The organism is Streptomyces sp. NPDC006365, assembly GCF_042870755.1.
GTDB lineage: Bacteria > Actinomycetota > Actinomycetes > Streptomycetales > Streptomycetaceae > Streptomyces > Streptomyces xiangluensis.
In genome coordinates this window covers 54,446-111,681 of sequence record NZ_JBIAHS010000025.1, presented here as the reverse complement: position 1 = coordinate 111,681, position 57,236 = coordinate 54,446, and the positions used below count along the sequence as shown (strand labels likewise).

Annotated in this window: 47 protein-coding genes and 1 pseudogene (2 of these 48 running past the window's edge); 25 read left to right on the top strand and 23 right to left on the bottom strand. The window is 69.7% G+C overall.

The genetic code is table 11. The features are described from left to right. The 5 genes from ACFYO0_RS41525 to wecB all read right to left on the bottom strand — a co-directional run. Window positions 1–205: the start of a glycosyltransferase family 2 protein gene (locus ACFYO0_RS41525; RefSeq protein WP_388686742.1), read on the bottom strand. The gene continues 1,148 nt to the left of window position 1, outside the view; 205 of the gene's 1,353 nt are visible here — the first part of the coding sequence; its start codon is at window positions 203–205; the stop codon falls past the left edge of the window. Then, window positions 202–591 carry a hypothetical protein gene (locus ACFYO0_RS41520; protein WP_388686740.1) on the bottom strand — a complete coding sequence of 130 codons (390 nt, stop codon included), beginning with the start codon at window positions 589–591 and terminating at the stop codon, window positions 202–204. Before ACFYO0_RS41520 ends, ACFYO0_RS41525 begins: the two co-directional genes overlap by 4 nt. A gap of 333 nt (window positions 592–924) precedes the next feature. Beyond that, entirely contained in the window at window positions 925–1,989 is a 1,065-nt protein-coding gene (gmd, locus tag ACFYO0_RS41515; RefSeq protein ID WP_388686738.1) for a GDP-mannose 4,6-dehydratase, read from the bottom strand. After that, window positions 1,986–2,828: a glycosyltransferase family 2 protein gene (locus tag ACFYO0_RS41510; protein WP_388686737.1), complete on the bottom strand. Its 843-nt coding sequence runs from the start codon at window positions 2,826–2,828 to the stop codon at window positions 1,986–1,988. The genes gmd and ACFYO0_RS41510 overlap by 4 nt, the downstream gene beginning before the upstream one ends. Window positions 2,829–3,259: 431 nt before the next feature. Beyond that, on the bottom strand, window positions 3,260–4,483 hold the full coding sequence (gene wecB / locus ACFYO0_RS41505) for a non-hydrolyzing UDP-N-acetylglucosamine 2-epimerase (RefSeq protein ID WP_388686736.1): 1,224 nt from the start codon (window positions 4,481–4,483) through the stop codon (window positions 3,260–3,262). Between the two features lie 669 nt (window positions 4,484–5,152). Here wecB and ACFYO0_RS41500 point away from each other — a divergent pair. After that, on the top strand, window positions 5,153–9,577 hold the full coding sequence (locus tag ACFYO0_RS41500) for an aminotransferase class I/II-fold pyridoxal phosphate-dependent enzyme (protein ID WP_388686735.1): 4,425 nt from the start codon (window positions 5,153–5,155) through the stop codon (window positions 9,575–9,577). Further along, on the top strand, window positions 9,574–10,353 hold the full coding sequence (locus tag ACFYO0_RS41495; RefSeq protein WP_388686734.1) for a class I SAM-dependent methyltransferase: 780 nt from the start codon (window positions 9,574–9,576) through the stop codon (window positions 10,351–10,353). The genes ACFYO0_RS41500 and ACFYO0_RS41495 overlap by 4 nt, the downstream gene beginning before the upstream one ends. Before the next feature lie 154 nt (window positions 10,354–10,507). Here the strand turns inward: ACFYO0_RS41495 and ACFYO0_RS41490 are convergent, their stop codons facing one another. Further along, window positions 10,508–11,602, bottom strand: a complete 1,095-nt coding sequence (locus tag ACFYO0_RS41490) for a glycosyltransferase (protein WP_388686732.1) — start codon at window positions 11,600–11,602, stop codon at window positions 10,508–10,510. Window positions 11,603–12,045: 443 nt separating this feature from the next. Here ACFYO0_RS41490 and ACFYO0_RS41485 point away from each other — a divergent pair, with 443 nt between their 5' ends. Continuing rightward, window positions 12,046–13,839 carry a glycoside hydrolase family 15 protein gene (locus ACFYO0_RS41485; protein WP_388686730.1) on the top strand — a complete coding sequence of 598 codons (1,794 nt, stop codon included), beginning with the start codon at window positions 12,046–12,048 and terminating at the stop codon, window positions 13,837–13,839. Window positions 13,840–13,853: 14 nt separating this feature from the next. On the opposite strand, the gene ACFYO0_RS41480 is transcribed toward ACFYO0_RS41485, so the two are convergent. Together ACFYO0_RS41480 and ACFYO0_RS41475 are read right to left on the bottom strand one after the other, a co-directional pair. Further along, window positions 13,854–15,377, bottom strand: coding sequence for a diguanylate cyclase domain-containing protein (locus tag ACFYO0_RS41480; protein ID WP_388686728.1), 1,524 nt, complete (start codon window positions 15,375–15,377; stop codon window positions 13,854–13,856). Window positions 15,378–15,424: 47 nt separating this feature from the next. Then, window positions 15,425–18,226 (bottom strand): response regulator, encoded by a 2,802-nt coding sequence (locus tag ACFYO0_RS41475; RefSeq protein ID WP_388686726.1) that lies wholly within the window; start codon window positions 18,224–18,226, stop codon window positions 15,425–15,427. A gap of 379 nt (window positions 18,227–18,605) precedes the next feature. Here ACFYO0_RS41475 and ACFYO0_RS41470 point away from each other — a divergent pair, with 379 nt between their 5' ends. From ACFYO0_RS41470 to ACFYO0_RS41460, 3 genes are read left to right on the top strand one after another with little or no spacing between them, the layout of a single operon-like run. Then, window positions 18,606–18,761 carry a hypothetical protein gene (locus tag ACFYO0_RS41470; RefSeq protein WP_388686725.1) on the top strand — a complete coding sequence of 52 codons (156 nt, stop codon included), beginning with the start codon at window positions 18,606–18,608 and terminating at the stop codon, window positions 18,759–18,761. A gap of 9 nt (window positions 18,762–18,770) precedes the next feature. Continuing rightward, window positions 18,771–19,199 (top strand): acyl-CoA dehydrogenase family protein, encoded by a 429-nt coding sequence (locus tag ACFYO0_RS41465; RefSeq protein WP_388686724.1) that lies wholly within the window; start codon window positions 18,771–18,773, stop codon window positions 19,197–19,199. 59 nt (window positions 19,200–19,258) lie between these two features. Continuing rightward, on the top strand, window positions 19,259–19,717 hold the full coding sequence (locus ACFYO0_RS41460) for an RrF2 family transcriptional regulator (RefSeq protein WP_388686774.1): 459 nt from the start codon (window positions 19,259–19,261) through the stop codon (window positions 19,715–19,717). A 297-nt stretch (window positions 19,718–20,014) separates the two neighbouring features. Here the strand turns inward: ACFYO0_RS41460 and ACFYO0_RS41455 are convergent, their stop codons facing one another. Then, window positions 20,015–20,698 (bottom strand): DUF899 family protein, encoded by a 684-nt coding sequence (locus ACFYO0_RS41455; RefSeq protein ID WP_388686722.1) that lies wholly within the window; start codon window positions 20,696–20,698, stop codon window positions 20,015–20,017. Window positions 20,699–20,938: 240 nt separating this feature from the next. Here ACFYO0_RS41455 and ACFYO0_RS41450 point away from each other — a divergent pair, with 240 nt between their 5' ends. Then, window positions 20,939–21,553, top strand: coding sequence for a dihydrofolate reductase family protein (locus ACFYO0_RS41450; RefSeq protein ID WP_388686721.1), 615 nt, complete (start codon window positions 20,939–20,941; stop codon window positions 21,551–21,553). A 459-nt stretch (window positions 21,554–22,012) separates the two neighbouring features. Here the strand turns inward: ACFYO0_RS41450 and ACFYO0_RS41445 are convergent, their stop codons facing one another. From ACFYO0_RS41445 to ACFYO0_RS41420, 6 genes are all read right to left on the bottom strand, one after another. After that, window positions 22,013–23,974: a DUF2264 domain-containing protein gene (locus tag ACFYO0_RS41445; protein WP_388686719.1), complete on the bottom strand. Its 1,962-nt coding sequence runs from the start codon at window positions 23,972–23,974 to the stop codon at window positions 22,013–22,015. Between the two features lie 49 nt (window positions 23,975–24,023). Next, window positions 24,024–25,082, bottom strand: coding sequence for a hydroxyacid dehydrogenase (locus ACFYO0_RS41440; RefSeq protein WP_388686772.1), 1,059 nt, complete (start codon window positions 25,080–25,082; stop codon window positions 24,024–24,026). A gap of 5 nt (window positions 25,083–25,087) precedes the next feature. Further along, the gene (locus ACFYO0_RS41435; protein WP_388686717.1) at window positions 25,088–26,002 is read right to left on the bottom strand and encodes a carbohydrate ABC transporter permease; all 915 of its coding nucleotides are present in this window, start codon (window positions 26,000–26,002) and stop codon (window positions 25,088–25,090) included. Then, window positions 25,999–26,973 (bottom strand): carbohydrate ABC transporter permease, encoded by a 975-nt coding sequence (locus ACFYO0_RS41430; RefSeq protein WP_388686715.1) that lies wholly within the window; start codon window positions 26,971–26,973, stop codon window positions 25,999–26,001. Before ACFYO0_RS41430 ends, ACFYO0_RS41435 begins: the two co-directional genes overlap by 4 nt. Before the next feature lie 75 nt (window positions 26,974–27,048). Next, window positions 27,049–28,362, bottom strand: a complete 1,314-nt coding sequence (locus ACFYO0_RS41425) for an ABC transporter substrate-binding protein (protein WP_388686714.1) — start codon at window positions 28,360–28,362, stop codon at window positions 27,049–27,051. 137 nt (window positions 28,363–28,499) lie between these two features. Further along, entirely contained in the window at window positions 28,500–29,585 is a 1,086-nt protein-coding gene (locus tag ACFYO0_RS41420) for a LacI family DNA-binding transcriptional regulator (RefSeq protein WP_388686771.1), read from the bottom strand. Window positions 29,586–29,776: 191 nt separating this feature from the next. Between ACFYO0_RS41420 and ACFYO0_RS41415 the strand changes: the two genes are divergently transcribed. Beyond that, window positions 29,777–29,986 (top strand): alpha/beta fold hydrolase, encoded by a 210-nt coding sequence (locus tag ACFYO0_RS41415; RefSeq protein WP_388686713.1) that lies wholly within the window; start codon window positions 29,777–29,779, stop codon window positions 29,984–29,986. Between the two features lie 18 nt (window positions 29,987–30,004). Next, the gene (locus tag ACFYO0_RS41410; protein WP_388686712.1) at window positions 30,005–30,943 is read left to right on the top strand and encodes an alpha/beta fold hydrolase; all 939 of its coding nucleotides are present in this window, start codon (window positions 30,005–30,007) and stop codon (window positions 30,941–30,943) included. A gap of 142 nt (window positions 30,944–31,085) precedes the next feature. On the opposite strand, the gene ACFYO0_RS41405 is transcribed toward ACFYO0_RS41410, so the two are convergent. Continuing rightward, entirely contained in the window at window positions 31,086–31,388 is a 303-nt protein-coding gene (locus ACFYO0_RS41405; protein ID WP_388686711.1) for a hypothetical protein, read from the bottom strand. Window positions 31,389–31,409: 21 nt separating this feature from the next. Continuing rightward, on the bottom strand, window positions 31,410–31,883 hold the full coding sequence (locus ACFYO0_RS41400) for an RICIN domain-containing protein (RefSeq protein WP_388686709.1): 474 nt from the start codon (window positions 31,881–31,883) through the stop codon (window positions 31,410–31,412). Window positions 31,884–32,066: 183 nt separating this feature from the next. Here ACFYO0_RS41400 and ACFYO0_RS41395 point away from each other — a divergent pair, with 183 nt between their 5' ends. Further along, window positions 32,067–35,894, top strand: a complete 3,828-nt coding sequence (locus tag ACFYO0_RS41395; RefSeq protein ID WP_388686708.1) for an XRE family transcriptional regulator — start codon at window positions 32,067–32,069, stop codon at window positions 35,892–35,894. Between the two features lie 59 nt (window positions 35,895–35,953). On the opposite strand, the gene ACFYO0_RS41390 is transcribed toward ACFYO0_RS41395, so the two are convergent. Beyond that, window positions 35,954–36,520 carry an alcohol dehydrogenase catalytic domain-containing protein gene (locus tag ACFYO0_RS41390; protein WP_388686770.1) on the bottom strand — a complete coding sequence of 189 codons (567 nt, stop codon included), beginning with the start codon at window positions 36,518–36,520 and terminating at the stop codon, window positions 35,954–35,956. A 144-nt stretch (window positions 36,521–36,664) separates the two neighbouring features. Then, entirely contained in the window at window positions 36,665–36,952 is a 288-nt protein-coding gene (locus ACFYO0_RS41385) for a hypothetical protein (RefSeq protein WP_388686706.1), read from the bottom strand. Between the two features lie 345 nt (window positions 36,953–37,297). Here ACFYO0_RS41385 and ACFYO0_RS41380 point away from each other — a divergent pair, with 345 nt between their 5' ends. The 3 genes from ACFYO0_RS41380 (at window position 37,298) to ACFYO0_RS41370 (ending at window position 39,384) form a co-directional block, all read left to right on the top strand. Then, window positions 37,298–38,083: a DUF5995 family protein gene (locus tag ACFYO0_RS41380; protein ID WP_388686704.1), complete on the top strand. Its 786-nt coding sequence runs from the start codon at window positions 37,298–37,300 to the stop codon at window positions 38,081–38,083. A 508-nt stretch (window positions 38,084–38,591) separates the two neighbouring features. Continuing rightward, window positions 38,592–38,999: an NUDIX domain-containing protein gene (locus ACFYO0_RS41375; RefSeq protein WP_388686703.1), complete on the top strand. Its 408-nt coding sequence runs from the start codon at window positions 38,592–38,594 to the stop codon at window positions 38,997–38,999. 70 nt (window positions 39,000–39,069) lie between these two features. After that, a complete protein-coding gene (locus tag ACFYO0_RS41370; RefSeq protein WP_388686701.1) occupies window positions 39,070–39,384 on the top strand; it encodes a hypothetical protein in 315 nt (104 codons plus the stop codon). Window positions 39,385–39,393: 9 nt separating this feature from the next. Here the strand turns inward: ACFYO0_RS41370 and ACFYO0_RS41365 are convergent. Continuing rightward, window positions 39,394–39,852: pseudogene (locus ACFYO0_RS41365) on the bottom strand (amidohydrolase family protein); the annotation flags it as partial. A 274-nt stretch (window positions 39,853–40,126) separates the two neighbouring features. Here ACFYO0_RS41365 and ACFYO0_RS41360 point away from each other — a divergent pair. Beyond that, the gene (locus tag ACFYO0_RS41360; protein WP_388686699.1) at window positions 40,127–40,327 is read left to right on the top strand and encodes a hypothetical protein; all 201 of its coding nucleotides are present in this window, start codon (window positions 40,127–40,129) and stop codon (window positions 40,325–40,327) included. Window positions 40,328–40,442: 115 nt separating this feature from the next. On the opposite strand, the gene ACFYO0_RS41355 is transcribed toward ACFYO0_RS41360, so the two are convergent. Then, window positions 40,443–42,614 (bottom strand): hypothetical protein, encoded by a 2,172-nt coding sequence (locus tag ACFYO0_RS41355; protein ID WP_388686697.1) that lies wholly within the window; start codon window positions 42,612–42,614, stop codon window positions 40,443–40,445. A gap of 109 nt (window positions 42,615–42,723) precedes the next feature. Next, window positions 42,724–43,656: a LysR family transcriptional regulator gene (locus tag ACFYO0_RS41350; protein ID WP_388686696.1), complete on the bottom strand. Its 933-nt coding sequence runs from the start codon at window positions 43,654–43,656 to the stop codon at window positions 42,724–42,726. A 129-nt stretch (window positions 43,657–43,785) separates the two neighbouring features. Between ACFYO0_RS41350 and ACFYO0_RS41345 the strand changes: the two genes are divergently transcribed. After that, window positions 43,786–44,433 carry a dihydrofolate reductase family protein gene (locus tag ACFYO0_RS41345; protein ID WP_388686694.1) on the top strand — a complete coding sequence of 216 codons (648 nt, stop codon included), beginning with the start codon at window positions 43,786–43,788 and terminating at the stop codon, window positions 44,431–44,433. Window positions 44,434–44,514: 81 nt separating this feature from the next. Here ACFYO0_RS41345 and ACFYO0_RS41340 read toward each other — a convergent pair whose 3' ends face one another. Further along, the gene (locus tag ACFYO0_RS41340) at window positions 44,515–45,453 is read right to left on the bottom strand and encodes a helix-turn-helix domain-containing protein (protein WP_388686768.1); all 939 of its coding nucleotides are present in this window, start codon (window positions 45,451–45,453) and stop codon (window positions 44,515–44,517) included. A gap of 161 nt (window positions 45,454–45,614) precedes the next feature. On the opposite strand from ACFYO0_RS41340, the gene ACFYO0_RS41335 reads away from it, so the two are divergent. The 10 genes from ACFYO0_RS41335 to ACFYO0_RS41290 all read left to right on the top strand — a co-directional run. Next, window positions 45,615–47,135, top strand: coding sequence for a GMC family oxidoreductase (locus ACFYO0_RS41335; protein ID WP_388686693.1), 1,521 nt, complete (start codon window positions 45,615–45,617; stop codon window positions 47,133–47,135). A gap of 37 nt (window positions 47,136–47,172) precedes the next feature. Further along, window positions 47,173–48,636, top strand: coding sequence for a benzaldehyde dehydrogenase (locus ACFYO0_RS41330; protein WP_388686692.1), 1,464 nt, complete (start codon window positions 47,173–47,175; stop codon window positions 48,634–48,636). 241 nt (window positions 48,637–48,877) lie between these two features. After that, on the top strand, window positions 48,878–50,077 hold the full coding sequence (locus tag ACFYO0_RS41325; protein WP_388686690.1) for an ABC transporter substrate-binding protein: 1,200 nt from the start codon (window positions 48,878–48,880) through the stop codon (window positions 50,075–50,077). A gap of 11 nt (window positions 50,078–50,088) precedes the next feature. After that, window positions 50,089–50,961, top strand: coding sequence for a branched-chain amino acid ABC transporter permease (locus ACFYO0_RS41320; protein WP_388686688.1), 873 nt, complete (start codon window positions 50,089–50,091; stop codon window positions 50,959–50,961). Further along, window positions 50,958–52,040, top strand: a complete 1,083-nt coding sequence (locus ACFYO0_RS41315) for a branched-chain amino acid ABC transporter permease (RefSeq protein ID WP_388686686.1) — start codon at window positions 50,958–50,960, stop codon at window positions 52,038–52,040. Before ACFYO0_RS41320 ends, ACFYO0_RS41315 begins: the two co-directional genes overlap by 4 nt. Beyond that, window positions 52,037–52,831 (top strand): ABC transporter ATP-binding protein, encoded by a 795-nt coding sequence (locus tag ACFYO0_RS41310; RefSeq protein WP_388686685.1) that lies wholly within the window; start codon window positions 52,037–52,039, stop codon window positions 52,829–52,831. Before ACFYO0_RS41315 ends, ACFYO0_RS41310 begins: the two co-directional genes overlap by 4 nt. 47 nt (window positions 52,832–52,878) lie before the next feature. Next, a complete protein-coding gene (locus tag ACFYO0_RS41305; RefSeq protein ID WP_388686766.1) occupies window positions 52,879–53,592 on the top strand; it encodes an ABC transporter ATP-binding protein in 714 nt (237 codons plus the stop codon). A gap of 122 nt (window positions 53,593–53,714) precedes the next feature. Further along, complete coding sequence (boxC, locus tag ACFYO0_RS41300) at window positions 53,715–55,445, top strand: 2,3-epoxybenzoyl-CoA dihydrolase (protein ID WP_388686684.1); 1,731 nt, start codon at window positions 53,715–53,717, stop codon at window positions 55,443–55,445. Between the two features lie 4 nt (window positions 55,446–55,449). Next, on the top strand, window positions 55,450–56,871 hold the full coding sequence (gene boxB, locus ACFYO0_RS41295) for a benzoyl-CoA 2,3-epoxidase subunit BoxB (protein ID WP_388686682.1): 1,422 nt from the start codon (window positions 55,450–55,452) through the stop codon (window positions 56,869–56,871). 10 nt (window positions 56,872–56,881) lie between these two features. Beyond that, window positions 56,882–57,236 carry the 5' portion of a benzoate-CoA ligase family protein gene (locus tag ACFYO0_RS41290; RefSeq protein WP_388686680.1) on the top strand. The gene runs 1,244 nt beyond the window's last position, so the window shows 355 of its 1,599 coding nt (coding positions 1–355); its start codon is at window positions 56,882–56,884; its stop codon lies beyond the right edge, outside the window.

The following is a 57,236-nucleotide window of genomic DNA, read 5'->3' as shown; positions in this document are numbered from 1 at the left end:
CGGATGTCGCAACCATCCCCAGGGGGTGCCCACGCAGCCGCACCAAGGCCAGGACCGGTGCTACCGGCTGGATCAATCCGAGACCACCGGGCGGACGGAACTCGTACGGCCGCGCCAAATCGACGTCGACGACCCGGGCGGGGGTGTACGAGGCGTCGGCGTGCCCCGCGCGGGCACTGGTCACCGGCAGCCGGGCGCCACTCATACCAGGCTCCGTCCAGTGTGTGCAGCGGACCCCGCGCTCGGCCGCTCGGAGATGAGCGTCCGCAGGACCCGGTTGGCCTCGGATATGGCGAGCAGATTCGAACGACCGCTGCGGCCTGGCAGCTTGAGGCTGGGTACCTCGGCGACGCACAGACTGGAGCGGAGTACGTGCGCGCCCATCTCGCTCTCGACCTCGAATCTCAAGGAGCGCCGGATGGGCACGACGAGGCTCACGGTGGCGGCGGGCGGGGGGCGGTCCTCCTCCGAGCGCCGCAGGGGATGGGTGGGGCGGTCCGTGGACGTGCGGGCCGGATGGCCCGGAGGGCCGCCGCCCTCGGGCTGATGAGTGAGGACGGGGTGTTCGGTCTGGTGAGGAGCGTTGTTCATCGTGCAATGTCTCCGGGGATCGATTCGGCGGGTGTCCGGATGAGCTGTGAGTGGCCGGACTGTGCGCCGCTGATTGGGCCGAGGGGGCGGTTTTGCGAGGGGGATTTCGCCCGTCGACCGTGTGACACCTGCCAGGGCGCGGACTGCTCCCGCAAGACGTAGGAAAGGCTGCCGGGCCCAGGGTGCTGAATTCACGAGGGCAACAGCATCCGCTTCACTCAGCCGAGGGCATAGGTCGTGTCGTTCCGGACGCAGTGGGACATGATCTGGCTGGCCACCGTCGAAGGGCCCCTGAGCGGGTTGACGGATGTGCCACCGCTGCCTGGCCCGTGACTACGCGGCCCTCTGAGCCTGCTCCGGAGCCATGATCGGGTTGAGCTCGGCGTCGACCATGAGACGTGCGAGTTCGGGGGCGTGGGTGGTGGCTTGCCACCCGAAGGCGCGGCTGGCCTTGGAGGCGTCACCGATCAGATGGTCGACTTCAGAGGGGCGTACGTAGCGGTCGTCGAAGCGGACGTGTTCGCGCCAGTTGAGGCCGACGTGGGAGAAGCACTGTTCGGCGAAGTCGCGGACGCTATGGCTGATGCCGGTGGCGATGACGTAGTCGTCGGGTTCGTCTTGTTGGAGCATGAGCCACATGGCTTCGACGTACTCGGCGGCGAAGCCCCAGTCGCGCCGGGCGTCGAGGTTGCCGAGGTAGACGGAGTCCTGCAGGCCGGCTTTGATGCGTGCGGCGGCGGTGGCGATCTTGCGGGTAACGAAGTTGGGGCCGCGGCGTGGAGATTCGTGGTTGAAGAGGATGCCGTTGACGGCGTACATGCCGTAGGCCTCGCGGCAGTTGCGGGTTGCCCAATAGGCGTAGACCTTGGCGACCCCATAGGGAGAGCGGGGGTGGAAGGGAGTTTCTTCGTGCTGGGGTGGCGCTGAGGCGCCGAACATCTCCGAACTGGATGCCTGGTAGAAGCGGCAGGGCAGGCCGGTGTTGCGGATGGCTTCGAGAAGGCGGATGGTGCCTAGGCCTGTGGTGTTTCCGGTGAGCTCCGGCTCGTCGAAAGACACCTGAACATGGGATTGCGCGGCCAGATGGTAGACCTCGTCGGGCTCCACCCTCTCCAACAGGCTGGCCAGTCGGGTGCCGTCGGCGAGATCGCCGTAATGCAGGGACAACCGCGACTCGGAGGTTTGCAGATCCTGGTGAAGGTGGTCGATGCGCTGAGTGTTGATCATGGACGAGCGGCGAACGACGCCGTGGACCTGGTATCCCTTCGCAAGGAGAAGCTCCGCGAGATAGGAGCCGTCCTGGCCGGTGATGCCGGTGATGAGAGCCTTCTTGACTTGTGGGGGCACCGTGTCTGCTGCCGGACGACCATTGGTCGGCAGTCGCTGTGTGGTGTTCATTCCGAGTTCCTTCCGGGGTGTGTCGACTGCGCGCCCGGTCGCTCCGAGAAGAGGGTGTGCAGTACCCGGCTGCCGTCGGATATGGCGTGCAGGTTGGAGCTGCCGCTGCGGCGGGGGAGTTCGAGGCTGGGGACCTCGGTAATCCGCAGTCCGGCTTTCAGCGCGTGGGCGAGCATCTCGGTCTCCATCTCGAAGCCATCGGCCCGCGGGTCGAGCAGGTCCAGGAAGGAGCGTCGGAAAGCGAGGAATCCGTAGCACAGATCGGTCAGATTGGTGCCGTAGAGCTGGTTGAACGCTGCCAGCAGTACGCGGTTGCCCAGTTGCCTGAAGGGCGTGATGTCCAGGGAGCCGCCGCCCGCGATGAACCGCGAGCCCTTGACGAGGTCAAAGCCATTGTCAAGGAAGTGCACGTAGTGGGGGATCTCGCCGGGCGACATGCTTCCATCGGCGTCCATCATCACCACGTAGTCGCCGGTTGCTGCGCGGAATCCGGCGCGTTGGGCGTTGCCCTTGCCGGGCCCGCTCTGCTGGATGTTCCTGACCGTGGGCAGGCAGTGGGTCGCCATGGGGACGGTCGCGTCGCTTGAGTCGCCGTCGACCAGGATGACCTCGTCGACGCAGTCAGGGATCTGTTCGAGGACCCACGGGATGTTGCGTGCTTCGTTGCGGGCGGGCACGACGAGGCTCACGGTGGCGCGGGGCGGGGGGCGGTCCTCCGCCCGGCGCAGGGGGTGGGGGGAGGGGGCTGTGGACCGGCGAGCCGGGTGTCCCGCAGGGCCGCCGCCGTCGGGCTGATGGGCGAGGACGGGGTGATCGTTCAGCTGAGGGGCGTTGTTCATGGTGCCGGTGTCTCCAGGGATCGATTCGGTGGGTGTCCGGATGAGTTGTGAGTGGCCGGACAATGCGCCGCTGCCTGGGTCGAGGGGTCGGTTCTGCCAGAGGGCTTCGCCCGTCGACCGTGTGACATCTGCGGGGGCGCGGTCCACGACGTGGTGGAGCGCTCTCACATAGACGGCATATGTTTATAGCGTATACGTACATATTTGGGCATTTCGGGCATTGAGTCAAGTGCGGAGCGCGCGGCGGAACGCACCACGGTTCTCCGCCGCCTGTGACAGGCCCAGGACCGCCCCCGGTCATCTCCAGTACGGACGACTGCCGCAAGGTGCACGAGACGCTGCGGGGTCGGGGCTGTTGAGGAACCCGCCGAGTGCGAGTACGGCATCGATTGCGGCCTTCACGGCCCCTTCCTTCGGCAACAGCATCCGCTTCACCAAGCGGCCCACCGGGCAGCGCGGACGCTCACGGCCGCGACCTCCAGAGCAGAAGCCGGAGCCGGAGTCCTGCCGAAATCGCGGGCCAGTCGGTCGAGTATCCGGTCGGAGGCATGACCGTCCCCGAAGGGGCTCGGTGCGTCTGCCATGCGCCCGTAGAGCTCTGAATCGTTCAGCAGCGAGGTGACCGCCGTGTGCACCGAGCGGGGGTCGGTACCGACAAGCTGGGCGGCACCCGCCTGGACCACTTCGGGGTGTTCGGTCGTGTTCCGCAGCACCAGAATCGGCTTGTCGAGGCTGCGCGCCTCTGCCTGGACTTCGCCGGAGTCAGTGAGAACGAGTTCGCAGGCGGCCAGAGTGGAGTTGAAGTCGAAGTAGTCCAGCGGTTCGGTCAGGGTGATCCGCGGATGGCTTCCCAGAACGGGAAGGAGCGCGTCGCGGACGGTGGGGCTCTTGTGGACCGGTACCAGTACCTCGATGTCCCGGCGCTCCGCAAGACGCACCAGTGCCACAGCGATCGACCGCATCGTCGCCCTCTGGTTCTCCTGTCGGCGCAGGGTCACCAGCACCCCTCGCCGGTCGCTGCGGAAAGCCGATCGCCCTTCCCCTGTGTGGCGGGCCCACAAGAGATTGTCGATGACCGTGCTGCCGGTCACCGTGACCCGCGAGGCCGGAACAGACTCGGCGGTCAGTGCGGCGGCAGCACGTGGCGTGGGTGCGAAGTGCCACTCTGTCATCGGGGTGACCAGTCGCCGGTTCAGCTCCCCGGGGACGGGGGCTCCCAGGACGCCGCTGTGCAGTCCCGCTTCTACATGGGCCACCGGAATTTGTTCGTTGAAGGCCGCGAGGGTCGCGCACAGCGTGCTGCTCGTGTCGCCCTGCACCATGACGAGATCGGGTCGCTCTTCGCGGATCACCTCACCCAGTCCACTGGTCAGACGGGCGGTGAGCGCGGACGGTTGCTGGTGCTCCCGCATCACGGCAAGGTCATGGGTCACGGTGAGCCGGAGCCTGCGCAGCATTTGTTTGAGCATCGCCCGGTGTTGGCCGGTACTGATCAGGACGGGCGAGAACAGCGGCGAGTTCTCCATGGTCCTGAGGAGCGGTGCCATCCTGATGGCTTCGGGCCCGGTGTCGAGCACGACCGCCACGTGCAGCTCGTGGCCAGGCGAGCCGCCGGATTTTGCGGCCTTCGGATATGAGGAGCCTGTTGTCAGCATGTGATCACGACATTAGGGATATGTCGAACTGCGGTATGTCGAATAAGTGACGGGACTCAGCGGGTCATGCGGTGGTCTCGGCGTCGGCCGGGGTTTGGAGAGGAGCCGAGGCTGGGGCGAGCGGCTCCTGGGTTTTCTCCCAGGCGCTGCGGCGGAGTAGATGTCCCGGAACCTCCATCACAGTTGGAACGACGCCTTTGCCAAGTTTACGTTACATCCATGCAGCGTACGTTTACAGTGCATACATACGCTTTCATTTTATTTGAGCGCGCATCAAGAAGGTGGGATCGGGAAGATGGCGGAAGGCCGCGAAGGGGCTCGGTGTGGAGGGCGGGAGATCCTGTCGTCCGTCCTCGATGCCCGGCCCGCCCCTCATCGGCACTGTGGCACCTGGACTCCGCGCCTTCCCCTCGGCGGAAGAGTCCTCGTTTGACCGTGCCACGCCATCAGGACAAAGTGGTAGATATGGCGCAACGGTTTCGAGGTCGCGAACGCCCCTTCCAGCGCATCGGTCAGCGCGTTCCGCGGAGGCGGCCGCCACCATCCGGCGGACAGCGGACCACGGCCACGACAACCGCGGCGGTGCCGGCCGAAGCACCCGCGCCGGAGCCGAGACCCACGACACGCGCCTCGGAGCCCTCGACAGCCAGCGGCCCCCACGTCCGCCTAATGGTCACGTACGTCCTCTGCGTCATCCCCCCCACCGTCGTCTACCTCACCGTCCCCTCCCGCCACACCACCAGCTGGGCCCTGATCGGCCTCGGCTCAGTAGCCGCAATCCTCCTGGGCGTCCATCGAAACCGCCCCGTCCACCGCTGGCCCTGGCTCCTCCTCGCCGCCGCCAATCTCGCCTTCACCGCCGGCGACACCACCTACAACATCCTCGAAGCCGCGTTCAACGAGGAGAACCCATTCCCCTCGCTGGCGGACGTCTTCTACCTCTCCACCTATCCACTGTTCGCCGCCGGGATCTTCGGCATCATTCACTTCCGCTTCCCGGCCCGTGAGCGCGCCGGGCTGCTGGACGCGCTGATCCTCACCTCGGGCCTCGCGCTCCTCTCCTGGGTGCATCTGATCAACCCGATCGCACAAACCGAGGGGCAGACGTGGCTGGAGCGGGGGATCTCGGTGGCCTATCCGCTGGGCGATGTGCTGATTCTGGCCATGCTCGTGGGGCTGGTCAGCCTCGGCGGCATCCGTGAACGTTCGGTGCAGCTGCTGGCGGTCGGGACGGTCGGCATTCTGGTGTCCGATGTGCTGTACGGGGTGCTCCAGTTGCAGGGCACCTGGCAGGTCGGTACGCCCATGGACCTGGGCTGGGTGGTCTTCTTCACCGCCTGGGGGCTATCGGCCCTGCACCCGTCCATGGTGCGGCTGACCGAGCCGATGGCCCAGCCCCGGCCCGGTATCGCCAAGTGGCGGCTCGCCGCCCTCGCCTGTGCCTCGTTGATCGCGCCCGCCATGCTGCTGGCCCAGTCCCTGCGCGGAAGTGTCCGTGACGTGGCGGTCACCGCGGTCTTCTCCGGAGTGATGTTCCTGTTCGTGCTGGCCCGGCTGTGGGGTCTGGTCGACGAACACCGCAAGGCCGTCGCCCGCGAACGGAGTCTGCGCGTGGCGGCGGTGTCACTGGTCGCGGCCGTCAGCCCCGAGGAAGTGGCCGGCGCCGTCAGGGCGGCGGCAGCCACCCTCTTCGGACAACGACAGGAGGCCGTCCACGCGGCGGTGCTGCTGGTTCTCGACAATGACCGGTCCTCGCTGCTTCCCGTGGGTGGCCCCGAACCCCGCTCCACCTGGTCCCTCGACGGCGGCCGTCTGGGGGAGAGCCCTTCGGAGCTGCTGTCCCGGGGGACCCGTCTCATCGACGTCGGCGATCTCGGCCCCGATGTCGCCGATGCCCTCGCACCGTCCTCCGCCGCGCTCCTGTGCCCGCTGCGGCTCGAGGCGTCCGGCGCGCAGGAGCCGTTGATCGGCGCGCTGCTCCTGGCGGGCCCTGTGAAGAGACTCAAGGAGCTGTCGGGCCCGGCCGAGTCGCTGGCCGCCCAAGCCGCCCTGGCGCTCGCCCGGGTCGGACTCAACGAGGAGATCAACCGCCGTAGGAGCGAGGCGTACTTCCGCACCCTGGTGCACAACACCTCCGACGTCATCCTGATCGTCGACGACGACAACACCGTTCGGTACGCCAGCCCTTCGGCATTCGAGATGTTCGGGCGTGACCTGCACGTGAGTACCCCACTGGCCCAGCTGGTGGCCCCGCGGGACCACCAGCGCGCTGTGCACACACTGGAGCGCGCCCGGGGCGGGGACAGTCTGGACAGCGGCCAGGACCTCCGCGACGACTGGCAGGTCGTACGAGGTGAGGAGGGACGCCTCGACGTCGAGGTCCGGTGCCGGAACCTGCGTCACGAGGAGACCGTGCACGGTGTCGTCCTCACCCTGCGGGACGTGACCGAGCAACGCCAGCTCGAACGCGAACTCGTCCACCGGGCCTTCCACGACTCGCTGACCGGACTGCCCAACCGGGTCCTGTTGCTGGAGCGCATCGAGCGTGCTCTGCTGCGCGGCCGCCGGGACGCCGGCCTCACCTGCGTGCTCTTCGTCGACCTCGACGACTTCAAGGTCGTCAACGACATGATGGGCCACTCGGTCGGCGACGAACTGCTGGTCGCCGTGGCACAGCGGCTGACCGCCGCGCTGCGGCTCAGCGACACCGCGGCCCGGCTGGGGGGCGACGAGTTCGCCATTCTCATGGAGGGCGCCAGGGATCCGGCCGACGCAGAGGCGCTCGCCGAGCAGATCGTAGGGGCCCTGGGCCGCCCGTTCCGGCTCGTCAGCGGATCCACCAGCGTCTCCGCCTGCGTCGGCGTGGCGATCGCGCGCCCCGGCGACGAGGCCGAGGAACTCCTCGGCCACGCCGACCTCGCCCTGTACGCGGCCAAGACCGCGGGCAAGCGCCAGTGGCAGCGCTACCGTCCCGACCTGCACACCGGCATGGCCGAACGCCACGAACTCCGGGCCTCTCTGGCCGGCGCGATCACCAAGCATTCCTTCGCCATGCGCTACCAGCCGATCGTGGAGATCGTCACCGGCAACGTCGTCGGATTCGAGGCTCTGATCCGCTGGCCGCACAGCAGGCGCGGACTGGTGCCGCCGGACCAGTTCATCAACCTGGCCGAGGAGACCGGGCAGATCATGCCGCTCGGCGCCTGGGTGCTGGAGCGCGCCGCCACCGACGTCGCCCGCTGGCAGCAGCTGCGGCCAAGGCCCGAACCCCTCCGTCTGAACGTCAATGTGTCGGCCCGTCAGTTCCGGGACGCCCGGTTCGTGGACGAGGTCCGCCGGGTCCTCGACCGCTCGGGTCTGGCCCCGGGATCGCTGGTCCTGGAACTCACCGAGTCGGTGCTCGTACGGCGCGACGAACAGATCCGGGCCGCGATGGGCACCCTGAAGGAGCTCGGGGTCTCCCTCGCCATCGACGACTTCGGCACCGGATTCTCCTCTCTCAGCTATCTGCGCGAGTTCCCCATCGACGTACTCAAGGTGGACAAGTCCTTCATCGACGACATCGTCACCGACGGCCAGCAGGTCGCATTGGTCGAGGGCATCGTGCGCATCGCCGAGGTACTCGGTCTCCAGGTGATCGCCGAGGGCATCGAGAACGACGGGCAGTGCGATCTGCTCGGCGCCATGGGCTGCCGCTACGGGCAGGGCTTTCTGTTCGCCCGGCCGATGGCGGGGGCCGAGGCACAGCGGTTCCTGATGGTGAGCGAAGAACGGCAGTTCGCCGGACGGCACTCCTCGTCCGTGCCACGCCGCAGCCGCCGCCTTTCCCGGCCCGTGGCCGCGGCCCGTCGGACGCAACACTGGGACGAACTCGCGCAGCTGCGCAGGGACAGCCGGATGTGCGACGCGGTGATCGACGAGGTACGCGGACGGCGCATCCGCAGCGGCGACCACTGGCTGACCGACTTCGCCTCCTGCAACTACCTGGGCTTCGACCTCGACCCCGAGATCATGGACGCCATCGAGCCGCACGTCCGCCGTTGGGGCACTCACCCCAGCTGGTCGCGGCTGATCGGCAACCCCCGCCTGTATCCGCAGATCGAGGCACGGCTGGCCGAGCTGCTGGGCGCCCCCGACGCGCTTCTCCTTCCGACGATCACCTTGATCCACGCGTCGGTGATCCCGGTGCTCGCGGCCGGCCGGCGCGGCGGAGGCCATGTCTTCGTCGAGGCGCGGGCTCACCGCACCATGTACGACGGCTGTCTGGTGGCCCAGGAACAAGGAGCGACGGTACGCCGCTTCCACGCGGACGCTCCCGACGAGCTGACCCGGCTGCTGCGCGCGGCCCCCGTCGGCGTCCCCAGACTGGTCTGCGTCGACGGTGTCAACAGCATGACCGGCAACCTCCCCGACCTCCCGGAGCTGCTCCGCATCTGTCGCCGCGAGGGCGCGCTGCTCTACGTCGACGACGCCCACGGATTCGGAGTGATCGGGGAGCGCGGCGCCGCCGAGACGTCCCCGTACGGCATGCGCGGCAACTGCGTCGTACGGCACTTCGGTGAGTCGTACGACGACATCGTCCTGGTCGGCGGCTTCTCCAAGGCCTACTCGTCCCTGCTGGCCTTCGTCACCGCGCCGCCCGCCCTGAAGGCGCACCTGAAGGTCGCCGCCGGCCCCTACCTCTACTCCGGGCCCTCGCCGACCGCCTCGCTCGCCACCGCGCTCGCGGGTCTTGACGTCAACGAGCGCCGGGGCGACGCCATCCGGGCCGATCTGCACCGCAAGACCGCCCGGGTCCTGGACCACGCTCATGGCCTGGACCTGGCCACTCCGAACACCGACGGACTGCCCATCATCGAGATCCCGCTCGACGAGGAAGCCGACCTCACGGCCGTCGGCGAGTATCTGTGGGACAACGGCGTCTACGTCACGCTCGCCGCATATCCGCTGGTGCCGCGCGACCAGGTCGGCTTCCGGGTCCAGATCACCGCGCGGAACACCGATGACGAGATCGACCGCCTCAACGACGTACTGACCTCGGTGGCCGAGCGGTTCCCCGTGAAGCGGACCGCCGCGGCCGGGGGCCCGCCATGAGCGTGAGGGCCCACGGGCAAGGTGCACCCGGCACACCCACGCACCGGCGCAACGCGGACGCCGACTGGGACCGCTGGCCCGTGGACGCCTACCTCGACGAGAACTACCGCAGGATCCACCCCTCCGACGCGGCGGTCATCCGGCACCACGCCGGTCTGTACCGGACGCTGGCGCCGGGAAGCGTCGCCCGTTCCCTGGAGTGCGGTGCCGGACCCAACCTCTACCCCCTCATGCAGGCCGCCGCGGCCAGCCGCCGTATCGAGGCCGTCGAGCCCGGAGCCAGCAACATCTCCTATCTCACCCGGCAGTTGCGCGACGGCCCGGACCCCCACTGGGCGGCCTTCTACGCCCTGTGCCGGGACCTCGACCCGGCCTTGCCCGCCCGGCTCTCCGACGCTCTGGCACGAGTACGGGTCGTGCCGGGCAGCGCCCGCACCCTGCGGGACGGCCTGTACGACCTGGCGTCGATGAACTTCGTGGCCGAAAGCGTCACCGAGGACCTGGGCGAATTCGCCGCCCTGTGCCGTGCGTTCATCCGCTCCGTCCGCCCGGGCGGACGGCTCGTCGCCGCCTTCATGGAGAACATGCCCAGTTACCGCATCGCCTCCGGGACGCGCTGGCCGGCCTGCCCGGTGGGTGCGGGCACCGTCCACGACGTCTTCGCCCCGTACACGGAGAACCTGCGCATCACGCGCGTACGCAAGGATCCCACGCTGCCCGACTACGGGGACACCGGCATGGTGCTGCTGCGGGCCGTACGGCGAAAGGCGGCGTAAGCGCTCCGCCGGTGGCACGGTGATGAAGCTGCGGGCCGGTGGGGACTGGTTCGCCCCGCGGCGGAGCCGCATATGTCACAGACCCGCGCCCCTTTCGGGGCGCGTGCCGCACCGGACTTCGCCAAGGCCGCCCGACCCTGACCCTGGCCCCGGCTCATGCCAGAAGGCTTCGGTACAGCGCCGCATAGCCCGACCTGAACTGCTCGGGACCGAAGCGCTCCTCGACCGTGGCGCGGCCATGCTCCGCGAGCTTCTCCCACCACCAGGGCCGGTCCAGGAGCTGGAGCAGCAGATGGCCGGTGCGGTGGGCGTCCGCGGCGGCGGCACGCACGACGGCGTCCTTCAGTGGAGCGAACTGGGGGAGGTCGCTGAGAATGACGGGACGTCCGGTCGCGAGCGCTTTGAGGACGGTGAAGGGCACGTCCGGCCGGCCGCCGAGGGCTCGCGGGAGATGCAGCACGATGTCCGAGACGGCCAGCAGTCCGGGCAGGTCCTCGACGCTGCCGAGCACCTCGCTGGCGTGCAGTCCCTCCTGGGCCGCACGGGCGCGCAGCGCCTGCTCCAGAGGGTCGACCCGCTGTCCGGGGCGGCCCTGGACGGCAAGGATCAGCTGGAAACGGGCGCCCGCGCGAGCGGCGACCGCCGCCGCGCCGATAGCCTCGTACGCACCGCCGCCCGGGTCGTGATGGGCCGTGGCCAGGACGATCGGCGGTTCCCTGACCGACCGGGGCCGCAGCTGCCACTCGTCCGGCTCGATCATGGGACCGATGACCGGCACCTTGCCGAACCCTGCCGCGCCGAGAGCCCGGGCCGTCACCTCGGACAGCGCCACGGTGGGGCCGAGCGGCCGGGACCGCGCGAGCAGGGCCGGGTCCGAGACGCCGGGGACAGTGTGCAGGACCGGCCGTCCGTGGAGCAGCGGGAGCCACAGGCGGGAGAACGCGGGGAAGCCGGGACTGATGGACAGCACGGCGTGCACGAGATCGGCCCGCCGCGCCAACCGGGCGCCGACCGCGGCCAATTGGAGTCGTTCCGGCAGGCCGGGAGCACCGTTCCGCGACACTTTCGGCACCGAGCGTCCGCGCCAGGCGGCGGCCGGGCCATTCCGTCCGCGCTTGAACCAGAAGTGGTCCACCTCCGGCATGGCCTGGGCGAGGCTCAGGGCCAGTTCGGCCTCTTCTCCGTCCCCGACATCGAGCGGGCCACTGGTGAGGAGCAGTACGCGGGGGCTGCGGGCGTCAGCTGCCATGGCAGCCTCCCGCGGAAGACACGTCCCGGTCGCCCGCTCCGTCTCCCGCGTCGCTCCCGCCGCGATCGTCGACCGTGCGGGAGGAGGCCGTACGCGAACGCCTGCGCCGCGGAGCGGTCCGGACCCGGCACCGCGCCGCCCGGCGCACCGGGGCGCGCGCGATGCGGTCCGAGGCACGGCGCAGCGGGTGGACGCCACAGGGCGAACCGCGATGCCGCGAGCCGTGCGCGGCAGGCCGGTCCGTCGCACGCCGTAGCGGGTGCGGGGCCACACGTGCCGGAAATCGGCGCACCAAGACGGACATCGATACGTCCTGTCGAAGAACTGAATGCCCTACTATCCAGCCTTAACACAGCCCCCTGGGCCAGTCAATGAAAGCGCTCCCCAAAGCGTTCCCATTCAAGTTTTTCCGCTTCCGCATCTCGTCACCTAGAATTCTTGTCATGGCAGGGCGAATCGAGGACTACGCCCTCATCGGAGACCTTGAGACGGCCGCTCTGGTCGGCAGGGACGGGGCGATCGACTGGATGTGCCTGCCCCGTTTCGACTCTCCCGCCTGTTTCGCCGCTCTCCTCGGCGATGAGGAAAACGGCCGGTGGCGGATCGCCCCGGCCGGCGGTTCCTCGCGGTTGTGTGATCACCGGGCATACCGCGGTGACACGCTGGTCCTGGACACGGTCTGGCACACGGCGGACGGTGCCGTGCGCGTGACCGACTTCATGCCTCCCCGCCAGGAGATTCCCCGTGTCGTACGCCTGCTGGAAGGGCTGGCGGGCCGGGTCGAGATGTGCGGGGAACTGCGGCTGCGGTTCCTCAACGGGCGTGTGCTGCCATGGAGTCGGGGCGTGGACCCGCGCACGGTGGCCGCGGTCGCCGGACCGGACTCCGTACTCTTGAGTTGCGACGGATTTTCGCTGTGCGACGACGATGGCGCATGTTTCTCCGTCAGCAATTCCTGCATTCGCTCGCAGTTCACGCTCTCGGCCGGACAGCGAAGGGCATTCGTCCTCGACTGGAGCCCCTCTCACTTGCCGTCGAATCCGCGCGGGGACACCACCGGACTGCTGGCCGAGACGCAGGAATTCTGGGAACAGTGGACGGCGAAGTGCACCTATCAAGGTCCTCGGCGGGAAACGGTGATCCGGTCCCTCATCACACTGAAGGCACTGATTTACGCACCCACGGGAGGAATGGTGGCCGCCGTCACCACCTCACTGCCCGAATGCCTCGGAGGAGAACAGAATTGGGACTACCGGTTCTGCTGGCTCCGTGACTCCACCTTCACACTGTCCTGCCTCCTGCGCACCGGCTACCGCGACGAGGCCGTCGCGTGGCGGAACTGGCTGGCTCGTGCCGTGGCCGGCGAACCCGACGACCTCCAGCCGATGTACGGGGTGTCGGGCCAGCGGAGGCTGCCCGAGAAGCCGGCCGGCTGGCTCGACGGATACGAGGGCTCCCGGCCCGTCCGCCTCGGCAACGCAGCCGCCGATCACCTCCAACTCGACGTCTACGGCGAAGTGCTGAACACCATGTACGCCGCGGTGCGCGCGGGCGTACCCATCGACCACCACATGTGGCGCGTCGTCCGTTCGCTCATGGACCACCTGGAGCAGCACTGGCAGGAGCCCGACGTGGGACTCTGGGAAGTGCGCGGCCCGACACGGCACTTCGTGCACTCCCGGATCATGTCGTGGGTCGCCGCGGACCGGGCGCTGAGGATGGCGCGGATCGCGGGACTGCGGAGTTCGGCGGAGCGGTGGCGGGTGATGCGCCAGGCGATCCACGACGAGGTGTGCCGCGAGGGCTGGGACGCCGAGCAGCACAGCTTTGTGCAGTCGTACGGCTCGAGTCGCATCGACGCGTCCGCACTGCTGCTGCCCAAGCTCGGCTTCCTGCCTCCGGACGACCCCCGGGTCCACGGCACGCTGTCGGCCGTGGCCCGCACGCTCGGCGACCACGGCTTCCTGCGGCGCTACACCGACGGCGGCCGGGAAGGAGCCTTCCTCGTCTGCTCCTTGTGGTTCGCCGACGCCCTCATGGCGATCGGCCGCCGAGAGGAGGCGGACGAGGTGTTCGAGCGTGTACTGGACGCCCGCAACGACGTCGGCCTGCTCTCGGAGGAGTGGGACCCGGTCGCGCACCGCCAACTCGGCAACACTCCACAGGCATTCAGCCACGTCGGCCTCGTCAACACCGCTTTCGCCCTGCACGGTACGCGCCACGGGGCGCGGCGCTAGGCCTGTCGTCAAACCTAGTGCGGGGATTCGAAGAAAGCGGCCTGGTTCTTGCCTGCGGTTTTGGCTCTGTACAAGGCGGTGTCGGCGTCCCGCAGCGCTTCCGTGGGCGTGGTCGGCTCGGTGACGCTGCGTGCTCCGATACTGGTGGTCACTTGGATCGAACAGCCGTGGGTGAGGACGAACGGGTCTGTGAAGGCGTCGAGGAGCCGCGTGGTGTAGTCGTGCAGTGTCCTCGCGTCCACGCCTTCCACGAGGAGTGCGAATTCGTCTCCGCCGAGCCTGGCCACGAGGTCCTGGTCGCGCACCCTGCCCGTCAGCCGCCCGGCGACGTCGACCAGCAGTTCGTCGCCCGCCGGGTGTCCCAGCGTGTCGTTGACGTCTTTGAAGCCGTCGAGATCGAGCATCACCAGTCCGGCGGAGGAATTGGCGGAGCACCTGCCGAGAACGGACTCCAGGCGCTCATTGAGCAGCGCTCGGTTGGCCAGACCCGTCAACGGGTCGTGGGTCGCCTGATGGCTCAGCTGTTTTTGGAGATCTGTCTGTTCCCGCAGTGAGGCGGCGAGGGCAATGGCCCTGCCCTGGGCGTACTGAGCGAGGAACGCGACGCGCAGCACCAGCAGCAGTGACAGGCCCGCCATCATGCCCACGATCACTGTGACGTTCACGGGCTGGCTCCGGATGCCGCCGACATTGGCCAGCACGATGAGTGGCCCCATCAGGATGAGCGCGATCAGGATCGACAGACGCCGCCGGGGCAGTCTCTCCTGGCTCTTCGCCGGGAGCGCGGGCTGGGCGACGGACGAGTGCAGCGCCGCGGCCCCCAACAGGAGGGAGGAGAGCATCCATCCCATCTCGGACAGGTCCTCCGCGATCGCGGTTCCGGTCGTCGCCTGGGTCCCGTAGTAGAAGCCGTCGGCGGCGAGCAGGATCACCAACCATCCGACGCACAGAAGAAGCGACGGTGTGGGCGTGCTGATGGTGAGCATCAGTCGTGCGGCCATGGACAGCAGCATCAGGTCGGTGGCGGGATAGGCGATGGAGACGGCGAGCGGCCATGAGGACAGCTCGCTGCGCAGGTAGGGGCCGATGATGAACGCCCAGGACAGGATGGCGAACCCCAGCGTGACGATTCCCGCGTCCAGCAGGCCGGCCCAGTGAAGGCGGCCGGCCTGCTGCCGGGCCAGCATCACCAGACCCGCGGCGAGCAGCAGGTAGCTGCCCAGGAAGAGCATGTCGGCCACGCCCGGGAACGGAACCTCTTCGCCGCGGACCTGGTAGAGACCCCAGATCACGTCTGCCGCCGCGTACGGTGCCATACCCGCGGCGAACAGGTACCACGGAAGGGCCGACGACGGCTTGTTCCTGGCCACTCCCACTGCGATCGCAGGGACGACCGAGGCGGACACCAGCGCAGCCAGCATGTAGCGCGCCGGGGAGGAGGTGACCAGATAGGTGACGATCGCCGCGGTCCCTGCTGCCGCATACGCCCAGGGCACCGCATCGCGGCGGGAGAGCGGCAGGGGGTGAACCTTGTCCACAGTCCCTCCTTCCCCGCTGCCACCGGGAGGCGGAAAGCGGTTGGGCCTCATTGCGGTGCGTGGCCGGGAGGTTGGGAGCGGAGTGTCGCAAGGGTGCGGCAAGTGCGGTCAAGTTCGTCCTGGAGTCGGGGTGCGGTCCGGGCCAGTGGGGCCGGGTCCCCGGCCTCGGCGTGCTCCTCCAGCTCTGCGCAGCAGGCGGCGAGGCTGTGGGCTCCCATGTTGCCGGCAGCGCCTTTGAGGCTGTGGGCCTGCTCGGCGATCTCCGAGGTGTCGTTGCGGTCCAACGCGTGGAAGAGTGCGCTGGTCATGTCGGGTGCCCGGGCGAGGAAGCGGTCCACCATCCGGTCCACCAGTTCATGCTCGGCGGGGGTGCCGCCGCCTCGCAGTTCGTTCAGCCGCTCCTCGACGGAGGCGCGCAGGTCCTCACTGTCTGCCGGCGGGCGGGCGGGGTGTGCCCAGCGGGCGAGAGTCTGTTCCAGCTCTTCGGCGCTGACGGGTTTGGAGATGTAGTCGTCCATGCCCGCGGCCAGACAGCGGTCCCGGTCCTCGGACATGGCGCTGGCGGTCATGGCGATCACCGGCAGGTGACGGTCGCTGGCCCGTTCCCGGCGGCGCAGCTCCCGGGTGGCGGTGTAGCCGTCCATCCGAGGCATCTGGCAGTCCATCAGTACGGCCTGGTAGCGAGGTTCCGCGTGTGCCTCGGTCAGTTGCAGTGCCTGGACGCCGTCGGAGGCGATGTCGGCGCTGTAGCCGAGGCCGGTGAGGATGCCTTGCGCCACCATCTGGTTGATCTCGTTGTCCTCCACCAGCAGCAGATGGCCGCGGTTGGCCTGCGGGGCTGCGGAAGGGGCCGGTGCCGGTGTCGGTGCCGGTGCTGAAATGGCTACCGACGGCCTCTGGGTGATGAGTTCGACCATGGCGTCCACGAGCTGCGACTGCGAGACGGGCTTGGGCAGACACCGGGCGATGCCGGCCGCGGTCAGTTCGGCGGCAGGCAGCGGTGCGCTGGAGCTGAGCATCAGCAGCCGTACCCGGCACAGGCTCCGGTCCGTGGTGATCCGGCGGGCAAGTTCCAGGCCGTCCATGTCGGGCATCTGCATGTCCAGCAGGGCCAGGTCGAAGGCGCGGCCTGCGGCTGCCGCCTCGTGCAGGGCCACCAGGGCCTGGGGGGCGCCGGCGACCGAGGTCGGGTGCATGTGCCACCTGCGCAGCTGGGCGTCGAGGATCAGCCGGTTGGTGTCGTTGTCATCGACGACCAGCACCCGCAGCCCGCGCAGCACGACGGGCTGGACAGGCACTGCGGGTTGCTGGGGCCTGTCGGGTGTCCGAGCCGGCACGGTGAAGTAGAAGGTGCTGCCCTGTCCGAGTCGGCTGGTGACGCCGATGGAGCCGCCCATGGTCTCGGTGAGCCTGCGGCAGATGGCCAGCCCGAGACCGGTGCCTCCGTAGCGGCGGGTGGTGGAGGCGTCCGCCTGGGAGAAAGCGTCGAACATTCGCTCCTGGTCGGCCTCGGCGATGCCGATTCCGGTGTCGGACACCTCGAAGCGCAGCAACGGCGTGCTCGCCGCGGAGGGCCGGTCGGCAGCCGGGCGCGCACGCAGGACGACCTCGCCGGATTCGGTGAACTTCACCGCGTTGGACGCCAGATTGAGCAGGACCTGCCGCAGCCGCCCGGCATCCCCGAGCACGGTCGCGGGCAGGTCGGGATGGCAGTCGCTGAGCAGTTCCAGCCCCTTGGCCTGGGGAGTCTGCGCCATGAGCGAGGCGACCTCCTCCACCAGCGACTGGGGGCTGAAGGCGACCTCGTCCAGTTCGAGCTTGCCGGCCTCCAGCTTGGAGAAGTCCAGAATGTCGTTGATCAGTGACAGCAGTGCCGAGCCGGCGGCCTGAATGCCCTCCGCGTAGCGGCGCTGCTCGGCATCCAGCGCGGTGTCCAGCAACAGGTTGCTCAGCCCGATGACCCCGTTCATGGGGGTACGGATCTCATGGCTCATGGAGGCGACGAACTGCGACTTCGCCTGAGACGCGGCGATGGCCTGGTCGCGGGCCTCCGCCAGGGCTGCTCCGGCCTGCTTGCGCTCGCTGATGTCGCGGACGAAGGCGTTGAAGCAGCGCGCCTTCGCCGACTTCAGCGGCCACACCTCCAGTTCGACCGGTATCTCGTGGCCGTCCCGGTGCAGAGCTTCGAGTTCGACCCGGCGGCCCAGCACATGAGCCTCCCCGCCGGCCAGTACCCGCCGCAGGCCGGCCGGGTGCGCGGCGCGGTATCGCTCAGGGATGATCGTCTCCGTCAGCGGCCGGCCCATCGCCTCGCGGTGGCTGAACCCGAACAGCCTCTCCGCGCTCGGGTTCCAGTCGATGACCAGGCCGTCCTCGTCGATGGAGACGAAGGCGTCCCGGGCTGTATCGATGACCGATCGTGCCTGATCCTGCAGCAGCCGCAGCGCTTCCTCCCGGCGCCGCTGTCCCTCCGCCTCGCGGAGGAACCCGCGCACTTCGAGCGGCTCGCCTGCCGCGTCCCGCACCACCCAGGACGTGGTCTCCGTCCACAGCCAGTGCCGGTCGGGATGCCGTAGACGCAGACACACCACCACCCGCCCGCCGCGGTGCAGATCCCGCTCCGCCCCCTCGAAGTCCTCCAGATCGCCCGGGTGCACCCAGGACTCCACCGACGTCCCCACGAGCTCCTCGACCGGTCGGCCGAGCAATGCCTGCCCCGCGGCGGACACCTCCTGGTAGACGCCGTCGAGCGTCCGGCGGAAGACCATGTCCGGAGAGTTCTTCGCCAGCAGCCGAAACCGCTCCTCGTCGTCTGCCGCGTACTGTCTCGACGGGTCTGTGGGCTCCATACGTCCGCCTCCACATGTGATGCCCGACCACAAGGCGGGCCAGGACTTCCGACAGACGGCCTCGACGGCTTTCGCTCGACGTCGCGGAACGGGCGGGTGCTCACCAGTGTCCGGTCGCGGATGCGCCACCTCGGACCACGAGGCCACACGCCCACACGGCGGCTGCCGCGACCCACGCCCCCACAGGGCGGAAATCAGGAGCAGACGTCCACAGGCCGACCGTGTGCGCGGTGCCGCCTGCACCTCGGGCCACGGCTGATGACGGAGATCAAGCGATCCTCTCCAGGAACCGACGGACCCTTCCAGCGAAGGATGAACCACTGAAGATCGCAAATCGGGCCCGCGGTTCAGTCGACCTTGGCGTCGAAGATTCGGTTCCGTGCCGATCACGGCTGACGACGTGTTCGGCTCCCTTTCCTCGGACGAGGGCGCCCTGTCACCCTTCGCCGGCCCGGCCGCGCCGACCTCACGGCTGGTTTGCGCGCAGTTCTGTCTCGGTGTCGCCGAGGGGCTGCTCGCCGAAGCCCGCGAGTAGGGCAGGACCGTGGACTCCTCCTGGCCGCCGGCCTCGCGGCAGTCCTGGCCGGGCCGTCCGCCGCAGGACCCGTACGTGCTGACGGCTTACGGTGAACTCGCCGTCGCCGCACATGGCGCATCCGCTCTCGCCGACCAGGCGGTGGACGTCCCGATACGTGGCCTCGCACGAGGCGAGGACCTGAACGACGACGAGTGCGCGGAGATCGCCGTCCTCGCGGGCGCGGCAGAGACCGCCGCTTCTCGGGCCCCGCAGGAGATCACCACGCGTGCCCTGGACGCCATCGGCGCCCGCGCCGCCTCCTCGCGGCACGGATTCGACCGTTTCTGGCGCAACGCCCGGACGCACACCCTGCGCGAGCCCGTCGGCGACAGACTCCGCGAGGTCGGGAACTACTTCCTCAATGGAGCCCACCCACCGTTCACCCTCCCCTCGTGACCGCGCACCGATCCGGTGACAGTGGACCGTCGTACGCCGCAGTGGCGGATAATCGCGGCATGCGGATCTCGGCGAAGGCGGACTATGCGGTACGGGCGGCGTTGGAGCTGGCGGCGGCAGGTGAGGACACGTCGGTCAAGGCCGAGGCGATCGCTGTGGCGCAGGGCATCCCGCACAAGTTCCTGGAGGGCATTCTGGGCGACCTGCGCCGAGGCGGCCTTGTGGTCAGTCAGCGGGGTGGGAAAGGCGGTTACCGGCTGGCCCGCCCGGCGGACTCGATCGCCATCGCGGACGTGATCCGGGTGGCGGACGGACCCCTGGTGTCGGTACGGGGCGTGCGCCCGCCCGAGCTCTCCTACTGCGGCCCCGCGGAATCCCTGCTGCCGCTGTGGATCGCGGTACGCGCCAACGTTCGGAAGATCCTCGGCGAGGTCACCCTGGCAGATGTGGCCGCGGCCAAGCTGCCCGAGGAGGTCGTGGGCCTTGCCGAGGACCCCCGGGCCTGGACCAATCCCTAGCCACCAGCTATTTCGAACGCCGCCGCCGCTTCGCGCAGCGCCCGGGTCAGCCCGCGTTCCCGGCCTTCTCCATTCTGCGCGCCGAGGTTGTCCTCCCGTAGGGCGGACAACACCCTGGGGGCCAACACGGCCGCCGCCTACGCCGAACTGCCCGAGCCCCTGCGGGTGTTGGCGCAACCAGTGGACCACATGTCGACGAGCACACGGTGATCACCGTTCCGGTGCCGTACGACGAGTACCCGGGCCGCCGACACCTGCTGTCAGCCCATCGTTTCCGCCCTGGCGGCTGTACGGGAGTCAGTAGTCCAAGCTCGCGTCCCAGTCGTCGCGGCCCTGCGGTGTCAGGTCGAGGATGTGCCAGACGGGGGCCAGGAGGTCGATGCCGCGCTCGTCGATGTCGTCGGCCATACGTGGGTGGGCGGAGTAGAAATGGCGGACTGTGCCGTCGCCGTCGCGGGTGAAGACGGAGACCGTGGATTCCTGTTCGCCGTCCTTGTCCTCGCTGCCCAGGTCGTACTTGAACGTGCTGTCGCCGCAGCTCAGGAGCCGTAGCCGGTGCCAGCCGCGGTTGCGGGCGTGCTGCCGCAGGGCGGACGGTTCGGCGGCCGCGGCGATGACGAAGTCGGCGTTCTGGGCGATGTGGTGGGCGATGCCGTTGAAGCCGTCGATCCACAGGGTGCACATCGGGCAGGGATCGGTCTGCAGCTTGCCGTACATGAACTGGTAGACGATCAGCGGGCGGTCCGGGGTGGTGAACAGCCCGCTCAGGGTGACCTCGCGGACCGGTGTGTCGCCGGCGTCGAGGTCGGTGGGGCCCTCGATGAAGACGTAGTCGTCGACGGGCGGCCCCTGCGGGAGCGCCCGTCGCTGGGCCGCGACCTGCTCGCGGTGGCGCATGAGCTCGATCTCGGCCTGGCGCAGCTCTTCGCGGGCGGCGAGGTGGTCCGCTGATTCCCCGGCCAGTCTGGTGTACCGCAACATCGCGTCCTCCTGGGGTGGCCATCCCCCCGGCCCCAGTCCGGACCCCGAACTCCCAGCCCCCGCGTCCCCGAACCAGGCCTTCAAGTCTATGGCGGCTCTGACGCTCGCCGACAGTTGAGACCCCGTGAACCGATCCGTCTCGTGTGAGAGCTTGCAGCACGGAGCCACGCTCCGCCGATGAGATCCGCGCCTCGGTGCGGTCATAACGAGAAAGACCGTCCCGAGAGAAGAGACGAACCCATGAAGCTGACGACCATCACGAACGTCTCCGTCGACGGAGTGATGCAGGGACTCGGCGGGCCGGACGAGGACCGCGGGGACGGATTCGAGCGCGGCGGATGGGCTCTGCCGCTCTTCGACGACGAGGCCGAGACGTTTCTGGGCCAGGTCTACCAGCGCGCCGACGCGTTCCTGTTCGGCCGGCGGACCTACGAGATCTTTGCCGGCTACTGGGGAGCAATCGCAGATCCGGCCAACCCCATCGCGGCGGCGTTGAACACGCGGCCCAAGTACGTGGCATCGACCACGCTCACCGACCCGCAATGGGCGGACACGACCGTCCTCTCCGGTGACGTCGCGGCGGCCATCGGCGAGCTGAAAGCCAAGCCGGCGGGTGAGCTGCAGGTGCACGGCAGCGGCGCCCTGGTCCGCTGGCTGCTCGACAACCACCTGGTCGACGAGCTCATCCTGCTCACCTATCCCGTGGTCGTCGGCCAGGGCACGCGGCTGTTCCCCGCCACCGGCCCGGACACAGCACTTGAACTGGTCGACTCGCAGTCCACTTCGAAGGGAGTGACGATCCACGTCTACCGGCCCACCGGGAGGCCGCAGTACGCATCGGCCACGGCCGACTGAAGCACGTGACCTGGGTGCCGCGTTCAGTTGGCGAGGAAGCCCCACGTGCGGCGTGGCTGATCGCCCGGCACGCCGATCGGCGGCTCGACCTCAGGGCGCTCTCTCCCGCCGTCCGCCGGAAGCGTTCCGTACGGGCCACGGGGTGGCCGAGGTCGGCGGGTACTTGCTCGTGGGCGAACCGGTGGAAGTACCGCTGGGCCACGCCCAAGTAGAGGGCGTCGAGCGGGAGATGGAGAGCCGCGCCCGCGTGGTTGTTCCAAGACCCCCCTGCCCGCCCTTCCCCCGCTCCGGCTCAGTGCGCGCCCCCGGCGTGGCGCCGACCCCTCCGTGACCGGTGCCGCCGTCGAGGCGGTCCGCGCGCTGCTCGCCGCCTGCGAGACCGACTGGGCGGCCTGACCGCTTCGCGGGCCGGCGACGTCGGTTGCCGTCACACGCCGCACTTTCACGCCAGGCGCGGCGTCACGCCGGCACCTCGGTGACCGTGGGGAGAGTGAGGACGCCGTCGCCGAAGTCCACGACCGTACGGGTCGCGTCGGCCCAACGGACGGTGACGGTCAGGCCGTTCACCTCGGCGGTGGCCTGCCCTGCGAGCGGGGCCGGGTCGCCTTCGCCGGTGAGGGAGGCGAGCGCGGCGAACACCGTGTCCGCCGGGTCCTCGCCGACCCTTCCGGTGAGTTCGGGGACGAGGGCCCAAGGGCCGTATGCCGTGCCCTGCGGGGCGCGGAGAGTGCGTTGCGCCTGCCAGCCGTGCAGGCCGAGCAGTTGGCTGGTCACCTCCGGTCCGTCGAGACGCATCTCCGTGATCTGTTCGGCTTCTGTTTCGGCGGCAGACTCCGGCGAAAGGGCGACGGCCCAGCCGGTGTGGTGGATCGGCGTCCCGGCCGGTACGCCGACGGTGCGGTGGACGCGCAGTTCGAGCCTTCCGCGCGCCAGCGTCAGACTCTCGATCCGGGCCGAGGGCAGGACCGGGCCGTCCTCGGGGAAGACCGGCCGGTGCCAGGAAGCGAGCCAGTCGGGGCCTGCGGCAAGGGGGTTGATGCGGATACGGGCACTGCGGGTGCCGCGGACCGTCAGGGCGATGTGGTTGTCCGGGGCGTTGGCGGCGCTGGTCGGGCCGGTACGAGTGGAGTACGCGAGGCGGGCGTACAGCGGGTTGCCGGGGGCTCGCTCCGGCTCGCGCGAGTCGAGCTTGTAGCTGCCGTGGTTGTGCAGGCGCGCGAGACCGTCCCGGCCTGTGGTCTGGATGAGCAGTCCGGGAGCAGACAGGGTGAGTACCCGGTCATGGCCTTCGGAGGGCGCGCGCTCCTCGGCGGCCGTCCACACCGGGTCCTCGGGCGGGAGGAGCAGCGCGAGAAAGCCCTTGGAGGCCCAGTACGGGGAGCCGGGCCCCGAGTAGCGCTGGAGCGTCGCCTCGTGCGGCCCGTACCAGCCCAGGCTGAGGACGCCGTCCGCGGCGAGCGCGCCGCGGTCGAGGAAGTGGCGCAGCGCCCCGCTGAGGATGCGGCGGGTGACGCCGGGGGCGAGCGGCGTCTCGCCGGTGAGGGCGCCGAGGGCCACGGCGGCCACCGCCGCGAACCGGTAGGTCAGGGAGCGCCCGTGGTGGATGGGGGCGCCGTTCGCGTCGAAAAGCAGCGCGAAGCCTTCGAGGAACTCCCGCAGCCGCGGGCCGAGTTGGTCGAGCAATGACTGGTCCCCGGCGACGTGGGCGTGGAGCAGCGGGTACATGTGCAGGGCCCAGCCGTTGTAGTGGTCGAATGACCGGCCGTCGCCGTCGGAGTACCAGCCCTGCCCCTGGTACCAGCCGTCCAACAGGCCGAGTCCGCGCTCGATCGCGCGGCGCGTCTCGGCGTCGCCCCGCCCGGCGGACTCCAGGAAGCCCGCGACGGTCAGTGGGAAGAGGTACCAGTTGTTGGGGGCGGGCGTGTGCCTCAGCGCGCCGCGCAGCCACTGCTCCACGCGGTCCTGGTCGTCGGCGGGCAGCGTGTCCCAGGTCCACGGCGCGGTCAGCCGCAGGGCCAGCGCCACGGAGGCGGACTCCACCATGGGCTGGCCCTGGATGTTGTGGTGGCCGATCTCCGGCCAGGACTCGGCGTCGTCGCGGCCGGGGGTGCGGGTGCCGCGCGCGAGGCCTGCGGTGTAGCGCTCCAGGAAGCCGTGCGGGTCCTTGCCGGACGCTCCGGCCGTACGGAACGCGGCGAGCAGGAACGTACGGGCGAACCCCTCCAGACCGTCCGAGCGCACCCCGGACTTGGAGGGTGGGCCGGGCAGGTCGATCAGGGCCTGGCCGGGGGTGGCGTAGCGGAGGGCGGCCGTGAGCAGTCGGTCGGCGGCGGTTTCCCAGTGGGCGCGGGTGTAGCCGGTGTGTGGGCTGAGGCCGCGGTCTTCCGCGGGAAGGGAGGCGGGGAAGGGATGCGCGGGCATGGAGGGCCACGTCTCCTGTTCGTTCCGGTGTTTGTTCCGGCGGATGGGCTCAGGCGAGGCGGGCCAGATGTTCGGGCCGTACGGGATGGGCGAAGGGGCGGCCGAGGGCGTACGACTCGACCTCGGTCAGCGCCAGGTCCGCGAGGCGGCGGAGTTCGCTGCCCTTCGAACCGGCGATGTGCGGGGTGACGAGGACATTGGGGCAGTCGAACAGCGGTGAGTCGGCGGGCAGCACCTCCGGCTCGGTGACGTCCAGGATCGCGTGCAGCCGCCCGGACACCACCTCGTCGGTGAGCGCGACCTGGTCGACGACGGCGCCGCGCGCGGTGTTGATCAGCGTGCCGCCCGTGCGCAGCCGCGCCAGCAGGTCGCGGCCGATCAGGCCGCGGGTCTCGGGCAGCAGCGGCGTGTGCACGCTGACGACGTCACTCTGCTCGAACAGGTCCGGAAGCGGGACCGGGTGCGCGCCGAGAGCGCGTGCCTCGCTGGGTGTGACGTAGGGGTCGTGGAGCAGCACCGTCAGGTCGTGCGGACGGAGCAGGTCGATGACGCGGCGTCCGATGATCGAGGCGCTCAGGATGCCCACGGTCTTACGGTAGTTGCCCGCGTCGGGATGACGCTCGTTCCAGTCGATGCGGCGGCGCTCGGTGCGGTAGACGCGGGCGGTCTCCAGGACCCGCTTGTTGGCGAGCAGGATCATGGCGAGGGTGTACTCGGCGACCGGCACGGCGTTGGCCGCGGCGGCGGAGGACACCGCGAGGCCGCGCTCCCAGCACGCGGGGGTGATGTGGTGGCGCACGGTCCCGGCGGTGTGCACGACCGCGCGCAGCCGGGGCGCGGCGTCCAGGGCCGCCGCGTCGATGGGCGGGCAGCCCCAGCCGGTGACGAGCAGCTCGGCATCGGCCAGCGCGCGGTGCGCGGTGGGGGTGGTGAGGTCGTCGAGGACGAGGTCCGGGTCGATGTCGGTGAGGGCGGTCAGCCGGGCCCGTACGTCGGCGTCGAGGACCTGCTCCGCGGTCTTCTTCGCCATGGCCAGCACGGCGCGCGGGCGGGGCCGGTGGTCGAGGTCGGTCAATGCATGCTCCGTACGGGGCAACTGGCGCTCCATGTTGGTCACTTGACGCTTCCTGCGGTCAAACCGGACTTCCAGTAACGCTGCAGAGTGATGAACGCGACGATCAACGGGACGACGGCGAGCAGCGAGCCGATGACGACGAGCGGGTAGTACTCGGGGGAGACGGTGGCGGAGCTGTTCCAGGTGTACAGCCCGAGGCTGAGCGGATACAGGTGCTGGTCGGAGAGCATCACCATGGGCAGGAAGAAGTTGTTCCAGATGGCGGTGAGCTGGAAGAGGAAGACGGTGACGAATCCGGGGCCGAGCATGCGCAGGCTGACGCGCACGTAGGTCTGCAGTTCGCCCGCGCCGTCGACCCGCGACGCCTCCAGTACCTCGTTGGGTACGTAGCCGTTGCTGAGGATGCGGGCGAGGTAGACCCCGAAAGGGTTGAACAGGACGGGGATGAAGACCGCCCAGAAGGTGTTGACCAGGCCGATGCCGGAGGCCACCAGGTAGAGCGGGAGGGCCAGCACGGTCTGCGGGACCATGACACCGGTGAGGACGAGGCCGAACAGCTTCTCCTTGTGCCGGAACTCGTACTTGTCGAAGGCGTATCCGGCGGAGACGCTGATGAGGGAGCCGACCAGGGCGCCGACGACGGCATACAGCAGGCTGTTGAGATACCACTCGCGGTAGAGCCCGCCGTCCATGGCGAACAGGTCGGAGAGGTTGCTGACGAAGGAGAAGTCGCTCAGGGAAAGGATGTCGCTGCCGAAGAGGGCGTCGGCGTTCTTGGTGGAGGCGAGCAGTAGCCAGACCGTGGGCAGCATGGTGTAGAGGGCCGCGATCAGGACCACTGCGTTCGCGACGCCCCGGCTGGTCAGCCTTGAGCTGCCGAAAGGTCTGCCGAGCGGCTTGCCCGCGGGCTCTTGTGGGGTCGCGCGGGGCGTGGTGGGGGTCATGGTGGTCATCGCGCGCTCCGTTCCCTGCGGCCGGCCCAGCGCGTCACGGCGTACGACAGGGCACAGGTGACGACGAGGAGGATGACGGAGGCCGCGGAGGCCAGTCCGTAGTTGTTGCGGCGGAAGGCCGCGTCGAAGATGTACATGTTCGGTGTGAAGCGGGAGTTGACCATCGGTGTGGCCTGGTTCATCAGCATGGGCTCGGTGAACAGTTGGAGCGCCCCGATCAGCGAGAACATGCACACCATCACGACGGAACCCCTGATGATCGGCACCTTGACCATGAGCGCGGTGCGCATGCCGCCCGCTCCGTCGATCCGCGCCGCCTCGATCACCTCGCGCGGCAGGGCCTGGAGTGCGGCGTAGAAGATCACCATGTTGTAACCGAGGCCGCTCCAGAGGGCGATGTTGACGATCGACGGGAGCACGGTGTTCAGCCCCAGGAAGTCGATGGTGATGTCGGCCTGGGCGAAGAGCTTGATGACCGGGCTGAGCCCCGGGGTGTAGAGGTACAGCCAGATGACCGCCGCGATGATGCCGGGCACGGCGTGCGGCAGGTAGAGCAGCATCTGCGCGGTACGTCGCAGCCGCACCAGGCCCGAGTCGAGCAGCAGGGCGAGCGCGAGCGCTCCGACGACCACGGCGGGGACGAAGATCACGCAGTAGAGGAGGATGGCGCCGAACCCTGAGACGAAGCTCGGGTCGCTCAGGACCGCGAGGTAGCTGCGCAGTCCGGTGAAGACGGTCTCCCCGCCCCCGAAGCCGAGGCCGTCGTGGTCCTCGGAGAAGAAGCTGAGGCTGATGGCGTAGCCGACGGGTACGAGGAACACGGCGACGAGCAGGGCTGTGAAGGGCGCCAGCAGGGCGAACGCGGCGAGCTTCTGCTGCCGTTGTCCCGCTTTGCGGAGTGGTTTCGCGGGCGCGGCGGCGGAGGACGCCGTCGCTCTTGTCGAGGAGGTCACTGTGCTCACGGTGGACACGGCTCCAAGGACGTGAGGTGCGGCTGGGGTTCGGGGGTGCGCCGTCCCGGGGTGCGGCGGACGGGCAGGGGAGCGTCAGCGCTCGGTGACCGACAGGCCGAGGCTCTTCAGGTCGGGCATCGTCTTGCGTTGCGCTTCGCGGAGGGCGTCCAGGATGCTGCCGCTGCCGGCACCGGCCCGCGCGAGTCCGTCGTCACCGGAGCTGATCGTGGACACCATGCGCGGCCCCCACTTCCATCGGGGGTTGATCAGTTTGGCTTCCCTCTCGAAGAGGGAAAAGATGTCCTGGCCCGAGTAGTAGCTGGTGTCCATTTCCTTGCGGGCGACCGGGACCAGGTCGGGCACGGTCGGATACGCGCTGCTGATGCCGCTGGAGAGCTTGGCCTTCAGCGCGTCGGGGCTGGTGACCATCCAGGAGATGAACTCCAGCGCCTCCTTGGGATGGTTGCTGTCCTTGGTGACCATGAAGGTCGATCCGCCCTGTGTGCCCAGGGACGGCTTCTTCAGGTCCCACTGCGGGAAGGGCGCGATGGCCCATTTGCCCTTGCCGCCCGGCGTGGAGGCCATCATCGAGCCTGCCGCCCAGGCGCCGGCCAGCCAGCCGGCCGTCTCACCGCTTTGCAGATGCGCCCGCCACTGCTGGCTGGACGAGGGCTCGACACGCACCAGGTCGTCGTCGAGCAGGCGCTGCCAGTACGTGGCGACCTTGCGGGTGGGGGCGTCGTCCATGGAGACGCGCCAGGTCTCGCCGGTGGTGTCGTACCACTGGCCGCCGGCCTGCCAGGCCAGTCCGGCCATGGCGAGAGTGCCGCCGGTGGTGAAGAGACTGGCGATACGGGAACTGGGGTCGGCCTTCTTCAGCTTGCGGGCCGAACTCTCGAACTCCGCCCAGGTCTTGGGTACGGGAATGCCATGCTTGGTGAACAGGTCCTTGCGGTACAGGAAGACCGTGGGCTCGATGTCGACCGGCAGGGCGTAGGTGCGTCCTTCGAAGGTGGTGAGGTCCATCGCCTGCGGCAGTATCTTGCGGCGCACCGAGTCGGGCAGCATCGTCGTGATGTCCCGGGGCACGCCGTCGATGGCGTAGCTGGGCAGCTGTGGGTACTCGATGGTGGCGACGTCGGGGGCGTTTCCGGCGCGGGCCGCGTTGCTGAGCTTGGCCCAGCCGCCCTGATCGCCCGCGGGCACCTGCTCGAAGTCGACCTTGATCTTGGTGTGGGTGCGGTTGTACTCGTCCACGACCTCCTGGCTGCCGCGGAGGGCGGACCAGAAGGTGATGCGCACCGGCCCGCTGCCGGCAGTGTCACCGCTGTCGCCGGCGGAGCAGCCCGCCAGCAGCATGGCGAAGATCGTGAGCAGCGCCGCCCCAGCCCTGCGGGTCCATCGCATGAGCCCTCCCGCGTCCTTGCATGGATTACGGGCATCTTGAGCGGCAGATGAAAAAGGCGTCAATAGATCGAACAGAAGAAACTAAAACGGTCAAACGAACAATCGTCAGTCGGACAGTGACCCGAACATGGCCGAGATCAGGCCGGCGGCGGGGCCGTGGACTCTCTGATCACGAGCGCCGGCAGCAGCTCCAGATGACGGGTGGCACCCGGGCGCAGCCCCTCGCGCGCCATGTCGAGCCGACGCAGCAACAGGTCGACACCGACCCGGCCGAGCTCCGTCTTGGGCGGGGCGACGGCCGTCAGGGGGACCGGGCCCATGTCGGCGACCACGTCGTTGTACGCCACCACCGAACACTGCCCGGGCACGTCGATCCCGGCCGCCTGCAGCCGCTGCACCAGCACCAGCGCGTCCATGTCGCTGTGGATCAGCACCGCCGTCGCGCCGCTCCGCCCCACCACCTCGACCAGGTCCGCCGCCCGCGGGTCGGCGGCGCGCGGGTCGGGACCCGCGGTAAGCGAGCTGAGGATCGTGCGGCACCCCTCGACGAGCCCCCGGGCAGCGGTCTGCTGGGCGAACTCGGCGCGGATGACCCGTGCGGTGGGGCTGTCGTCGCGTGCCGCCAGCACGATCCGCCGGTGTCCGAGACCGACCAGGTGCCCGAGCGCCAGGTGCACGCCGTACGCATGGTCCGAGCGCACGCAGTCCAGCGGGTAGATCGCGCTGGTCCGGGCGGGACGCCGCTCCACCAGTACCGTGGGGACGTCCAGGTCGGAGAGCCACGAGTGGTCGGCGTCGGCCTCCGCCTGCGTACGCCAGTGCGGCGAGAGCAGCAGTCCGCGCGCCCCGGCGTCCAGCGCTTGGCGCACGGCCTCGCGCTCCGCCCCGGCGTCGTCGGCGATGTGCAGGGCGAGCCGCAGTCCGGCTTTCTCCGCGGCCTCCCGCGCGGCCTGCACAGCCTCGGTGAGGTAGGTGTTGCGCTCGGGAACGATCATGGCAACGGCGTCACCCCCGGCGGTGGTCTCCTCGGGCACCGGCCGCAGCGAACGCGCCACCCCATGCCCGCGCCGCACTTCCCCACGCCGGGCCAGATCCTCGACGTCCCGGCGCACCGTGACGACGGAGACGCCGAGCTCGTCGGCGAGATCGGTGATGCGCGCGACACCCCGGTCCCGCACCACCTCCGCGATCCGGGCCTGCCGCTTCTGCGCCGACTCCCGCATGTCCTCACCGCTCTCGTCCGCGTCAGTCGCGCCGCCGGGCGACCGCGCGGCGGCTTGCGCGATCGATTCGCGCGATGTGCCCATGATAGCGATCAATCGATCAAACGGGTGAGACGGTCCGAGCGCACAGTCCTGACCGTGCCGGGGAAACCCAGTTGCTCTCTCCGGACGCCGCTGACAGGGTCGCGGCCATGACTGCCTTCTCCGCGCACGACGGAACTCAGCTTGCCTACCACGTGCTCGGAGACGGCCCGCCGGTGATCTGCCTGCCCGGAGGGATGCAGGACTCGGTGTATCTCGGTGACCTCGGTGGACTGTCCGCGCACCGGCAGTTGATCAGGCTGGACCTCCGGGGCACCGGCCATTCGGCGACACCCCAGGACACCGCCTCCTGCCGCTGAGACCGGCTCGTCGATGACGTGGAGGTGCTGCGCGAGCACCTCGGCCTGGATCGGATGGACCTGCTCGCGCATTCCGGCGGCGCCAATCTGGCGACGCAGTATGTGACCCGTCATCAGGAACGGGTCGGCAAGCTCGCGTTGATCGCCCCGAGCGTCATGGCCGTCGGCCTTACGATCACCGGCGCCACCCGGCTCGAGATCGCGAGCCTTCGCCGGGACGAGCCGTGGTTCGCGGCGGCGTTCGCGGCTCTGGAGACGATCGTGGCGGGCCGCGCCACCAGCGAGAGCTGGCAGGCCATCGCACCGTTCTCCTACGGCCGTTGGGACGAGGCGGCGCAGGCCCACCAGGCCGCGGAGGCCGGGCAGCGGAACAGGGAGGCCGCGATCGCCTTCGCCGCCGACGCCGTCCCTTGTCCTGGACGTCACCCGGCCGTCAACCCGCGTCGCGATCCTGTGGCGATGGACATGACGGCACTGGCCCGTACGCTGCTCGAGCCCATCCCGGCCCATCGCACGGCCGGCATCGAGGTGCTCCGGGCCGCCGACGGCATCGCCGAGGTCGCGCTGGAGACACCCAAGGAGCTGACGAACGTCATCGGCTCACTGCATTCCAGCGGCCTCATCGCCCTGATCGACGCGGTCGGCCTGGCCGCGATCATCGCCACGAGCGAGCGGAACGAGGAGATGGAGGACGTAGTCCCCTTGGGCGCGGCGGCGTCCCTGGAGTTCCTGGCCCCCGCACGAGGCCGTCTACTGGCCACTTGCCGCTTGGGCGACGAGGCCCACCACACCCTGCGCCGACTCCTGTCCGGCGAGACAGACAGAGCACGCCTCTCCACCCGAGCAGGGGTCACCGACACGGAGGGCACGCCGGTGTGCCGGGGCAACTTCGACTGGAGCATCCGCCGCATGCCAGGCAGCGCCCCGTACGGGGTCTCGACGACGGCCGAACACTGACCCATCGTGCTCCTGGCCGAGTCCGCTCCGCTGCACCGTTTCCTGTACGGATCAGGACCGGCTGTCACCCGCACCCTCGCCGCGCTGTGTTCGGCGAGGGTGCGGGCGTAGCTGGGTGTCGCTCAGGAGGCGGCCACCCGGCTCAGGGCCAGATGCCGTCGGCGAACGCCTTGAACGCGGCCTGGGCCCCCGATCCGGCGATTCCGTCGATCGCGCCGGTGTACCCCCAGTACCGCGCCGGCCGGCGCCGGACGTCCTGGGCCTGCGCCGTACTCAGGCCGAGGTTGACGACCGCGAGCGGGGCGGCGGCCTCGGAGTTCACCGCTGGTTTCGCGACCGGCGCGGACGCCGCGAAGCCGGCACCCGCACCCGCCAGGCTCCCGGCGGCGGTCCCGACGGCGGTGGTGACACCGACGAGTGACCGCGCCAGGGCGTTCGGTCGCATTCGTTTCCCCCTCGGAAAGTCTCAGTACCAACTCTGGTTCTGGGACCTGGAGTCCGAGCCCGGCCAGCAGGTCCAGGTACGCAGGCCGGCGCTGCTGTCGTCCGCGCAACGGCCGGTGCCGCGGTTCTTGAACTGGAGGGTGCCGTCGTTCCACCGGTGCACGTTCCACTGTTGGGTCGTGCCGCCGTGACACCCCACGGTGCGGAACCCGCGGTCGCTGTCGTCCAGGCAGCGGCCCGTGGCGACGTTCTTCAGCTGGCGGGCGCCGGTGCTCCCGCCCACGTTCCACTGCTGGGTCGTGCCGCCGTGACACCCCACGGCGCGCAGTCCGCGGTCGCTGTCGTCCATACAGCGGCCCGTGGCCTCGTTTTTGTACGTCTGCGGGGCAAGCACGGTGACCCCTCCCGCGTCCGCCGCCGTGGCCTGCGTGCCCAGCGCACCGCTCAGCGCGAGCGCGCCCCCCGCCGCCGCGAGTACGAGCCTGTTTCGCCTCATGTGTTCTCTCCTCCCATGGAGCCCGGGCCCGGTGCGGAGTGCCACCGGGCCGTTCGCCCCAAGGTGTAGCGGCCGACGCGTTGTTCGCGTTCGGTCACTGGTGTCGAACAAACAAGTCCTGAAAAATGTGACGGCGCAGCGACCACTGCGACACGGGGGAAACGACACGGGGGAGGTACGGCGATGCCGCGCAGGGAGCGACCGCTGGACGCGGGGGACGGTCCGTTACTGGAACTGGCCGCGGGGCTACGGCAACTGCGGCAGAAGGCCGGCAATCCGCCCTACCGGAAACTGGCGGAGCGGGCGCACTACTCGATCTCGACCCTGTCCTCCGCGGCGTCCGGGCAGCGGCTGCCCACGCTGGCGGTGACGCTGGCCTACGTGCGCGTCTGTGACGGGGACGTGGAGGAGTGGGAGCGCCGTTGGCGGGAAGCGGCGGAACAACTCGGCGAAGGGGATTCGGCCCTCTGCCCTGCGGAGGAGGAGCAGGAGTCCGGCACACCCCCGCCGTACGCGGGTCTGCGCTCGTTCCGTGAGCAGGACGCGGAGTGGTTCTTCGGCCGGGAGCGGCTGGTGGAGGAGCTGGCCGAACGGCTGGAGCGACAGCGGTTCGTGGTGGTGATCGGGGCCTCGGGTTCGGGCAAGTCGTCCCTGTTGAGGGCGGGTTTGGTGCCGCGTCTGCGACCCTCGGCGACCACTGTGGTGCTGACGCCGGGGCCGCGGCCGCTGGAGGAGTGCGCCGTGCGGCTGGGTGCGCTGGCGGGAGTCACGCCGGGCGGACTCTACGAGGAGTTGAGGGAGGATCCGGCGAACCTGGGCCGAGTTGTGCGTCAGGTCGCCGCCCGTTCCGGAGCTGGTGACGGCGGCCTGGTCCTGGTCGTCGATCAGTTCGAGGAAGCCTTCACGCTGTGTCCGGACGATGCCGAGCGGGACCGCTTCATCGAGGCACTGGTCACCGCCGCCTCGGCCGAGGCCGGCCGGTGCCGGGTGGCAGTGGGCGTACGCGCCGACTTCTACGCGCACTGCACCCACCACGCGCTGCTGGTGGAGGCGATGCGCGACGCGCAGGTGCCGGTCGGACCGATGAGCCTGGAGGAGCTTCGCCGGGCGGTGGTGAAGCCGGCCCAGCAGGCCGGACTGACCGTCGAGGGTGCGCTGTTGGCGTCGCTCACGGCGCAGGCGCACGGCCAGGCCGGAGTACTGCCGCTGCTGTCGCACGCACTGCTGCAGACCTGGCGGCGGCGACGCGGCAACGCGCTGACGCTGGGGGCGTTCGACGCGGCGGGCGGGCTCGAGGGCGGCCTGGCGCGCACCGCCGAGGAGTTCTACCAGCGGCTGGACACGGAGCAGCGGAAGCTGGCCAGGGGTGTGTTCATGCGGCTGACCGCGCTGGGAGAGGGTACGGAGGACACCCGGCGGCCGACGCGCCTGGAGGAGCTGGACGGGCTGGCCGAGGCCGACGCCGGTGGCGTCGGTGCCGTACTGGATCGTGCGGCCGCAGCGCGGCTGCTGACGCTGGACCACGAGCGGGTGGAGCTGGCCCATGAGGCTCTGATCCGGTGCTGGCCCAGGCTGCACGGATGGCTGACCGAGGACCGTGAGGCCGCACGGACCCTGCGCCAGCTCACCGACGCGGCCCAGGCCTGGGAGGCGTTGGGCCGGGATCCCGGTGCGCTGTATCGCGGCACCCGCCTCGACATGGCCACCTCCCTGGGGCGCGCGTCCTTGTCCGTGCGGGAGCGGGAGTTCCTCGACGCGAGCCTGGCGGGCCGGGCGGCCGAACATGCGGCGGTGCGGCGACGCGCCCGGTTCCGGCACGGGGCGGTGGCGCTGCTGACCGTCCTTCTGGTGCTGGCGAGCACGACCGCTGTCTTCGCCGTGCGGGCGCAGCGGGCGGCGGACCGGCAGCGCGACGCCGCCAGTTCGCAGCGGGCGGCCGAGAAGGCGGCGGCACTGCGGGCGGCCAACCCCGCTCTGGCCGCCCAGTTGAGCCTGGCCGCCTACCGTCTGTCGCCCACCCCCGAGGCCCGCGGCAGTCTGCTCAGCACCTTCGCCACCCCGTACGCCACGCAGTTGCCCGGTCAGGCGAGCGCGGTCACGACGCTGGCGTTCAGTGCCGACGGCCGGGTGCTGACCACCGGCGACAGCGACCGGACCGTGCGGTTGTGGTGGGTCTCGGATGCCCACCGGCCGCGCGAGCTGAGCACGCTGCCCCGCCTGGCGGGCCCTGTTCGCACGGTCGCCGTCAGCCCCGACGGCCGTCTTCTGGCCGCAGGAGACGACCTCGGGACGGCCGAGGTGTGGGACATCGGCGACGCACGGCGCCCCCGGCTCGCCGCACGCTTGCCGGCCGGTTCGGCCTCGGTCGTCGGACTGGGTTTCGCTCCCGGTGGGCGGACCCTGGCGACAGCCTCCCGCGGCGAGCTTCGGCTGTGGCAGCTGTCGGATCCCCGCCGGCCGCGTCCCCTTGCCGCGGTCCGTGTGCCCGCCGCCGTGACCGCGATGGCGTTCCAACGGGACGGGAGCATGCTGGCCACGGGCCATTCCGACCGTACGGTGCGGCTGTGGGAGGTGACCGCGTCGGGCGGGCGGCTGCGGAAGCTGCCGCCCGCGGCCGGCCACGGCGGTGAGGTCAAAGCACTCGCGTTCGCCCCGGACGGCCGCACGCTCGCGACCGGCAGCGCCGACTTCACAGTGAGGCTGTGGGACGTGGCCGGGCGACGCCAACCCCGCGCGACGGAGGTGCTCTCCGGGCACACCGACGCGGTCAACGCCGTGGGTTTCAGTCCCGACGGCCGCACCCTGGCCTCCGCGGGCGTCGACGGCAAGGTACGCCGCTGGGAGCTGACCGGGCCCGGTCCCGTCGGTGAACCGGTCGTCCTCACGGGACATACCGGAAGCGTCGGATCGCTGGCCTTCAGCCCCGACGGCCGCACCCTGGCCACCGGCAGCGAGGACCAGACCACACGTCTGTGGGATCTACCAGGGCCGGCCATGACCGGCCACACCAGCTCGATCTACTCCGTCGCCTTCAGCCCCAACGGACGCCTGCTGGCCACCGGCAGCTACGACCGCACCGTGCGCTTATGGAACCTCGCGAACGTCCGCCGCCCCCGGGAACTGGCGCGGCTCACCGGCCACACGGGGGCCGTCAACTCGGTGGCCTTCCGGCCGGACGGGCGCGTACTGGCCAGTGGCAGCGCCGATGGCAGGCTGCGGCTGTGGAGCGTGGGAACATCTCGCCGTCCCCATCCGCTGAGTGCCGTTCAAGGTCGTATCGGCCACGTCAACGCGGTGGCGTTCAGCTCCGACGGCCGCACCCTGGCCACCGGCGGAGAGAAGGGCAGCGTGCGGCTGTGGGACACAACAGACATGCGGCGTCCGCGTCTTCTGGCTGCTCTGCGCGGAAACAGCCCGGTCGACTCCGTGGCATTCGCCCCCGACGGCCGCACCCTGGCGGTTGCGGCCCGAAACCGTACGGCCATTCTGTGGAACGTGGCCGGTCGACAGCATCCCGAACGCCTGGCCGTCCTCGCCGGTCACACCGACGCGGTGAAATCGGTGGCGTTCAGTCCCGACAGCCGGGCGCTGGCCACCGGTAGCGAAGACCGCACCGTACGGCTGTGGGATCTCACCGATCCGCACCGTCCGGTCTCACGGGACCGGCTGACCGGCTACACCGACGGCGTCATGTCCGTCGCCTTCGCCCCGGGCGGGCGGACGCTGGCCGCCGCGAGTTCCGACAACACCGTGCGGATGTACGGTCTGACCGATCGCGGTGGCGCCCGGGAACTGGCGCTGCTGACGGGCCACACCAAAGCGGTGGACACCCTCGCCTTCAGTCCCGACGGCCGGACCCTGGCCACCGGCAGCGAGGACTGGACCGCATTGCTGTGGGACCCCGGCGTCCAGCGCGTGGCGTCCCGGATCTGCGACACCGCTACTCCCGGGATCACCCGTGCCGAATGGCGCCAGTACTTCACTCAGCACAGGTACCGCCCACCGTGCTGAGGCGCCTACGCCAGCCACATGGTGTTGCCCGGCTTCTTTGCCGAACCGCTAGGTGGTGATCACGAGCTTGCCGCAGGTCCGCCCCTCGAAGATCGAACGAGAGGCTCCGCCGGCTTCGGGGCGAGCTTGTCGGTTCGGACGCGCGCGTACTGGGCGAACGAGGCATCGCAGATGCCGAACACCTCGTCACCCGGTTTGAATCCGGTCACATCGCTGCCGACGGCCTCGACCGTTCCCGCGAAACTGCGGCCCGGGTTGGGGCACTTCGGCCGACGGAGACCGAACCCTGCCACCCGGACGGGATACGGCAGACCGGCCATGATGTGCCAGGTGCCGCGATCACTGGGACATCTCGGGTGTGCCTCCTTGCAGGCGGGACGCGCGGGCGGGGTGGGACCGGACGCGGCGGTTACGGAACTACAGGGCGAGCGCGCGTCCGTCGGAACGGGCGTGCAACGGAGGGGCGCCCGGGGGCAGTTCGCGGCGCACGTAGTAGGTCGGGTCCTGCAGCTGGCGCTGCGGCCGGTTGCCCAACCAGTACCGGCCGCGGCAGCGCCCCGCCGGTGCGTATCAGGACCGGCTCCGGCTGGCGCCCGCGAGCCTGCGCTGAACGGGAGGTGCCGCAGACCGAGGGCGCCGTTGGCCGGCTCGATGAGGACCCACTCCTCGGCGGCCTGGACAGGCAGGGCCGCCCCGTGGCCCGGCAGCGCTCCGGAGGCAAGTGCCCTGGGCCGACGGCGGGATCATCATGCAGTCGCCGACCGGCTGTGTCACTGGAAAGAGTCGGTTCGAGTCGACTCCTGCCGCTGCTGGTACTGCTCGTTCCAGAGGTCGGCGAGCTCGCCAAGTGCGCTGTTGATGCGGCCGAGTTCCCAGAGCAGGTAGATGCTGGCTCCGGCGAACGGGATCCACTCACCCCAATGGAAGATGAGGACCGGCATATACAGCAGGCCGACCAGGACAAAGAATTTGACGAAGATCTCGGCCGCGTACGTCTGTTTGCGTTCGACGGTGACATGCTCTCCGCGGCCGTGGATCCACTGCAGGCGAGACCTCATGACTACCCCCTCGGACTCTGGGTGGCCATCATCCCGTCCGCCGCTCTGTGAGTGCTAGTGCGCGATCGGGGCAGACCTCGCCCCGCCGCACGCATGCCGGCACCGGGCGGAACGCCTCCATCGTCGGCTTCAGCCGCCCGCGATGTTCAGCCGTAAACGCAGTCCCGTTCCCCGGTGTTCACCGCGGCCGTGGCCATGGCGGGGAGACGAGGGGGGCTCCCGTCCCGGTTTCCGTAGAGCGGGGACCCTCCGCGGTGTGCGGTGGTAGGACGGGGCTGTAATGGGCAACTGCGGACAGCAGCCAGAGCGCGGGCCGAACGTGCGTACCGCGAGAGGGAGTTGGGCATGGCGGCAGAGAACATCGACGATGTCGTGGACGGGCTTGCCGGGATCGTGCGGGAGGCCGTGCGCGCCGGTGACCGAGTCGGGTACTTCTCGGCGCTGTACCGACAGGTGACCGTTGAGGTCCGTACGGCCATTCACGGTGGGCTGTTCGACGACGGCGCCCGAATGGACCGTTTCGACACGCACTTCGGCAACCGCTACTTCGACGCGTACGACGCCTGGCGTCGTGACCAGAGCGGGCCGCGTTGTTGGCGCGAGGCGTTCGGGCTGCTCGACGACGCCGATACCGTCATCGTCCAGCACCTGATACTCGGCGTGAACGCGCACATCAACCTCGACCTGGCCATCGCCGCCGCGCGGACCAGTCCGGGCGAGGCCATCCACGCGTTGCGGCGCGACTTTCTGCTGATCAACGACATCCTTGCGCGGGTGGCGCTGGCGGTGCAGGACTCGGTCGGCGCCCTGTCGCCACTCATGTCGCTGCTGGATCAGATCGGAGCCCGTACCGACGAGCGGATCCTCGACTTCAGTGTCCGTCAATCCCGCAAGGAGGCGTGGTACAACGCAGTCCTGCTTGCCGGCCAGAACGAAGAGGAGCGTGAGGCCACCATCGAGCGGCTCGACATCCGAGCCGCCGTGCTCGCAAGGTTGACGGCGCGACCGGGCGGCCTCGTCCGGCCGGCCCTGCAGCTGATCCGGAGCACCGAGAGTGATGACGTGCCGGCCGTCATCACGCATCTGGACAACGCCATGGAGCGCCCCTCCGTCCGGCAGGGGACGGGGTGAGGCCCGCGGATCGACCGTCCGGCATCCCGTGGAGCCAGCCGATCGGCAGGTACGGCTCAATGAACTCCCGCTCTGCGTCCGTCAGTTGCACTCGCGTCACGTAAGAAGATCTACCGGACCAGACCCCGCCGTGAGAGCGAATCTCGCAGCTTGATCATGACTCGATACGCTCCCCAAGGCCGGCTGACATCTACCGCTGCCTGCCTCGACGGCCAGCCACCCTGACGGGCGGCTGGCCGTCCCGCATTGGCAGCTACGGAAGTTCGATGCCGGCGTGATCGTCACACCTTGGGTTCCGCGCTCCTCGACCAGCCGCGCGTCTCGCCCTCGTCGATGAGGCGTCGCCCGGTCACGGCTCTGGCTCACAGGCAATAGAGCGGAGCCGGCACCCACGCCCTGTCTGGGACTACCGACGAAATGGACTTCCGAGGTGGCGCAATGCGTTGACGCTCCGTGTCACCGAACTCAGTTCAGTAGCCGCCGTCTCGACACCCGTCGTCAAGGTCGGATGCATGGTCGCAGCCCACCAGGCAGTCATCAACGTCCTCACCAGCTACCGGCCGAAGACAGCATCCGACTGCTGCGCTGGCACCAACGACATCAGTCATGGCTGCTGGTCGGCGGGCACGCCGATCCGGGCGAGCGCAATCCGCTCGCCATCGCCCTACGGGAGGGACGAGAGGAGACGGGGCTGCCCGACCTGACGCCGTGGCCGGACGCGGAGGTACGGCACCTGGTGATCGTGCCGGTCCCCGCCAACAGCCGAGAACAGGCGCATGAGCACGCGGTGTTTCCTGTCGATGGGGATGACCCGGGAGTGGTGTCACCGGGCCCGAGTGAATCCTTTCGAGAGATCGTTCGAGATCGTGGGACCATGTACGGCATGACGACGAACCGAAAGGTCCATGCCGCGTAGACGGCCAGGACACATCCGGGCCGGCATCTCCCGCCACCGGACACCAGACGCAAAGCCAGTCATCGACGGCTTGTCCTCCCGTGCACTGTCCGAGATCTTCCGTCTCGAGCGCACCCGCAACTATCTGCAGCCAGGAGACGTCAGTGCGGGCGTGCGCTTGTGGAAGGACTACGTCCACCGTCCCGAGCGCCGGCTGTGGCACGACTACGAGTGGGGCGACGTGCACTGGCACTGCTGCGCCGATCCCCTCGAAGCCCGCGCTCTCCTCGACACCGTGATGCAGGCCATGTCACCTCGAAGCGCCCGCGAACTCCGCGAGATCATCAGCCGGTTCGACGCCGTCTGGAACCAACCATCAGCGCCATACGAAGCAGACGGAGGTTGAGGAACAAGCTCAGGCATCGGGGGCCGCGTGGACGCGTGCTCCCTCCACGAACGTCTCCAGGACCCGGGTGGCCGCGATCTCCTCGGGCGGGCCCGTGAACGGGTCGCGGTCGAGGACGACCAGGTCGGCCGCCTTGCCGGCGGTGATGCTGCCGGTGATGGCGTCGAGGTGGTTCACGTAGGCGCTGCCCGCCGTGTACGCGGCGATGGCGGCGCCCAGGTCGAGGCGTTGTTCGGGCAGGAACTCGGGGGTGCCCTCGGGCGCTTTCGGGGAGACGCGGTTGACGGCGACATGGATGGCCTGCAGCGGGTCGGGGCTACTGACCGGCCAGTCGCTTCCCGCGGCGAGCGTTGCCCCCGCGCGCAGCAGACCTCCGAACGGATACTGCCGGGCGCCGCGTTCGGGGCCCAGGAAGGGCAGGGTCAGTTCGTCCATCTGCGGCTCGTGGGCGGCCCACAGCATCTGCAGCGCGTTCCAGGCACTCCCGCGACAACAGCGCGAGGCCGACCACCGGGCGTGGCGCGATGTCTACCAAGGGCTGGACCCAGCGGCATATCCCGCGCTGACCTCCGCGCGCCAGGAACTGCACACCATGGGAAACAGCTCCTTCGAGGAGGCGGTCGACCTCTTGCTGGAGGCACTGGCGGGCCGCGCCCCGGCGAGACGTACTCAGGACCCGGACTCGGCCTCCCGCAACTCCGAGCCGGAGTGAGTCCCAGACGGGCGCGCCCGGTGACCGGCCATGGCCCGCTCGGCCGGCCCGTACGCGATGTCCCTCATCAAGCGACAGCTCGCCGACGACCGGACGAGGACCCTTGTGGAGAGCCGCGACGCCGCCGCGCGGCTGCTGCCGGCTCTTCCCGCTGCTGGTGCACGCCGTGTTCTCGGCCGTGGCTACGCGGAACAGGCCCTGAAAACGGCTCAGGCGGCGCTCGCGCGGTGAGCGCGGGCGCCGCCCGGAGCGACCTCAAGGGCGAGGAAAGCGAAAGGACTTGAGTTCATTAGGAGTGAATGAGAAGGAAGCCCCTTCATGGCCTCGCCGTGGGCAACGCTAGCACTCAGCCCGGGATCAAGTCGCGCAGATTTTCGAGGGTGATGACCCGGGAGTCCGGGTGCAGCCCCTCGGGACGTTCGAGACCGATGTACATCACGGGCTCGTCCGGGACCGCCTCGCCGTCCCACAGGTCCATGGCCGTGGTGTCGCCGGACATCAGGTCGATCAGGTATCGCACCGTCAGCTGCTCCCGCTCCACCAGGGCGCGCACCACCTTGGACACCGACACCTGGTTCTCCTCGACCCGGTTGGCCGACGAGATGCCCTTCAGGTACAGGTGCAGCCACTTCGCGCTCCACCGGCCGTCGTCCTCGCGCCGGAACACCAGCGGCAGCGCCACTCGACCCACCCCGCGAAGCTCCGACTTCATCCGCACTGTGCGCGGCTCGAACGGCCGGCCCTTCTGCTCACTGTCGCGCAGCATGAAACCGAAGAACGACTCCTCGACCTCCTCGAAGCCCTCGCCCGCGTAGATGTTGACCTGCGGAACGACGAACGAGCTGCGTACCCGGTCCAGAGACAGGTCGATGAACTCCGAGGCCCCGTCGGGCGCCTCGGTGACATCGCCCGAGTGCCGGCCCCCGACAGCCGTGAGAGAGGTGTAGGAGAGCCAGGAGTCGGTGCTGTAGTCGCTGTGGAGAAGCAGCGCCGAGAGGTCGTAGTCGGTCCGGTCCTCGGTCTCCTTCCAGTACACGAAGAAGCGCAGCCGCTCACCGTCGACGGCTGAGACCGACCCGCGCGGCAGCACGCCAAGGCCGGCCGCGGTCGCCCGGCCGCTGAGCGGGAGCGCCACGTGCAGGATGTCGGGGTCGAGCAGCAGACGGCCCGGCGTCGGGAGCCGACGGCGCAGTTCGGCGTCGAGGGCGGCGATCAGCCGGTCGCGGTCGGCCGCCGGTACCGGCGGCCGGAAGTCGGGGGTCACCCAGGCGCGGCCCCGGCGGTTGACGAAGATGCGGAGCTCGTCGGTCTCCCGCTCCCGGTTGTGGAAGTGCTCGCGCACCGAGAGCACGACCCGGCCGGAGACCTCGGGAGCGACCCGCACCGCGGCGGCCACCACCGCGTCCCGCTCCTCCTGTTCGGCGGCGATGCGCAGCAGGAGGTCCAGGGCGCGGAACAGCTTGCCGGGAGCGGACTTCAGCAGCTGCACCGCACCGAGAACGTCGAACTCGTCGAGCAGCTTCTCGACACGGCTGTCGAAGGACCGCGCCTCCTTCTCGCCCCGCGCTACCGCGAACACATCGGCGGCGTGCGGCCAGCGCGGGTACTCGTGCGGGTGGAGACGCTCACCGAGCCGCTTGAAAGGCTCGCGGTGCGCGTGCACATCGGCCAGCTTGGCGGGGTTCGCCGCGACCACGGCATCGAGGCCCGCGAGCAGCGCACGGCGGGCCCGCCGTGAGAGAGCCCGAAACAGGGTCGGTTCCCGCAGCGTCACATCGCCGCCAGACAGCGCACAGGCCAGCCGCAGGACATCAGTGACGGTGTCCACCAGGAGGTCCGCGCCGACAGCGAGACGGGCCTCGTTGACGACCGCCCGGTTCTCCCGGACCGGGATCGACTCCGGCTGGGGGCCCGGCGCGCACCGCTCGGCGAGGGTCTTGAGGTCGCGCAGGTGGTCCTCGCCCAGTGGCGTCGTGCTGCCCGCCAGGGCCAGGTACAGGTCCGTGAGTTCGTCGTCCAGGTCCCGCCCGAGGTGCAGGACGGTCACCCGGTCGCCCGCCGAGGCGATCAGCTCGTCCTGCGCCGCGAGCATCTCTTCGTAGGTGTGCTGGTAGCGGCCGTATGTGGGGAGGCTGAGCAGGTCCAGCACCCCGTGTGCCAGCTGTGTCAGCACGTTCTCACGCGCCTTGTCGTCGCTGAGCGCATGCGCCACACACCGCATCCAGAACTCTTCGGTGTTCGGCACGTTGGCCGGAAAGTCGATGAAGTACGAGTTGTGCCGGACGTGGTCGCCCACCATCTCGCTCACAGTGCGCAGCGTCCGCTTGGCGGTGTGCACGACCGCGGCCTCGGACAGCCCCGACAGCCGCGCCAGCAGCTCCGCCGAGAGTTTGAAGCCCACGGATGCCAGCGCCGCGTCGAACTGCCGCGCGGCGGTGGCTCCTTCCCCGGCGGAGCCTTTGGGGGAGGGAAGGCGGTGGGCGTGCCGGATGACCAGCGATTCGAAACTTTGCGCCATTCGGGGATGATCGCAGAGGTGTGCGAGCCGGCGCACAGGAGTTTTTTTGCGCGCGTCCCACGCCGCGATCACCTCGACAGTCACGTGGTACGGCCGAGCTGCTGCCTCCTCAGCGCCGATCTGCACTCGTGCTGGATCTGCTGACCAGTGTCGGCTCTCCTGCCTCGTCCCGGTTCGGTACTCGGGGCTGTGATGCCAGGATCTCGATCAGCGCGGTCGTGGCGGGTGGGTCTGGCGGGTCGCCGTATGTGGCGGCGTAGATCCGCCGGGCGTTGCCGGTGAGCTGTGTGGCGTGGATGCCCGGCGCCCGGTGGGCCTGCAACGCGAGTCCGTTGAGTATGGCGACACCCATCCCGGCGGCCACCAGCGCCTGGGAGACGACCGTGTCGTCGCAGGAGTAGGCGATGCGTGGGGAGAAGCCGGCGCGTTCGCAGGCCGTGATCGTGGCGGCTCGGCAGCGTTCGCAGCCGCCGACCCAGGCGGAGTCACGGTGGTCTTCGAGGCGCTGTTGGGGTTGGTCACTGACCAAGTACAGGGGGTCGTCCAGCAGGTGGGTGAGTCGGAATCCTTCCTCCTCCAGCGGAGTGTCGGCGTGCCGGAAGATCAAGGCGATGTCTACATGCCCCGAACGCAGCATCTGCAGGCCCTCGACCGGGTGTGCGTCGACGAGGTTCAGCTCGACTCCCGGGTGCGTCCGGGACAACTCGGTGGCAGCCTTCGGTACGAGGGTGCTGAGGACCGTTTGGAAGCCGGCGAGTCGTACCCGTCCGGCACGAAGTCCCACGCGGGCGGCCAACTCGACAGATGCGGCGTCCACTCGCCCCAGGATCTCTGTGGCCCGCTGCGCCAGGAGTTCGCCTTCGGGGGTGAGTCGGATACCGCGGCCGACTCGTTGGATGAGCCTGGCTCCGGTGGCGGCTTCGAGCCGCCCCAGGTGGTGGCTGACCGACGGCTGGGAGTAATGCAGTTCCTTCGCCGCTTCGGTCACCGATCCATGGCGGGCTACGGCCTCCAGCACCTTGAGCTGGGTCAGGTTCAGCATGGATCAAGTTTATCTATGAGATCTGGGAAGAACTGGCATTGGACGTCATGACATCGAGCGACCATCATCGCTTCATGACCGAGCTGACCCGATGAACCTCGATCAGCAGAAGGAAAGGAGTCGCCGGCCATGTCACTCGCCCGCGTCCACAACTTCTCCATCTCGCTCGACGGCTTCGGCACCGGTGAGGGTCAGAGCCGTGACGCGCCGTTCGGTCACGCCGGGGAGGGGCTGCACGAGTGGATGTTCTCCACCCGGTTCTGGCACCAGTTGACCGGCCAGTCCGGCGGCACCCGCAGCATCGACGACGCCTTCGGGCGGCAGACCACGCCCGGGATCGGTGCCGAGATCATGGGCGCCGGGAAGTTCGGCCCGCCCGGATGGCACGAGGACCCGGAGTGGAAGGGATGGTGGGGGCCCAACCCGCCGTTCCACACACCGACCTTCATCCTCACCCATCACCCGCGCCCGTCGATCGAGATGGAGGGCGGCACGACGTTCCACTTCCTCGACACTTCCCCCGCCAAGGCGCTCGAGACGGCCCGCGAGGCCGCGGGCGGCCAGGACGTACGCATCGGCGGGGGTCCCACCGTGATCCGCGACTTCTTTGCCGCCGGGCTCATCGACCACATGCACATCGTGGTGGTCCCGGTCCTGCTCGGCCGAGGCGTACGCCTCTGGGACGGGCTGGAGGGCCTCGAGAAGGACTACGAGGTCGAGGCCACCTCCTCGCCCAGCGGAGTCACGCATGTGACGTTCACCCGTCTGGGTCTCTGACCTCTCGGCCAGCCGGCCGGAGGACGGCCCGTCAGCCGTATCCGGAACCGCGGGGCGGCGCCGCCTCGTGAGGTCCGGCGACTACCCGGCGTCGCGACGGGCAGCCGAGGGGTTCACGCCGTACTTGGCGTGGAAGGCGCGAGTGAAGTGCGCCTGGCAGACGAAGCCCCAGTGGGACGCAATCGCCGCGATGCTGCGATTGGCGAGCAGGGGATCGGCCAGGTCACGCATCGCCGCTTCGAGGCGGCAAGACCGGATGTAGTCGGTGACGGTGCATGGCTCGTGCTCGAACAGTCGGTGCAGTGTGCGCGTGCTCATGTGGTGCACGGCGGCAACCCGCGCATGTGTCAGATCCAGTTCGGCAAGGTGCGCTCGGATGTAGTTCAGGATCTGCAGCCGCAATGCGTCCGCTGCGCCGTCGTTACCACAGGTGGTGGCGGCGCTCAATGCCGCCGCCACCAGATGCAGCCCCGCTTCGCCGAGCCGATCGGCGGATGTCCGGGGGATCGAATCTCGCTGCGACACCGCGGACGATACGAATCCGGCAAGCACCGCGCCAGGACCGTCCGCGAGTGGATAGGCATGGTTCATCGACGTGACGACCATGCGCTCGGGCAGGCTCAACGCGCCCCGGGGAAAGGCCATGACCGCGCACGACCACTGGCGCTCCAGACGCAGATGGTAGGGCCTGCCGGTGTCGTAGATCGCCATGTGCCCGGGCGCGATCGCGATCTCGCGATCGTCCTGGCACACGGTGGCGTGGCCGCTCAGCTGTACGCAGATCTTGAGCAGGTCGATCGGTGTCTGCCGTACTGCCCTGGGGGTGCGCCGGACGACCTGCGGAGTGCCGCTCACCCGGTAGGCCGCGATCGTCCCGAGCTGAGTGCCGGCCATCTGCCCATGGGCGGCCCGCGCCCCGATGGCCTCTGGGACGAGCCGGCCGAAAGCACTGCCCAACTGCTCTCGCCAGAGTTCGGCCGGGAGAGAGCTTGACTGTTCGGTCCCTGCGGTCGACGACATCATTGTGTGCGCCCTCCCACCAAGACTTGGCCTTGCACGACAAAGGCCGAGGCGGAATCAGTCAACAACTCTGCAACGTGACTGACAAGAATCTGTAGCAGGTTTTTCACCGCGCGGGCGACGGGGCCCGCCGGACCGCCGAATCAGAGGTGGGCTTGGCCATGGCTTCTCGTTACGACTACGTGGTGATCGGTGCCGGGTCGGCCGGCTGCGTTCTGGCCGCGCGGCTGTCGGAAGATCGCGACACCCGGGTTCTCCTGCTCGAATCCGGTCCTGCCGACGACGCGCCCGAGATTGCCGTGCCACCCGCGTGGCCCGCGCTGTGGGGCACGGAGATCGACTACTCCTACGACACCGTTCCCCAGCCCGGCACTGGCGGGGTGGTCCACAACTGGCCTCGGGGGCGCACGCTCGGCGGGTCGAGCAGCATCAACGCGATGGTGTACCTGCGTGGGCACGGCGCGGACTTCGACGAGTGGGCCAAGGCGGGCTGCGACGGCTGGGACTACGCCTCCGTGCTGCCCTACTTCCGTCGTATGGAGACCGTCAGTGGCCGGGATCCGCAGTACCGGGGTGAGGGCGGCCCGATGCGTCCGGCTCCGTCGGCGCGGCCGAATCCGCTGTCGCAGGTCTTCCTCGACGCGGCGGCGGCGACCGGTCATCCGCTGACGGACGACTTCAACGGAGCGGTGCAGGAGGGTGCCGGCTGGCACGACCTGTCGATCACGGATGGGCACCGCCAGAGCACCGCGGCGGCCTATCTGCACCCGGTCCGTGACAGCCGTCCGAATCTCACAGTTGCGACGGAGTCCCGTGCCCACAGGCTGCTGTTCGACGGCACACGCTGCACCGGTGTCGAGTACGAGCGCCGCGGCGAGCTCGTCACCGCGTACGCAGATGCGGAGGTGGTGGTCAGCGCCGGCGCGGTCGACTCGCCTCGGCTGCTGCTTCTCTCCGGTGTGGGCGCAGCCGACGAGTTGGAGCAGGCGGATGTCGCGGTCGTGCACGACCTGCCCGGTGTCGGCCGCAACCTGCACGACCATCCGCTGTGCGGGGTGGTGTACGAGGCGAGCCGGCCCATCCCTGCCGGGCTCGCCAACCATGCCGAGGTGTCGATGCTGTGGCGCAGCGACCAGGCCCTCGCGGGCCCGGACATGCAGCTGATGTTCATCCACCTGCCGTTCCACCCGCCGACGCTTCAGGCCCCGGAGAACAGCTTCACCTTCGGCGTCGCCACGGTGCCCGAGGCACGCGGCTCGATCCGGATCGCAGGGCCCGATCCGCAGACGCCGCCAATGATCGATCCGAACTATCTGGGCGCGGAGTCCGACGTGCGCCGACTGCTGCAGGGCATCGAGGTCGCCCGGGAGATCGCCGCCTCCGAACCGTTCGCTCCCTGGCGTGCCCGCGAGGTGCTTCCCGGACTCGACGTCACGGACGAGGCCGGTCTGCGGGAGTTCGTCGCCCGGGGCACCGGAACCTACTACCACCCGGTCGGCACTTGCGCGATGGGCGTCGGGCCGGAGGCCGTCGTGGGGCCCGATCTGCGGGTGCACGGTCTGGAGGGCCTGCGTGTGGCCGACGCCTCGGTCATGCCGAGGCTCGTCTGCGTCAACACCAACGCCGCCACGATCATGATCGGCGAGAAGGCAGCGGACCTCATCCGCCGGCCCGGCGCCTGACAACCCGAGCTCAAGTGATGCTGAGGAGAACCCCGCGATGACCGAACTTCTCGATGACGTTTCCTGGCAGGGCAAGATCTACGGCAATGGCTGGACCACCGCCCACGGCGGTGTGCTGGACAGTACCGAACCGGCGACGGGTGCCGTCCTGGCCCAGGTCGGCCTGGCCGATGCCGACGACGTGGCGGCCGCGACCGCCCGAGCCGCCCAGGCACAGGCCGACTGGGCCGCGGCCACCGGCCCGTCCCGCGCCGCCGTGATCCGCAAGGCCGCTGCCGTCCTCGCCGACAACCGTGCGGAGTTCGAGCGCTGGCTCGTCCGCGAGGGCGGCGCGGTGCCCGGCAAGGCGGCGTTCGAAGTCGACCTGGTGCTGGGGGAGTTGTGGGAGGCGGCGGCGCTGCCCACACAGCCCTGGGGGCACCTGCTGCCGGCCAGTGAGCCCGGCCGGGAGAGCGTCGCCCGCCGGGTGCCGCTCGGCGTGGTCGGTGTGATCAGTCCGTGGAACTTCCCGCTGATCCTCTCCGTCCGGGCCGTCGCGCCGGCGCTGGCGCTGGGCAACGCGGTCGTGCTGAAGCCGGACGTACAGACGGCGGTGTCAGGAGGCACGCTGGTCGCGCGGCTCTTCGAGGCCGCCGGCCTGCCCGACGGGTTGCTGCATGTGCTGCCCGGGGGCGCCGGGCCCGGCGCGGCACTGGCCGAGGACCCGAACGTCGCCATGATCGCCTTCACCGGCTCGACGGCGGTCGGCCGTGAGGTCGGCGCCACCGCCGGGCGCACGCTGAAGCGGGTCTCGCTCGAACTCGGCGGCAACAACGCCCTGATCGTGCTCGACGACGCCGACCTGGAGATCGCCAGTTCGGCGGGAGCCTGGGGCGCGTTCCTGCATCAGGGCCAGGTCTGTATGACGGCGGGCCGGCACATCGTGCTCGAATCCGTCGCCGACGAATACCTCGACCGGCTGGCCAAGCGGGCGCAGGGACTTCCGGTGGGCGATCCGTTCACCGGGCAGGTGGCCCTCGGGCCGCTGATCAACGAGCGGCAGCGGGACAATGTGCACCGGATCGTGGAGGAGACCGTCGGTGCGGGGGCCGAGGTCAGGGCCGGCGGCACGTACGACGGGCTGTTCTACCAGCCCACCGTGCTGGCCGGCGTGACCACGTCGATGCCCGCGTTCCGCGAGGAGATCTTCGGACCCGTGGCGCCGGTCGTCGTCGTGCGCGACGAGGACGAGGCGGTCGCGGTCGCCAACAACACCGAGTACGGGCTGGTCGCCGCGGTGCAGACGGGCTCCCCGGACCGTGGCCGCGATCTGGCGCGACGGCTGCGGACCGGCATCGTCCACATCAACGACCAGACTCTGAACAACGACGCGTACGCACCTTTCGGCGGTACGGGCGCCTCCGGCAACGGCAGCCGGTTCGGCTCCCAGAGCAGCTGGGACGAATTCACCCAGTGGCAGTGGGTCACCTTCCGCGAGCAGGCGCACGCCTTCCCCTTCTAGCCCGGAGCCGCTGTCGAACGTACGCACTTCGGCGTCTGACCACTGTGCGGTCATGAGTGTGCCGGGCGGTTCTCACCGCCCGGCACACTCACGACGCCAGAGCAGCAGCGGGCCTGAGCTGGAGCCGGAGCCGGAATCAGACCCGATGCTCGACCCATCTATTACAGACTATTGACGTTACGACGGAGAGTTGTAGATTCTGGCGGCATCCTTCTCACCCCGGCCCACCTCAGGAGCTGTCATGGGTGCTGTCTCTGTCTTCTCTCTGTCCAGAACCATCGCCGGCCTCGCTCTGGCCGCCCTGGCACTGACGGGCTGCGGGTCGAGCCTCGACGAGTCCAGCGGGAGCAAAGCCGAAGGGGGCCAATCCGGCGGCGCCGTCAAGATCGGGCTCCTGGTGCCGCTGTCCGGGGTCTACGCGCCGATCGGCGAAGACCTACGCGCAGGCTTCCAGCTCTACCTCGACCAGCACAACGGCAAACTCGGACAGCGCAAGGTCGACCTCGTGACCGCTGACGAGGGCGAGGGCCCGCAGACCGGCGTACCCGCCGCCCAGAAGCTCGTCACCCAGGACCAGGTCAGTGCGGTCGCCGGAGTGGTCAACTCGGCCACGGCGCTGGGACTGCGCGACTTCTTCGACGAATCCAAGAAACCGCTGCTGATCGCCAACGCCGGAGCCGACGACATCACCGGGGCCCGCAAGTCGGAGTACGTGTGGCGGACGAGTTTCAGCAACGGTGACGTGTCCGCCGCCCTGGGACCGGCCGTCGCCGGGGAGGTCAAGGGCAAGGTCTACCTCATCGCCGCCGACTACGCCGCGGGCAAGGAGATGGTCGCGGGGTTCCGCAAGACCTTCGAGGCGGCCGGCGGCAAGGTCGCGGGCGAGAAGTACACGCCCTTCGGCAAGACGCAGGACTTCCAGCCCTACCTCTCGGCGATCCGCAAGTCCGGCGCCGACTCCGTCTTCGCCTTCTACGCGGGCGCCGAGGCGGTCAACTTCGTCAAGCAGTACAAGCAGTTCGGGCTCGCGGGGAAGACACAGCTGTACGGCACAGGCTTCCTCACCGAGGGCGGGGCGCTCGCCGCGCAGGGCACGGCCGCGGTCGGTGTGAAGACGTCCCTGCACTACTCGACCGAACTGGACAACGAGGCCAACAAGAAGTTCGTGGACACCTACCAGAAGGCGGCGAAGAAGCCGCCGACGGTCTACGCCGTGCAGGGCTACGACACCGCCGCCGTCCTCGACAAGGCGCTGGCCGAGGCGAGCGGCGACAGCGGTGACGCCCTGGTGAAGGCACTGGCCAAGGTCGGTTCCATCGACAGTCCCCGGGGCGCCTGGAAGTTCGACGCCGACCAGAACGCGGAGCAGCAGTTCTACCTGCGCGAGGTCAAGTCCAGTGGCGGGGCGGCCGTCAACGCGGTCGTCGGCGAGCTGGACTGAGCGGGTACGGCATGGCAACCCATCTGGTGAGCGTCCTCAACGGGCTGGCGATGGGCTCCCTGCTCTTCGCCATCGCGCTGGGACTGTCCCTGGTGTTCGGCATGATGGACGTGCTGAACCTCGCCCACGGCGCGGTCTACCTGGTCGGCGCCTACGTGGCGGTGGCGCTCGTTTCGGACGGCGCGGGCGTGGCCGCCTTCGTCCTGGCTGTCCTGGCGGCCGCCGCGGCCGGAGCCGTCCTCGGGGCACTGCTGGCCGCCTTGACGCGCGCCACCACCCACCACCTCGATCAGGCCCTGCTCACGCTCGGTGTGGCCCTGGTGGTCGCCGAAGCGCTGTCGCTGGCCTTCGGCAACGACGTGCACTCCATCGCCGCTCCCGAGCCGGTCGGAGGCGGGGTCACGGTGCTCGGCGAGACGTACCCGGTCTACCGGCTGCTCGTCATCGGGTTCGGCGTCGTGCTGGCGGTGGCCGTCTACGTCCTGGTGGAGCGCAGCCCGCTGGGCTCGGTCATCCGCGCCACCGTCGCCGACCGGGCGATGGTGGCGGCGCTGGGCATCAACACCGGCCGGGTACTGGTCGGGGTCTTCGCCGCGGGCGCGGCGCTGGCCGCGGTCGGCGGAGTTCTGGCCGGTCCGATCCTGGGGGCCCAGCCCGGCCTGGACGAAAAGGTGCTGCTGCTCGCGCTGGTCGTGGTGGTGATCGGCGGTCTGGGCTCGGTGCGCGGCGCGCTGCTCGGCGCCGTACTGATCGGGCAGGTGCAGGCGCTCGGGACCGCGCTGCTCCCGGAGTACGCGTCCTTCCTCGTCTTCGCGGCGATGGCCCTGGTCCTGCTGCTGCGGCCGGCGGGTCTGCTCCCGGCGCGGACGGGGGTGCACGCATGAAGGCGGAGGCGGAGGCAGCGGCGATGCACGGTGACACGGGCGCACCGCAGGACACGACGACGCCCGTTCTCGAACCGCTGCGGAGCGGGCCCGGCGGCGCGGACCTCCCCGGGCGCCGCCGGGCCGCGGTCGCCGTCGCGGTCGTCGCGCTGCTGGCGGCCGCCCCGCTGGTGCTCAGCCCCTATCCGGTGTCGGCCATGACCCGGATGCTGGCGTTCGCGGTGCTGGTGATCGGCGTCGACCTGCTGACCGGGATCACAGGGCTGCCCTCGCTGGGGCAGGCGGCCTATTTCGGTGTCGGTGCCTACACGGCGGTGCTGGTCGGGGTCCACATCACCCCGGACGCGATGGTGCAGGCGCTGGCGGGCCTGGTCATGGGCCTGGTGGCGGCCGCGGTCACCGGATGGGTGGCCGTGCGCGCCCGCGGCATCGTGTTCCTCATGCTGACGCTCGCCATCGGCGAGTCGGTGCACCAGGTGGCCGACACCTGGTCGGCCGTGGGCGGCAGCAACGGGCTGGCCGGGATGCCCCCGATCAGCCTGTTCGGCGGTCCGGCGCTGCTCGCCGCGGGGTTCGTGTACTGGTGGGTGCTCGCCGTGGCGGTCCTGGTGTTCGCGGCGGTCGCGCTGGTCGTCCGTTCCCCCTACGGCCGGACGCTACGGGGCATCCGCGACAACGAGGCCCGGATGCGGGCGCTCGGCTACCGCCCGGCACTCGCCCGCTACGGCGTCTTCTGCCTGGCGGGGGCCGTCGCGGGGGTCGGGGGTGCCCTGTGGGCGCAGCAGGCCCGGTTCTTCTCGCCCGGTGACATGGGGTTCGAAGTGGCGGCGCTGGCTCTGCTCAGCGTGGTCATCGGGGGTGCGGGCAGTCTGTGGGGACCCTGTCTGGGTGCGGCGCTCGTGCTGCTCGTACGCGACAACCTCTCCGCGTCGATCGGCGGCCACGGCCCGCTGGTGCTGGGCGCGGTGTTCATCGCCGTCGTCTTCCTGATGCCGCGCGGCTTGGCGGGCCTCACCGGTACTCGTGCCCGCCTGCGAAACCTCACCAGTGCGCGCCGCCGAAAGGAGAACTCCTCGTGACCGAACCCCTCGTGACGCTTCTGGAACTGCGGGGGCTCACCCGCTCCTACGGCTCGCTCACCGCCGTCGACGATGTAGACCTCGCGATCGCCCGCGGCGAGCGGCACGCGCTGATCGGGCCCAACGGGGCGGGAAAGTCAACGCTGTTCGCAACCGTGGCCGGGACGCTGCGGGCTTCGGGCGGGAGCGTCCTGCTGTCCGGGCAGGACGTCACGTCACTGCCGGAAGCGGACCGGGCCCGGCGCGGCATGGTGCGCACGTATCAGCACTCCAGCCTCTTCCTCGACTGCTCCGTCCTGGACAACGTCGCGCTCGCCGTCCAGCGCGTCCACAGGGTGGCCCACCGGTTCGACCGGGCGGCACGACGCTTCCGGCACACCGACGCCGAGGCGCGCCGCCACCTCGACTCGGTCGGACTGTGCGGACGTGCGCGGGACAAGGTGGCCGCACTGTCCCACGGCGAACGGCGTCAGCTCGAAGTCGCGATGGTGCTCGCCACCGAACCCGCTCTGGTGATGTTCGACGAGCCGACTGCGGGCATGTCCGCGGCCGAGACCGAGCGGTTCGTGGCCCTCATGGAGCGCCTGCCCGAGGAGCTCACCGTACTCATCGTCGAGCACGACCTGGATGTGGTGTTCCGCCTCGCCGACCTGGTCACCGTGCTGCACCTGGGCAAGGTCCTCGCCTCCGGGTCTCCGGAGGCGATACGGGCCGACGAGGCCGTACAGCGGGCGTATCTCGGTTCCGCCAGGACCGAGGACCTGTTCGCGGATTCCGGAGGCACTCGATGACCGAAACGACAGGGATGACGGCGGCCGCCGGGACGACCGGCACCGACCTGCTCAGCGTGCGGGACCTGCGCGCCGGCTACGCGGGTACCACCGTGCTCGACGGCGTCGATTTCACTGTCCCCGCCGGTGCCGTGGTGGCGCTGCTCGGCCGCAACGGCGTCGGCAAGTCCACGTTCGTCCACACGGTGATGGGCATGCTCAAGCCGTACTCCGGCAGCATCCGCGTGGACGGACGCGAACTCGCCGGAGCGGCGGCGCACACCGTTGCCCGCAGCGGCGTCGCGATCGTGCCCCAGGGCCGCCGCGTGTTCGCGCCCCTCACGGTCGAGGAGAACCTGCGCATCGCGGCCCGAGCGTCCAAGGCGTCCAGGGGCGGAGGCGGTCCCTGGACCCCGGAGCGCGTCTACGAGCTGATGCCCCGCCTCGCCGAGCGGCGCGCCAACCGGGGCGATCAACTCTCCGGCGGAGAGCAGCAGATGCTGGCCATCGGCCGGGCGCTGCTGAGGAACCCGCGGCTGTTGCTCCTGGACGAGCCGTCGGACGGCCTCGCCCCGGCGGTCATCGACTTGATCGCCGAGTTGCTGGAGGGCCTGCGCGGCGAGGGCATCGCGGCCGTGCTGGTCGAACAGGACCTGCACCTGGCCTTCCGTCTCGCCGACGAGGTGGCGGTGATGCAGAAGGGACGCATCGTTCACAGGAGTTCGACCGCCGACTTCCGCAAGGACCGGGCCCGGGCCCACAGCCTTCTCGGTGTGGGCTGATCCTGCCAGGCCGGAACGGGGAACTCGTACAGACCCATGTTCTACAGAACCTTGACGCACTGCGGTGCTTCTGTAGAAGATTCCTCTATCGGTACCTGCGCTAGCGCGAGGAGGCGCTCGTCATGGTGGTGGCAAGCAAGCCGGACGTGGTCGAAGTCGCGAACGGAGCGCCGGAGTCCACAGGCACGGTGGTGGTGACCTTCGACCGGAGCCCGGACAGGTACCGGCACTGGAAGCTGCGCATCGACGGGACGGTCGCGTGGCTGGAGATGGACGTCGACGAGCAGGGCGGCCTGGTCCCGGGGTACGAGCTGAAGCTCAACTCCTATGACCTGGGTGTGGACATCGAGCTGTACGACGCGCTGCAGCGGCTTCGGTTCGAGCACCCCCGAGTGCGGTCCGTGGTGGTGACGAGCGCCAAGGACAGGGTCTTCTGCGCCGGGGCGAACATCCGGATGCTGGCGGCCTCTCCGCACCACTGGAAGGTGAACTTCTGCAAGTTCACCAACGAGACCCGCAACAGCATGGAGGACGCCTCTCAGCACTCGGGGCTGACCTTCATCGCCGCGGTCAACGGCTCTTGTGCGGGCGGCGGTTACGAACTCGCGCTGGCCTGCGACCGGATCCTGCTGGTCGACGACAACTCCTCGTCGGTGGCCCTGCCCGAGGTCCCGCTCCTGGGCGTGCTGCCCGGGACCGGCGGGCTGACGAGGGTCACCGACAAGCGCCGCGTACGCAAGGATCTGGCCGATCTCTTCGCCACCCGCAGCGACGGCGTACGAGGCAAGACGGCGGTGGACTGGCGGCTGGTCGACGAGGTCGTCCCGCGCCGGGACTTCCGTACGGTCGTTGAACAGCGCGCCGTGGAAGCGGCCGAGCACAGCACCCGGCCGACGGACGCCGAGGGCATCGACCTGACACCGCTGGAGCGGGATGTCACCGAGGACGGCATCACGTACCCGTACGTGCGCGCCGAGTACGACCGTCCGCTCGGCCTGGTCCGCATCACCGTACGGGGCCCCGTCGAGGACGCCCCCGCCGACGCGGGCGCGATCCACGACGAGGGCGCCGACGGGTGGCTGCTGGCCGTCACCCGCGAGCTCGACGACCTGATCCTGCGGCTGCGGGCGAACGAGACCGAGCTGGGCACCTGGGTGCTCCGCACGGAGGGCGATTCCGCGCTCGTACTGGCCCATGAGCAGGCGGTGCTGGGCGCCGCCGCCGAGGGCGACTGGCTCAGCAACGAGATCGTTCACTACTACAAGCGGACCCTGAAGCGGCTCGACGTCACCAGCCGCAGCCTGGTGGCGCTCATCGAGCCGGGCAGTTGCTTCGCGGGTCTGCTGCTGGAACTGGCCCTGGCCTGCGACCTGCAGTACATGCTGGACGGCCCGCCCATCGAGGACCCGGACAGCGACGAGCGCGCCGGGCTCACCCTCTCCGAGGCGAACTTCGGCACCTTCCCCATGGGCAACGGGCTGTCCCGCCTCCAGTCCCGCTTCTACCAGGAGGACGACCACCTCGAGTGGCTGCGCCGCGAGGCCGGGCAGCCGCTGAGCGCCGCCCAGGCCCGCGAACTCGGCCTCGTCACCGACGCGCCCGACGACATCGACTGGGAGGACGAGATCCGCATCGTCCTGGAGAGCCGGGCGGCGCTGAGCCCGGACGCCCTGACCGGCATGGAGGCCAACCACCGGTTCGTCGGCCCGGAGACCATCGAGACCAAGATCTTCGGACGGCTCACCGCCTGGCAGAACTGGATCTTCATACGCCCGAACGCCGCCGGCCCCGAGGGCGCGCTGCGCCGCTACGGCACCGGCCAGAAAGCGGTCTACGACCGGAAGCGAGTGTGACCCGATGCCCACGAAGATCGACTACGACTCCAAGATCCCCAACAACGTCGCTCTCGCCGAGGACCGCCGTCTGCAGCGGGCGCTGGAGGGCTGGCAGCCCAAGTTCCTCAACTGGTGGGGCGAAATGGGCCCGGAGTTGGAGAACCGAGGCGTCTACCTGCGTACCGCCGTGTCGGTCGGTCGCGACGGCTGGGCCCACTTCGACCACGTCAACGTGCCCGACTACCGCTGGGGCATCTTCCTCGCCGAGCGCGACCCCGACCGCCGCGTCGCCTTCGGCGAGCACAAGGGGCAGCCTGTCTGGCAGCAGGTGCCCGGCGAGTACCGCGCCGACCTGCAACGGCTGATCGTCATCCAGGGCGACACCGAGCCGGCCTCCGTCGAGCAGCAGCGCCTCCTCGGCCTGACCGCCCCGAGCCTGTACGACCTGCGCAACCTCTTCCAGGTCAATGTGGAGGAGGGCCGGCACCTGTGGGCGATGGTCTACCTGCTGCACGCCTACTTCGGACGGGAGGGCCGCGAGGAGGCCGAGGCGCTGCTCCACCGCAACTCCGGCAGCCCCGACTCGCCGCGCATCCTGGGCGCGTTCAACGAGGAGACCGCCGACTGGCTGGCCTTCTTCATGTTCACGTACTTCACCGACCGGGACGGCAAGTACCAACTCGGCTCGCTGAAGGAGAGCGCCTTCGACCCGCTGTCGCGGACCTGCACCTTCATGCTGAAGGAGGAGGCCCACCACATGATGGTCGGCACGACCGGCGTCGACCGCGTGGTGACCCGCAGCGCCCAACTGGTCCGCGAGCACGACACGTTGGACATCGCCGCCTGCGGCGGCATCCCACTGGACATCATCCAGAAGTACATCAACTTTCACTACACGGTCTCCCTGGACCTCTTCGGCAGCGAGACCTCCACCAACGCGGCGAACTACTACACCGCCGGGCTCAAGGGCCGCTGGCAGGAGGAGCGCCGCAAGGACGACCACCGGCTCACCGACCACAGCGCCTTCCTGGACAAGCCGCAGGCAGACGGCACCTGGTCGCAGGACGAGGTCCCCGCGCTGCTCGCCCTCAACCTGGACCTGCGCGACGAGTACATCTCCGACTGCGAGAACGGCCTCAAGCGCTGGAACCGGATCCTTGAGGAGCACGGGATCGGTTTCCGGCTGAGGCTGCCGCACCCTGGCTTCAACCGGAACGTCGGCCTCGCCGCCGGCCACCACGTCACCCCCGACGGCACGATCGTCGACGAGCAGACGTGGGAGGCCGGCCGACGCCACTGGCTGCCCACCGCCGAGGACCTGGCGTTCGTACGGTCGCTGATGCAGCCTGTGTACGAACGCGGCAGGATCGCGAGCTGGGTCGCGCCACCGGTCAATGGCATCAACGGCAAACCGTTCGACTACGAGTACGTCCAACTGGTGTGAGGTGAGCCGGATGTCTGAGGCGTTCAACACGGCGGACTACCTGGTCGACCGGCACGTGCGGGAGGGCAACGGCGCCCGCACGGCCCTCGTCACTCCCACGCGGACGCTGACCTACGAGCAGCTGTCGGCGGAGGTCCGCCGCGTGGCGGCCGGACTGCGGGCCCTCGGCGTACGTCCGGAGGAGCGCGTCCTGCTGTGCATGGTGGACGACATCGAGCTCTTCACCGGCATCCTCGCCGCCTTCCACATCGGCGCGGTGGCCGTCCCCGCCTCGACCATGCTCACCGGTCCGGAACTGGGCAAGCTGGTGGCCGACGCGCGCTGCCGGGTGGTGCTGGGCTCCGCCGAGTTCGCGCCGGTCGTAC

Coding starts and splice junctions, on each gene's coding strand:
- ACFYO0_RS41450 (WP_388686721.1), top strand. CDS start 20,939: ATGAAGCTGACGACCATCACGAACGTCTCCGTCGACGGAGTGATGCAG.
- ACFYO0_RS41455 (WP_388686722.1), bottom strand. CDS start 20,698: ATGTTGCGGTACACCAGACTGGCCGGGGAATCAGCGGACCACCTCGCC.
- ACFYO0_RS41425 (WP_388686714.1), bottom strand. CDS start 28,362: ATGCGATGGACCCGCAGGGCTGGGGCGGCGCTGCTCACGATCTTCGCC.
- boxB (WP_388686682.1), top strand. CDS start 55,450: ATGCCCACGAAGATCGACTACGACTCCAAGATCCCCAACAACGTCGCT.
- ACFYO0_RS41325 (WP_388686690.1), top strand. CDS start 48,878: ATGGGTGCTGTCTCTGTCTTCTCTCTGTCCAGAACCATCGCCGGCCTC.
- ACFYO0_RS41335 (WP_388686693.1), top strand. CDS start 45,615: ATGGCTTCTCGTTACGACTACGTGGTGATCGGTGCCGGGTCGGCCGGC.
- ACFYO0_RS41490 (WP_388686732.1), bottom strand. CDS start 11,602: ATGGCAGCTGACGCCCGCAGCCCCCGCGTACTGCTCCTCACCAGTGGC.
- ACFYO0_RS41420 (WP_388686771.1), bottom strand. CDS start 29,585: ATGCGGGAGTCGGCGCAGAAGCGGCAGGCCCGGATCGCGGAGGTGGTG.
- ACFYO0_RS41445 (WP_388686719.1), bottom strand. CDS start 23,974: ATGCCCGCGCATCCCTTCCCCGCCTCCCTTCCCGCGGAAGACCGCGGC.
- ACFYO0_RS41350 (WP_388686696.1), bottom strand. CDS start 43,656: ATGCTGAACCTGACCCAGCTCAAGGTGCTGGAGGCCGTAGCCCGCCAT.
- ACFYO0_RS41485 (WP_388686730.1), top strand. CDS start 12,046: ATGGCAGGGCGAATCGAGGACTACGCCCTCATCGGAGACCTTGAGACG.
- ACFYO0_RS41415 (WP_388686713.1), top strand. CDS start 29,777: ATGACTGCCTTCTCCGCGCACGACGGAACTCAGCTTGCCTACCACGTG.
- ACFYO0_RS41355 (WP_388686697.1), bottom strand. CDS start 42,614: ATGGCGCAAAGTTTCGAATCGCTGGTCATCCGGCACGCCCACCGCCTT.
- ACFYO0_RS41330 (WP_388686692.1), top strand. CDS start 47,173: ATGACCGAACTTCTCGATGACGTTTCCTGGCAGGGCAAGATCTACGGC.
- ACFYO0_RS41440 (WP_388686772.1), bottom strand. CDS start 25,082: ATGGAGCGCCAGTTGCCCCGTACGGAGCATGCATTGACCGACCTCGAC.
- wecB (WP_388686736.1), bottom strand. CDS start 4,483: ATGCTGACAACAGGCTCCTCATATCCGAAGGCCGCAAAATCCGGCGGC.
- boxC (WP_388686684.1), top strand. CDS start 53,715: ATGGTGGTGGCAAGCAAGCCGGACGTGGTCGAAGTCGCGAACGGAGCG.
- ACFYO0_RS41375 (WP_388686703.1), top strand. CDS start 38,592: ATGCATGGTCGCAGCCCACCAGGCAGTCATCAACGTCCTCACCAGCTA.
- ACFYO0_RS41510 (WP_388686737.1), bottom strand. CDS start 2,828: ATGAACAACGCCCCTCAGCTGAACGATCACCCCGTCCTCGCCCATCAG.
- ACFYO0_RS41500 (WP_388686735.1), top strand. CDS start 5,153: ATGGTCACGTACGTCCTCTGCGTCATCCCCCCCACCGTCGTCTACCTC.
- ACFYO0_RS41475 (WP_388686726.1), bottom strand. CDS start 18,226: ATGGAGCCCACAGACCCGTCGAGACAGTACGCGGCAGACGACGAGGAG.
- ACFYO0_RS41520 (WP_388686740.1), bottom strand. CDS start 591: ATGAACAACGCTCCTCACCAGACCGAACACCCCGTCCTCACTCATCAG.
- gmd (WP_388686738.1), bottom strand. CDS start 1,989: ATGAACACCACACAGCGACTGCCGACCAATGGTCGTCCGGCAGCAGAC.
- ACFYO0_RS41460 (WP_388686774.1), top strand. CDS start 19,259: ATGCGGATCTCGGCGAAGGCGGACTATGCGGTACGGGCGGCGTTGGAG.
- ACFYO0_RS41320 (WP_388686688.1), top strand. CDS start 50,089: ATGGCAACCCATCTGGTGAGCGTCCTCAACGGGCTGGCGATGGGCTCC.
- ACFYO0_RS41385 (WP_388686706.1), bottom strand. CDS start 36,952: ATGAGGTCTCGCCTGCAGTGGATCCACGGCCGCGGAGAGCATGTCACC.
- ACFYO0_RS41340 (WP_388686768.1), bottom strand. CDS start 45,453: ATGTCGTCGACCGCAGGGACCGAACAGTCAAGCTCTCTCCCGGCCGAA.
- ACFYO0_RS41400 (WP_388686709.1), bottom strand. CDS start 31,883: ATGAGGCGAAACAGGCTCGTACTCGCGGCGGCGGGGGGCGCGCTCGCG.
- ACFYO0_RS41315 (WP_388686686.1), top strand. CDS start 50,958: ATGAAGGCGGAGGCGGAGGCAGCGGCGATGCACGGTGACACGGGCGCA.
- ACFYO0_RS41435 (WP_388686717.1), bottom strand. CDS start 26,002: ATGACCACCATGACCCCCACCACGCCCCGCGCGACCCCACAAGAGCCC.
- ACFYO0_RS41395 (WP_388686708.1), top strand. CDS start 32,067: ATGCCGCGCAGGGAGCGACCGCTGGACGCGGGGGACGGTCCGTTACTG.
- ACFYO0_RS41345 (WP_388686694.1), top strand. CDS start 43,786: ATGTCACTCGCCCGCGTCCACAACTTCTCCATCTCGCTCGACGGCTTC.
- ACFYO0_RS41495 (WP_388686734.1), top strand. CDS start 9,574: ATGAGCGTGAGGGCCCACGGGCAAGGTGCACCCGGCACACCCACGCAC.
- ACFYO0_RS41360 (WP_388686699.1), top strand. CDS start 40,127: ATGGCCCGCTCGGCCGGCCCGTACGCGATGTCCCTCATCAAGCGACAG.
- ACFYO0_RS41405 (WP_388686711.1), bottom strand. CDS start 31,388: ATGCGACCGAACGCCCTGGCGCGGTCACTCGTCGGTGTCACCACCGCC.
- ACFYO0_RS41380 (WP_388686704.1), top strand. CDS start 37,298: ATGGCGGCAGAGAACATCGACGATGTCGTGGACGGGCTTGCCGGGATC.